This is a genomic window from Salipiger marinus (assembly GCF_035481585.1).
In the GTDB taxonomy this organism is placed as follows: Bacteria; Pseudomonadota; Alphaproteobacteria; order Rhodobacterales; family Rhodobacteraceae; genus Salipiger; species Salipiger marinus.
Window position 1 is genome coordinate 150,101 of record NZ_JAYKSL010000008.1, and the last position, 57,048, is coordinate 207,148.

A 57,048-nucleotide genomic window follows, 5' to 3' on the forward strand; every position below is an offset into this window, starting at 1 on the left:
GCCGGGGCCGGGACGCGCCGCATATGGGCGCGTCCCGGTTCAGTCAGGCCGGATCAGAGGGCCGCGCGGAACAGCTCGGCCAGATTGGCCTCGGTCAGGGCCACCGGGTTGCCGCCGCAGGACGGATCCTTGATGGCGCCTTCGACCAGCGCCGGGATCGCCGCCTCGGTCACGCCAAGCGCGGAGAGGCCTTGCGGCACGCCCAGCCGGGCGTTGAACGCATCGACAAAGGCGCAGAACCCGTCAAACCCGCCGTCGATCCCCAGATAGGGCGCGGCGCGGTCGAAGCGCGCGCGGATCGCCTCGGCATTGAACTTCAGCACGGCGGGCATGCAGACGGCGTTGGTGGTGCCGTGATGCGTGCCGAAATGCGCGCCGATCGGATGGCTCATGGCATGGATCGCGCCCAGCCCCTTCTGGAAGGCGGTGGCACCCATGGCGGCGGCGCTCATCATCTGCGCGCGCGCTTCCAGATCGGTGCCGTCATCATAGGCGCGGGGCAGGTAGTCGATCACCAGCCGCATGCCTTCCAGCGCGATGCCCTGGCTCATCGGGTGATAGAAGGGCGAGGAGAACGCCTCCACGCAATGGGCAAAGGCGTCAAGCCCGGTGCCGGCGGTGATGGCCTTCGGCATCCCCACGGTCAGTTCGGGATCGCAGATCACCACGGCGGGCAGCATCTTCGGATGGAAGATGATCTTTTTCTCATGGGTGACGGAATTGGTCAGCACCCCGGCGCGGCCCACTTCGGATCCGGTGCCTGCGGTGGTGGGCACCGCCACCACGGGGGCGATGGCGCTGGCATCGGCGCGGGTCCACCAGTCGCCGATATCCTCGAAATCCCAGATCGGGCGGGTCTGCCCGGCCATGAAGGCCACGCATTTGCCCAGATCAAGCCCCGAGCCGCCGCCAAAGGCCACCACGCCGTCATGGCCGCCCGCAGTATAGGCGGCGACCCCGGCGGCAAGGTTGTGCTCGTTCGGGTTGGGATCGACATCGGCGAAGATCGCGGCATCAAGCCCCGCCGCGCGCAGGATTTCCAGCGTCTGCGCGGTGATGGGCAGGGCGGCCAGCCCGCGATCCGTCACCAGCAGCGGTTTCGTGATGCCCGCCTGCGCGCAGGCGGCGGGAAGCTCCGCGATGCGGCCCGCGCCGAACTTGATGGCGGTGGGATAGGACCAGTTGGCGGTCAGCGTCATTGGGTCACCTTCTTGAGATGGTAGGATTTGGGACGGGTCAGGGAGTGATAGCCGATCTCTGACAGCGCCCCGCCGCGTCCGGTGTTCTTGCAGCCGGTCCAGCACAGACCGGGATCCAGATAATCGGCGCGGTTGAGAAAGACCGTCCCGGTCTGGATCGCATCGCCCAGACGGATGGCGCGGTCGACATCGCCGGTCCAGAGCGAGGCGGTCAGCCCGAAGGGGCTGTCATTCATCAGCGCCAGCGCCTCGGCATCGTTCTTGACCGGCATGATGCCGACCACGGGGCCGAAGCTTTCGTCGCGCATCACCCGCATGTCATGGCTGACATTGGTCAGGATCTGCGGGGTCAGATAGGCGCCGCCGTCATCTTCGGCAAAGGTCGGGATATGCGCGCGGGCGCCCATGGCCAGCGCCTCGTCGATCTGGGCGCGGACCTCGGCGGCAAAGCGGGTATTGGCCATGGGGCCGATGGTGGTCTCCGCGTCCAGCGGATTGCCCAGCCGGTAGCCTTTGACCACGGCCACCGCCTTGTCGACAAAGGCGTCGAACAGGCTTTCCTGCACATAGATGCGTTCGATCCCGCAGCAGCACTGCCCGGAATTGAACATCGCCCCGTCGATCAGCGTGTCGACGGCGGCATCCAGATCGGCATCTTCCATGACATAGCCCGGATCCTTGCCGCCCAGTTCCAGCCCCAGCCCGGTAAAGGTGCCCGCCGCGGCGCGTTCCACCGCCTGACCGCCGCCCACCGATCCGGTGAAATTGACAAAATCGAAGGCCCGTCCGGCGATCAGCGCCGCCGTGCTGTCATGGTCCAGATAGACGTTCTGGAACACGTCCTCTGGCACGCCCGCCGCGTGAAAGGCGCGCGCCAGCCGTTCGCCCACCAGCAGCGTCTGCGTGGCGCCTTTCAGCACCACGGCATTGCCCGCGATCAGCGCGGGGGCCACGGTGTTGATCGCGGTCATGTAGGGGTAATTCCACGGCGAGACCACCAGCACCACGCCCTGCGGCACGCGGCGGATGAAGCGGCGGAAGGTGGCATCCTCGCCCACCTGAATGTCGGCCAGCGCGCGTTCGGCGATCTGCGCCATATAGGCGGCGCGTTCGTGAAAGCCGCGGAATTCGCCGCCGTAGCGCACCGGGCGGCCCATCATCCGGGCCAGTTCCGGCACGATCTCGTCATTCATCTCGCCGATGGCGGCAACCCCGGCCATGACAAGTGCCGTGCGTTCGGCCAGCGGGCGCGCGGCCCATGCGGCCTGCGCGGCACGGGCGCGGCGGGCGGCCTGCCGCGCCGCCTCCAGAGGCAGCGCCTCGCGGGTGGCAAAGACCGATCCGTCGATCGGAGAGACGCAGGTGAGGGTGGTCATGTCTGTCCTCGTTCAGGCTTTCTCGAACCCGCGGGCGAGTTCGTAATCGGTCACGGCGCGGTCGAAATCGGCCTGCTCGACCCGGGCGGCATGGGCGTAGTGATCCACCACCGCATCGCCGAAAGCGGCGCGCAGCATCGCCGATCCGGCAAAGGCCTCGGTGGCGGTGCGCAGGCTTGCGGGCACGTCGGGCACATCGGTCATGGCATAGACATCGCCGGAGACGGGATCGGGCAGATCAAGCCCTTCCTCGATCCCGGCCAGCCCCGCCGCAAGCTGCGCCGCACAGGCAAGATAGGGGTTCATGTCCGATCCGGGGATGCGGCATTCGATGCGCACGCCCTTGGTGTCCTCGCCCACCAGACGGAAGCCTGCGGTGCGGTTGTCCACCGACCACGCGGATTTGGTGGGGGCAAAGGTGCCGGGCACGAAGCGCTTGTAGCTGTTGGCATAGGGTGCCAGCAGCAGCGTGACCTCGGGCGCGTATTTCAGCAGCCCCGCCACATAGCTGCGCATGGTCGCGGACATGCCATGCGCGGCCTCGGCGTCATGGAACACGTTGCTGCCGCCCTTGAACAGCGACTGGTGGATATGCGCGGCGCTGCCCACCTTGTCGGCGCGCCATTTGGCCATGAAGGTGGCGGCATGGCCCTTCTGATGGGTGATCTCCTTGATCGCGTGTTTGGCGATCGTGTGGTAATCGGCGCAGGTCAGCGCGTCGGCATAGCGGATGTTCAGCTCTTCCTGCCCGGTCTCTGCCTCGCCCTTGGTGCTTTCCACCGGGATGCCCATGGCGACCAGATGGTTGCGGATGGGCCGCATGACATATTCTTCGCGGCTGGTGAACTGGATCGAATAATCCTGATTGAACGGGGTCAGCGGTTCCAGATCGCGGTGGCCGCTGTGCCGGATCGCGTCATAGGAGCGGGCATAAAGGAAGAACTCCAGCTCCGTCGCCATCATCGGCGCAAGCCCCAGCGCTGCGGCACGGTCCACCTGCGCCTTGAGGATCTGGCGCGGCGACTGCGGCACGGGCGCGTGGTGGTGATCCATCACGTCGCAAAGCACCATGGCGGTGCCCTCCAGCCATGGCACGAGACGCAGCGTCGACAGATCCGGCTTCATCACGTAATCGCCATAGCCCGCCGCCCAGGAGGTGGTGGCATAGCCGTCCGGCGTCATCATCTCCAGATCGGTGGCCAGCAGGTAGTTGCAGCAATGCGTTTCCACATGGCCATGCTCGATGAAGTTCGAGACATGGAACCGCTTGCCCTGCAGCCGCCCCTGCATGTCCACGATGCAGACGAGGATCGTGTCGATCTCGCCGCGCTCTGCGGCGGTCTTGATCTGGTCGAGTGTCAATGTGCCGGTCATCGGCTGCTCCTTGGATCGGTCATGCGGGCCCTCCGCGCGCAGGCGGAGGGCCCCTTGGTCAGAAAGTGCGGATCAGAACGTATAGGGCGGACCGGCGCGGTTGATCACATCGTTATAGTCGCGGAAGATGTCCACGACCTTCTGATGCACCTCGCCTTCCTGCGCGATCTCGTCCCAGAAGGTGATGGCGGCGTCTTCGACCTGTTTCCACTCCTCGGGCGGGATCGAGCGCAGTTCCAGCTTGTCGCCGCGCGCGCGCAGCCGCGCCTCGCCGCCCCAGTACCACTGGTTGCGATAGGTGTCGGCGGATTTGATCGCCGCCATCACCAGTTCCTTCAGATGGTCGGGCAGATCGGCCCAGCGCTGCTGGTTGACGAAGATCGACCCGATCCACGCGCCGGAGATGTTGTTGGTCAGGAAATAGTCGGTCACATCCGCCCAGCCCACGGTGTAATCCTCGGTGATGCCGGACCATGCCATGCCGTCCAGCTCGCCGGTCTGCACCGCGACTTCGGCATCTTCATAGGGGATGTTCACCGGCACCACGCCGAACTGCGACAGGAAGCGGCCCGCCGTGGGGAAGGTGTAAAGCTTCAGCCCTTCCAGATCGGCAAGGCTTGTCACCTCTTTCTTGGTGTTGAAGTTGCACGGATCCTGCCCGGCCGCCGACAGCCATGTGACGCCGACCTTTTCGTATTCCGCCCGCCAGATGTCGGCGAGCCCATACTGGTTGAACAGCACCGGCACGTCGAGGATGTGCTTGGTGGCAAAGGGGAAATAGCCGCCAAAGACCCGCATCGGCGTGGGCGATGCCATGCTGTCGTCATCCGAATGCACCGCATCCAGCGTGCCGCGCTGCAGCGCCTGAAACAGCTCGCCGGTGGGCACGATCTGGTCGGCGTAATAAAGCTCGATCTCCAGCTCGCCCTGGGCTGCGGCGTTGATGGCGTCGATGATGGGCTTGGTCACATGTTCGCCAAGGGCAGCACCCGCATAGGTCTGGAAGCGCCAGCGGATCGGCTCCTGCGCGCGGCCCACCGACGGGGCGGCGAGGGCGGCGGGGGCGGCAAGCGCTGCCCCGGCAAGGATCTTGCGTCGTGAAAGGGTCATTTCTGTCTCTCCTGTTGGTGGTTTGACGTCTCTGCCCCCGTTGGGCCGGGGGTCTTGGGCTTACTTGCCGTAGACCAGATCCGGCAGCCACAGCGCCAGATCGGGGAAAATCATGATGATCACCAGCACCACGATCATGACCGCCACAAACGGGATGATCGAGGTGTAGATGTCGCGCAGGCCGATTTCGGGCGGGGCCATGGCGCGCATCAGGAACAGGTTGTAGCCGAAAGGCGGCGTCATGTAGGCGATCTGGCAGGTGATGGTATACAGCACGCCATACCAGACCAGATCGAAGCCCAGCGCCCCCACCAGCGGCACGTAAAGCGGCGCCACGATCACCAGCATCGCGGTGTCGTCCAGAAAGGTGCCCATGACGATGAAGCTGAGCTGCATCAGGATCAGGATCACCCACGGGCTGAGCCCGAGCTGGTCGGTGAACAGCGTCTCGATGGCGCTGACCGCGCCCAGACCGTCGAACACCGCGCCAAAGGCCAGCGCCGCAAGGATGATCCACATGAACATGCAGGTCACGCCCAGCGTGTTGCGCACCGAATTCTCGAACACCTCGCGCGTCATGCGGCCCTTGAGCACCGCCGCGACAAAGGCCGCCAGCGCGCCGATGGCCGAGCTTTCCACCAGCGAGGTCCAGCCGTTGATGAAGGGCACCATCATCACCGCGAAGATGCCCAGCGGCAGCAGCCCTGCCGTCAGCAGCCGCAGCTTTTCGGCGCGCGGCAGGTCCCGGTCGGCCTTGGGCAGGATCGGGCCAAGTGCGGGGTTCAGCTTGCAGCGGATCACGATGTAGATGATGAAGGCCGCCGCCATGATCAGCCCCGGCACGATGCCCGCCAGCCACAGCTGCCCCACCGGCTGCCGCGCGATCATGGCGTAAAGCACCAGCACCACCGAGGGCGGCACGAGGATTCCCAGCGAGGATCCGGCCTGGATCACCCCCGTGACCATGCGCTTGTCATAGCCGCGTTTGAGCAGTTCCGGCAGCGCGATGGTGGCGCCGATGGCCATGCCCGCGACGGAAAGCCCGTTCATGGCGGAAATCAGCACCATCAGCCCGATGGTGCCCACCGCCAGCCCGCCCGACAGCCCGCCCAACCAGACATGGAACATCTTGTAAAGATCGTCGGCGATGCGGCTTTCGCTCAGCACATAGCCCATGAAGATGAACATCGGCAGCGTCAGCAGCGGATACCATTTCATCAGCTTGATGGAGGCGGCAAAGCCAAGATCAAAGCCGCCGCGATCCCCCCAGAGCAGCAGCGCCGCGATCACCGCGACAAAGCCGATGGCGCCGAACACCCGCTGCCCGGTCAGCAGCAGCCCCATCATGCCCGAAAACATGACGATTGCGATCATGTCCTGCGACATCAGATCTCCTCCCCGCGCAGGCGGGCGATGTCGCGGAAGAATTCCGCAGTGCATTGCAGGATCATCAGCGCGACGCCAAGGCACAGCACCACCTTGACCGGCCAGACATAGGGGCGCCACGCGCTGGGACTGCGCTCCATATGGCCCATGACCTCGGAGGCGGCGGCGGGGCCGCCGGTGACGAAGGCGCGCGCCAGATCGGCGAAAAAGCTGAACGGTTCGGTGCCGAAATAGCCCAGCGAATAGGCGGTGGAACTGATCGCGCCGTAAAGCAGCACGCCCAGATAGAACATCAGGAACCAGATGGTGATGACATCGGCCATGGCCTTGCGGCGCGGCGACCAGTCGCCATAGAAGAAATCCATCCGCACGTTGGAGCCCATCTGCATCGCATAGGGCCCGCCAAGGATGTAATAGCCCACCATGATGAACTGCGCGGTTTCCAGCGTCCAGAGCGTGGGGGTGAAGAAGGTTTTCGACACCGAGGACCACAGCAGCACGCCGATCAGCGCAAACAGCAGATACATGGCGCAGCGCCCGATGGCGCGGTTCATGGCGTCGATGCCGCGCACATAGGCGCGCAGGGCGTCAGGCATGATGCGCCTCCGTCAGTCCCAGCGTGGCAAGGGCGGGGCGCAGCAGGGCCAGCAGCTCGTCCGCCATGGCCTCTACCGCTGCGGCATCGGCAAGCAGGTCGTTGCGCGCCTCGATCATCACATTGGGCAGGCCATGGCGCAGGCCGTGACGCTGCAGCGAATGGGTCACGCCATCCTCGGGGCCATAGGGCGCGTTGCGGCGCAGGATCCGGTGGGGCAGGGCGGGCGCATGGTCCAGCATGGCATCGGCCAGACGGCTGTCGGCATCATGCAGCAGGCCCAGTTCCACCTCGCGCGGGGTGCCGTGCCAGAGCGGGGTGAAGCTGTGCAGCGTGACCAGCGCAAAGGGCGTGCCCTGCGCCTGCCGGGCCGCCAGAACCCGGTCCACCGCGTCGCAGAAGGGGGTATAGACCTGCGCCACGCGCGCCGCCCGCGCCTCGGGCGACAGGCCGGCATTGCCCGGCACCGCGATGCGTTCGCTGCGTTCGGGCATGGCAGACGGCGCCTCGGGCGGGCGGTTGCAGTCATAGACCAGCCGCGACACCGCCCCCGCCACCAGCGGCGCGTCAAGGGCGGCGGACAGCGCTTCGGCCAGCGCCAGCGCGCCCGGATCCCAGACCGCGTGACTGTGCAGATCCTCCTCTGCCAGTCCCAATCCGTGATACTCTGGCGGAATCAGCGCCGAGGCGTGTTCGCACAGCAGCACGGCAGGGCCGCGCCCGGTCTCGTTGATGATCTGAAAGGCTGTTTCCGTCGTGGCGGTCACGGCTGATCCCCTCTGCTCTGGAAAAACCTTTCCACGCCGAAAATATTGCGTCAATAATTTTCCAGTTTCCGGAGCGTGGTTGTGGGCAGGCTGCACGGCGCGCGGGGAACTGCACAAAAAACCATCCGGGAAAGGCCGCCGATGACCACACCGTCAGGCACCGTGCGCCAGCTGATCCGCGAACACCACGCCCAGCTGACCCAGTCGGAACGCAAGTTCGCCCAGGCCCTGCTGGACGATTACCCCGGCGCGGGCCTGTCCTCCATCACGCAGGCGGCGGCCAATGCGGGCGTGTCGACGCCGACCGTGGCGCGCATGGTGCAGAAGCTGGGCTTCAAGGGCTATCCCGCCTTTCATGCCGCCCTGCTGGGCGAATTGCAGGCCAAGGTGTCGGGCCCCGAGGCGCGGCGCGCGGTCTGGGCGGCGGAGGCGCCGGATTCGCATCTGCTGAACCGCTTCGCCGAGGCGGTGACCCAGAACCTGCGCCAGACCTTCGCCCATGTGGACACCGCGCAGTTCGACGCGGCGGCGGCACGGCTCGCCTCGCCGGAGGGGCGGCTTTACGTGGTGGGCGGGCGCATCACCCGGTCCCTTGCGGAATATGCCTTTACCCATTTTCAGGCGATCCGGGCGCGGGTCACGCATCTGACCTCCTCCTCCGCCACATGGCCGCATTACGTGCTGGACATGACCGAAGGCGACACGCTGCTGATCTTTGACATCCGCCGGTATGAGGAAAACCTGCTGCGGCTGGCCGAGATCGCGCAGGCACGGGGAATGCAGGTGATCCTGATCACCGACCAGTGGTCCAGCCCCATCGCCAGCGTCGCCGCGCATACCTTCAACTGCTGGGTGGAGATCCCGTCGGCATGGGACAGCAACATCGCCACCCTGTCGCTGGTCGAGGCGCTGGTGGCGGCGGCGCAGGAACACCGCTGGCCCGAGGCGCGGGACAGGTTCGAACGGCTGGATGCGCTGTTCGAACTGACGCGGCTCTTCCGCAAGCCCTGAACGGGATCGCCCCCGGCGCGTAAGGGCGCACCGGGGGCGGAGGCAGATCCGCCGGCCCTTGGGCGGGAGGGGGAGCAAACCTTGCGCCCCGAGCCATGGCGGATCCGTTCAGAAGGCCACGCGGTCGGGGCCTTTCAGCTCGAGGATCTCGCGCGCGTCGTCGGGAGTGGCGATCTCCAGCCCCAGACCTTCGATGATCTGGCGGGCCTTCTGCACCTGTTCGGCATTGCTGCGCGCCAGCACGCCGGGGGCGAGCCACAGCGAATCCTCCAGCCCCACGCGCACATGCCCGCCCATGGCGGCGGCCATGGCGGCGATGGGCAGCTGGTTGCGGCCCGCCCCCAGCACCGACCAGCGATACTGGTCGCCAAAGAGCCGGTCGGCGGTTCGCTTCATGTGCAGCACATCCTCGGGATGGGCGCCGATCCCGCCCATCAGCCCGAACACGGTCTGGATGAACAGCGGCCCCTTCACCAGCCCCTCGTCGAGGAAATGCTTGAGGTTATAAAGATGCGAGGTGTCGTAGCATTCGAATTCGAACTTGGTTCCCAGCGGCCCCAGCGTGGTCAGGATATGTTCGACCTGCCCGAAGCTGTTGTTGAAGATGATGTTCTTGTTGGCCAGATAGTCGCGTTCCCACTGGTGCTTGAGATCGGGGAAGCGCTTGAGCATCGGGAACAGCCCGAAATTCATCGACCCCATGTTGAGCGAGGCGACCTCGGGCTGGTGCGTGGCGGCGGGGCGCACCCGTTCTTCGATGGTCATGGTGGGGGCGCCGCCGGTGGTGATGTTCACCACCACGTTGGAGCCCTGCTTGATGATGCCCAGAAACGGCGTGAACGCCTCGGGGGACTGGTCGGGGCGGCCATCCTGCGGGTCGCGCGCGTGCAGGTGCACCACGGCGGCGCCCGCCTCGGCGGCGCCAAGCGCGGCTTCGGCGATTTCTGCGGCGCTGACCGGCAGATGTTCCGACATCGACGGCGTGTGGATGGCGCCGGTGACGGCGCAGGTGATGATGACCTTGCGGGGTTTGGCCATGGGTCTGGTCCTTCAGTTCTGATCTGGGGTGGGTTCGGCGGCGAAATGACGGCGCAGCGCTGCCAGCCGCGCATCGCGGATGTCCTGCCGCGCCCGGATGCGGTCGGGGCTGCGGTCCTGCGGCCAGCTTGCGGCGATCTTTTCGGCATTGGCCACGTCAAAGACCTCTGGCCCGGCGGGCGCCTCGGCCAGCCGCGCGTAGAAGCCGCCATAACGGCTCATGTAATCGACGATGCCGCCGGGCGCGTTGAGATCGATGGTTTCCATCGGCCCCATGAAGGACCAGCGCAGCCCCAGCCCGTGCTTGATGGTGGCGTCCAGCCCCTCGACGCTGACCACGCCTTCGCCCAAGAGCCGCATCGCCTCGGCCAGCAGCGCGCCCTGCAGGCGGTTCAGCACGAAGCCGTCGCGTTCTTCCGTCATGCGCACCGGCACCTGTCCGATGCCGTGATACAGCGCCTCTGCCCGGTCGAGCGTGGCGCTGTCGGTCCATGGCGCGGGGCACAGCTCGACCACCGGCACCAGATGCGGCGGGTTCACCGGATGCGCCACCAGACAGCGCGCCCGCCCCGCCAGCCCTTCGGTGAAGCGCGAGGCGACGATGGCGGAGGTGGAGGAGGCAAGGATGGTCCCGGGTGCTGCCGCCGCATCCAGCCGGGCGAACAGATCCTGCTTCACCTCCAGCCGTTCGGGGCCGTTTTCCTGCACCAGCGCCACGCCCGCCACCGCGTCTTCCAGCGTGGGGCAGGTGCGGATGCGGGCGAGCGTCGCGTCGCGGTCGGTCAGCAGCTTTTCGGCCACCAGCGTGTCGCAGAGCGTGGCCATATCGGCGGCAAAGCGGTCCAGCACGCCGGGATCGGCATCCCAGACCTGCACCGGATGGCCCGCGCGGGCAAAGAGCGCGGCCCAAGAGCGGCCGATGAGGCCAGCGCCGATGATGGCAACGGGGTCGGTCATGGATAGTCCTTTCAAAGCCAGAGCACCTTGCGCCGCAGGTCCAGATCGCTGGCCAGCGCGGCGGAGGGGCCTTCGTGAATGATGCGTCCGCGTTCCAGCGCCACGGTCCGGTCCGACAGCGTCAGCGCCAGATCAAGGTTATGGTCCACGATGATGATGGACACATCCTGCCGCAGCCGGTCGAAGGTGTCGAACAGCTGTTCGACCACGGCGGGGGCCAGCCCCTCGAACGGTTCGTCCAGCAACAGCACGCGGGTGTCGCCCGACAGCGCGCGGGCCACCGCCGCCATCTGCTGCTCGCCGCCCGACAGGTAATCGGCGGGCGTGTCGATGCGGTCGCGCAGGCGGGGGAAATAGGCGAAGATGCGGTCCTGCGACCAGTGCGTGCCCTCGCCGGTGCGGCGCTGGATCCGGCCCAGTTCCAGATTGTCGCGCACCGACATGCCCGCGAAGAGCCCGCGCCCCTGCGGCACATAGGAAATGCCCGCCCGCGCCATCGCCGCCGAGGATTCGCCCGAGATCACCCGCCCGTCGAGCCGGATTTCGCCCGAGCCCACCGGGGCGATGCCGATCAGCGATTTCAGCAGCGTCGACTTGCCCGCGCCGTTGCGCCCGAGCAGGGCAAGGATTTCGCCCTGCCGCAGATCGAAGCTGACATCGTTGAGGATGTGGCTTTTGCCATAGCTGACATTCACCTTGTCGAGCGACAGCAGCACCTTGTCCTGCACGGCGCTGACGCGCGGCTTGGCCGCCACGGCGGAGGTGCCGGAGCCGATATAGACCTCCTGCACGCGGGCATCGCCGCGCGCCTCCTCCACGGTGCCGTCCAGCAGCACCTGACCTTCGTTCATCACCGTGACATGATCGGCCAGTTCGAACACCCGGTCGATGTCATGTTCGACCAGCAGCACCGGGATGTCGCGGCTCAGCGCCTTGATAAGCAGCCCGACCCGTTCGCGTTCGGCCACCGACAGGCCCGCCAGCGGTTCGTCCGCCAGCAGGATGCGCGGGCTGTTCCCCAGCGCCAGCCCCAGATCCAGCAGCCGCTGCCCGCCATAGGACAGCGCGCCCGCCTCGGCCTCGTCCATGCCCGACAGGCCCGCATAGTCCATGATCTGGGTGGTGCGGTCGTTGACCTGCCCAAGGTTGCGGGCGCGGATCAGCGGGTTCATGCGGCGCGGATCCCCGGCCTGCACGGCAAGCCGGATGTTTTCCCGCACGCTGAGCGCCGGAAACAGGTTGGTGATCTGGAAGCTGCGCCCGATCCCGGCCTCCGAGATCTCTTCGGGGCTGCGGCCTGACAGCGGTCGGCCCGCCAGCGTCACCTCGCCGCCATCGGGGGTATGCAGCCCCGACATCAGGTTGAAGGCGGTGGTCTTGCCCGCGCCATTGGGCCCGATCAGCGCATGCAGGCTGCGGTCGCGGACCGAGATCGACACCTCGTCCACCGCCTTGAGCCCGCCGAACTGCTTGGAGATGCCGCGCGCCACCAGAAGCGGTGCCTCGCTATGGCTTGCGGGTTTCAGGAAATCGGGCAGGGGGCGGATTTCGGCCCGGCGGTTGGCCATGGCGGCGCCGGTTTCGGCGGGCGGGTTCAGCGCGCGGCGGATCTGGCCGGGGATTCCCACCAGCCCGTCGCGGGCGTAAAGCACGAAGATCATGAAGACCAGACCGAACCAGAACAGCCAGTTGTCGGTGTAGATCGACAGGTATTCCCGGAACAGGATGTAGAACAGCGCGCCGATGGCTGGCCCGATAAAGCTGCGCATCCCCCCGATGACCACCATGGCCAGCAGTTCGCCGGAAAAGATCACCGACATCGGCTCTGCCGAGGTCATGCGGTTCTTGTAAAGCAGCAGCACGCCTGCCAGCGCGGTGATGGTGGCCGACAGCACGAAGGCCGCCAGCTTGTAGCGGTCCACCGGATAGCCAAGAAAGCGCGTGCGCTGTTCATTCTCGCGGATGGCCAGCAGCACCGATCCCAGCGGCGAATTGTTGAACCGCCACAGCAGCACCAGCACGGCAAAGGCGATGGCGGCGACCAGCCAGTAATAGGGTTCGGACATCTCGAAATCGAGCCCGGCAAAGCTGGGCCGGTCGATGCCGCCCAGACCGTTCTCGCCGCCGGTCACCTCGGTCCAGCGGAAGGCGATGGTAAAGCCAAGCGCCGACAGCGCCAGCGTCATGAGCGAGAAATAGACCCCCCTGCGGCGCAGGATCAGCGCGCCGAAGGCGGCGGAGATCACGCCGGTGGCCAGCACCGCCACCAGAAGCGGGATCAGGAAGGCGCCACCCATGGCCAGCGAGGTGAGCCCGGCCAGATAGGCGCCCAGCCCGAACCACGCGCCATGGCCGAAGCTGATGAGCCCGGTGCGCCCGGCAAGGATGTTGAGCCCCATGCAGGCCAGACCATAGACCACCACCTCGGTGGCGGAGGTATAGGTCAGGCCTGCGGCAAGGATGACGAAGGGCAGGGCGATCAGCGCTGCGGCAGCGATCAGAAGCGGATGGATGCGGGGCATGGGATCACTCGAATCGCAGGATGCGTTCGCCCAGCAGGCCGCGCGGGCGCAGCAGCAGGACCACGAACATCAGAAGATAGATGGCGGCGGTGGACCAGGACGACAGGCCCACGGCCACCAGCACGCCCTTGGTCAGGCCGACCAGAACGGCGGCGATGATGACGCCCCAGAACGAGCCCAGCCCGCCGATGACCACCACCACGAAGGCCAGCGTGATGATCTCTGCCCCCATGGCGGGGTGGATGGTGTAGATGGGCGACAGCAGCACGCCCGCCAGCCCCGCAAGCCCGATGGCGATGCCCGCCACCACCGACAGGTAGGGCCGCAGCGAAATGCCAAGGCTGCCGACGATTTCGGGGTTCTGCACGCCTGCGCGCACGATGCGGCCAAAGGCGGTGCGGTTGAGCAGCACCCACAGCCCGGCCACGGCCAGCACCGCCACGGCGATCAGGAAGATGCGGTAGCGCGAATAGATGAAATCGCCGAAGAACACCTGCCCGCGCAGGATGTCGGGCATGTTGTAGCTTTGCGGCGAGGCGCCGAAGATCCAGCGCAGACCCTGTTCGATCACCATGGCGAGCCCGAAGGTCAGCAGCAGCGAATAGAGCGGGTCGATGCGGTAGAACCGGGTAAACAGCGTGCGTTCGGTCACCATGCCCAGACCCGCCACGATCAGCGGCACAAGGATCAGCGCGCCGAAAAAGCCGGTGACCGGCGTGATGAGGATGGCAAGATAGGCGCCGATGGCAAAAAATGCCCCATGGGCAAGGTTGATGATGCCGCCCAGCGAAAAGATCAGCGACAGGCCAAGCGCGATCAGCAGGTAATAGGTGCCGTCCAGCAGGCCATTCAGCACCTGCGCGATAAAAAGCCCCAGCATATGGCGACGTGCCTCCTTGTGTCCGGTCAGGGTCGGGGGCGCGGCTTGCGCGCCCCCGGATGCGGAAAACGGGCGCTCAGAAGCTGCAGGTGCCGCCGGTCACGCTGGTGGCGAGCCGTTCCAGCGGTTCATCGGCAGCGGGGACCGGATCGGAGGTGGTGAAGATGTCCCATTCGTTCTGCGCCTCACCGGCGGGCAGCGCGGTGATGGCATAGATCTCCTGGATCAGCTGGTGGTCGGAGGGGCGGAAATAGCCCTTGCGCGATTTCATCAGGTCGAACTGCGCCTCTGGGCTTTCCAGATAGGCCACCAGCGCGTCGCCGCCCGCCTCTCCGGCTGCGGTCACGGCCTGCGCCATGATGAGCCCCGCGTTGTAATCGCCCCAGGCCTGGTTTTCCGGCGGCTTGCCATAGGCGGTGCTGAAGGCCTGCACGAAGGCCTGGCTTGCGTCATTCTGCACGAGGTGGTTCCAGACGTTGGGCCACGTGCCGCGGAAGTTCTGCGCGCCTGCCGCCCATGCCGACACGGTGTCGAAGCCAAAGCCGCCCAGCGTGAAATCCAGCCCGAATTCGCCATATTGCTTGAAGAAGTTGGTGATCTGCGTGCCCGCAAGGTTCAGCGCGACCACATCCGGCTCGGCCTGCCGGATCTTCAGCAGGTAGGACGAGAAATCGGTGGCATCCGTCGGCACCAGATCGTCGCCCACCAGCACGCCGCCATTGGCGTCCAGAAATGCCTTGGCCGCGCTGAGCAGGTCATGGCCAAAGGCGTAATCGGCGCTGAGCGTGTACCAGTTCTTGCCGTCCACCATGCCTTGCGCGTCGAAATATTCGCCCTCGGCATTCACATACATCGAGTTCTGCGTCTCGACATGGAACATGTAGCGGTTGCAGTCCGCCCCGCGCAGGCTGTCGGAATTGCCGCCGGTGTTGACGAAGCATTTGCCATAGCGCGCCGCGACCTGACTGATGGTCAGGCAGGAGGCCGAGGAGATCTCGCCGATGATGAAATCGACCTGATCGCGTTCGAACATGCGTTCGGCCTTGGTCGAGGCGGTCTGCGGGTTGACGCTGTCCTCCATGATCAGCTCGACCTGACGGCCGCCCGCGCCGCCATTGGCGTTGATATGCTCCACCGCCAGCTTGATGCCCATCTGGGCATATTCGCCAAGCGGCCCCAGAAAGCCGGTGGTGGGGGTCAGGTGGCCGATCTTCAGCGGGGCGCTCTGCGCCCGCAGATAGGCCGGAGCGGCCAGCCCCAGCGCGAGCCCGGCGGCGCCGGTCCGCAGAACGGTCCTGCGGGTGGTCTTGAGTGTCATCTTGGGTCTCCTCCCTTTGTGACGATCACAGCGGGGTGTGGCCCCTGATTTTCCCGGCTGACTTTCCTCCTCCGCCGGGAGATCAATGGTTGCCTTCTTGCCCGTTCTGTTGTGATCTGAGATCACAGTTGCAGAGGGGGCACCTTCGAGTCAACAGGAGTTCCCGACGCCATGTCGCAAAATCTGGATCAGATCCGCCCCGCGCGCCGCCAGACCCTGTCGGATCAGGTGCATGACACGCTGAGCGAGATGCTGCTGTCCGGCGCGCTGCGCCCGCGCGACCGGCTGTCGCTGCGCGATCTGGCCGAGCGGCTGGAAGTGTCGATGATGCCCGTGCGCGAGGCGGTGAGCCGCCTTGCCGCCAGCGGCGCGCTGGACGTGTCACCGAAACGCGCGGTGATGGTGCCGCTGATGACCTCGGACGCCTTCGCCGATCTGACGCAGGTGCGGATGCTGACCGAGGGCGAGGCGGCACGGCTCGCCGCCAGCCGCGCGAGCCGCACCGAAATCGCCGGGATCCTCGCGCTGGCCGACCGGTTCGAGGAGGTGCTGGATGCCGCCTATGGCAGCGCCGCCGCCGTGGCCGCCAACAAGGATCTGCATTTTGCGCTTTATCGCGCGGCGGGATCACCCGCACTGATGGAGGTGATCACCATGCTCTGGCTCAAGGCCGGGCCGATCATCAATTTCGACATCGGGGTGGAGGCGGGCGTGCCCTCGGAGGAGGAGATGTCGCGCTCGCGCACCCACCATTCCCGCGCCCATCACCGCCAGCTCTGCGAGGCGCTCTCCGCGCGCGACGGCGCGGCGGCGGCGCAGGCCATTGCCGAGGACATCCGTGTCGCCTCGGACCTGATCCGCGCCCATGGCGCGATGGACACGGACAACAGCCGCAGGAGGATCATGCCATGAAGCTGGAACTGGAGGGCGCGCGCGTCATCGTCACCGCAGGCGCGCAGGGCATTGGCCGCGCCATTGTCGAGGCCTATCTGGCCGAAGGCGCCCACGTCGCCACCTGCGACATCAACGAGGCCGCGCTGGAGACGCTGCCGGGCGAGGTGTTCCGGCAGCGGGCCGATATGGGCGATGCGGGCCAGATCGCCGGGTTCATGACTGCCGCCATGGCCCATCTGGGCGGGCTCGACGTGCTGGTGAACAATGCGGGCATCGCGGGCCCCACCGGCCCGGTGGAGGAAATCGACCCCGCCGACTGGGAAGCCTGCCTGACTGTCTGCCTGACCTCGCAGTTCCATTGCGTGCGCCATGCCGTGCCCGCGCTGCGGCAAAGCGGCAATGCCTCGATCATCAACCTGTCCTCGATGGCGGGGCGGGTCGGTTTCGCGCTGCGTACGCCCTATGCGGCGGCGAAATGGGGGGTGATCGGGCTGACCAAGTCGCTGTCGATCGAACTGGGCCGCGACGGCATCCGCTGCAACGCCATCCTGCCCGGGCTTGTCGCCGGGGACCGCCAGCGCCGCGTGCTGGAGGCCAAGGCGCAGCGGCAGGGCCGCAGCTTCGAAGAGGTGGAGGCCTCGGCCTTTTCCCACACATCGCTCAAGGAATATGTGCAGCCCGAGCAGATCGCCGACCAGATCATGTTCCTGACCAGCCCGCGCGGGCGCACCATCTCGGGTCAGGCGGTGTCGGTCTGCGGCGACTGCCAGATGCTGGCCTGACCGCGCGACCGTGACACGGGGGCGCAAAGGGTTCCATTGCGGCGCTCCCTTTGCGCGGTCTGCCGCCGGTCGCGGGCGGCGGTTCCGGCGGCTCGCCGCCGCCGCAGGACCACAGGGCGTGCCACCCTTTGCAGCGGGCCGCCGGGCTGCCTAGCTCTGGGGGGACACCGCAGGACAGGTCTGCGGCCAAGCAAGTCGAGAAGGAGACAATCGATGAAACGCACAGGTATGCTGCTGAAATCCACGGTCATTGCCGCCCTCGTCGCCGCCCCCATGGCGCCGGTGCTGGCGCAGGACGCCATGCCCGCCGATCCCGCAACCCCGGCCGCGCCCGAAGCGCCCGCCGCGAATTTCAGCGATGACCAGCTGACCTCGTTCGTCGACGCCGCGATGAGCGTTCAGGAACTGCGTCAGGATTACATGACCCGCATCGACGCCACCGAAGCGCCCGAGGAAAAGCAGGCGCTGGTCACCGAGGCGCAGACCGAGATGGCCTCCGCCGTCGAGGAAACCGATGGCATGGACATCGCGACCTACAACCAGATCGGTCAGGCCGCGCAGGCCGACCCGCAGCTGAACGAACGCATCATGGCGATGGTGCAGACCCGTCAGGGCCCGGAAGACGGGCAGGGCACCATGACGGAATGACAGCCCGGTGCTGACGTGACAGGGGGCCGTGCCGCAAGGCGCGGCCCTTTGTCATTCTATCTTGGTCATTCCACGGGGGCCGCATCCATCTCGGTCTCGGTCGGGACAAAGACCACCCGCCCGATGCGGCGGTTCGGCCCCCAGCTGCGATGCTTCAGCATGCCGTCGACGATATACAGATCCTCGACCAGATAGCTGTGCCGCTTGCCCGCCTCGTCATAGACTTCGATAAACGGGTTGAGCGTGTTTTCCTCCAGCCGGAAATAGGCCGGGTCGGAATGCGCCTGAAAATCCCGCATGACCTGCAGCACCGCGTCATATTCGGTGATGCGCTCGTCGACAAAAAGCGCGCAGGTCGCCTCATATCCGGCGCCCCCCGCCACCACGATCAGCGCGGGCACCCAGACCGTCGGGTTCAGCACCACCGAGGCCACGCCGCCCGCGCCGCCCGCACCTTCGATCAGGCCGACGGTGCTGCTGGTGGCGGCGCCAAGCTTGGTGCCCAGAAGGGTCAGCCCGCTGGTGGTGTTGACCAGCGTGTAGAACCCGCCATCCGCCACCCGGTCGACCACGCCGCCCGCAAGGTCGGCAGCCCCCGCCACGGTGTCGCCCACCAGACGGCTGGGCCGGTAATCACAGACAGCCGCGGCGGCGGGGGCAGCCGACAGCGCCAGCAGAAGCGGAGCAAGGCAGAGGCGGGACATGGCGGATCCAAAGGTAAAAGGGGCTGTGCCCTTCTACCTCTGGCTGTGCGTCTGTGGGAAGGGTCCATGACAGGGCCCCCCGACACGACCGCGTGAACCTTAGGGCGTTCCGGCTGCGGCCATCTCGACAAAGACGACGCGCCCGATCTCCCTGTCGAAGCCAAGGCGGCGATGCTTCAGCACTCCCGCAGGGGTCAAGTGCAGCCTGTTGCGGATACGGAGGGTGGGGGTGGTCGCGTCCCGGCAAGCTGGAACTCCCCAGGATTGACCTCCGTCGAAACCTGCGGCATCCCCTCTAGCACCTCGGAAGACGTTCATCGCAAGCGACGCCACTCACCTTGGCACGCTGGCACCTTGGGAAGACTGGAGCCAAGGGTAAAACGCAAATCCCCGCAGGCCAGACAGGCTCTGCGGGGAGTCATACGTCCATAACGCCGCGGTCCGGCGCCGGAGAGACGCAGACCTGCGGCTCAGCTGTCCATCTTCAGCGCGGAGATGAAGGCTTCCTGCGGAATCTCCACCTTGCCGAACTGGCGCATCTTCTTCTTGCCGGCCTTCTGCTTTTCCAGCAGCTTTTTCTTCCGCGTCGCGTCGCCGCCGTAACATTTGGCGGTCACGTCCTTGCGCATGGCCGACAGGGTCTCGCGCGCGATGACCTTGCCGCCGATCGCCGCCTGAATCGGGATCTTGAACATGTGGCGCGGGATCAGCTCCTTGAGCTTCTCGCACATGGCGCGGCCCCGCATTTCGGCACGGTCGCGATGCACCATCATGGACAGCGCGTCCACCGGCTCGTCATTCACCAGAACCTGCATCTTCACGAGGTTGTCCTCGCGATAGCCTTCCAGATGGTAATCGAAGGAGGCATAGCCCTTGGTCACCGATTTCAGCCGGTCGTAGAAATCGAACACCACCTCGTTCAGCGGCAGGTCATAGACCGCCATGGCGCGCCCGCCCACATAGGTCAGGTCAAGCTGGATGCCGCGCCGGTCCTGACAGAGCTTCAGCACGTCGCCCAGATACTCGTCGGGCACCATGATGGTGGCCTTGATCCGTGGCTCCTCGATATGGTCCACGGTCGTCATGTCGGGCATGTCGGCGGGGTTGTGCAGGTCGCGCCGTTCCCCGTCCTTGGTGTAAAGATGGTAGATCACCGACGGTGCCGTGGTGATCAGCTCGATGTTGTATTCGCGCTCCAGCCGGTCGCGGATCACCTCGAGGTGCAGAAGCCCCAGAAAGCCGCAGCGGAAGCCGAAACCCAGCGCCGCCGAGCTTTCCATCTCGTAGGTGAAAGAGGCGTCGTTCAGCGCCAGCTTTTCGATCGCGTCGCGCATGTCGTTGAAATCGTTGGCATCGACCGGGAAAAGCCCGCAGAATACCACCGGCACCGACGGCTTGAAGCCCGGCAGCGGCTCGGCGCAGGGTTTCCGTTCATGGGTGATGGTGTCGCCGACGCGGGTGTCGCGCACCTGCTTGATCGAGGCGTTGAGATAGCCGATCTCGCCCGGGCCAAGCTCCTTCACGCCGGTCATGGCGGGGCGGTAGACGCCCACGTCATCCACGTCATAGGTGCCGCCGGTCTTCATCATGCGGATGCGGTCGCCCTTGCGCAGCACGCCGTCGATGATGCGCACGATACAGATCACGCCCAGATACTGGTCGTATTTCGAATCTACCAGCATCGCCTTCAGCGGCTTGTCGCGGTCGCCCTCATGGGGCGGGGGCAGGCGCTTGACGATGGCTTCCAGAACGTCGGGGATGCCGACGCCGGTCTTGGCGGAAATCAGGCAGGCCTGCGAGGCGTCTATGCCGATCACGTCCTCGATCTGCTCCTTCACCCGGTCGGGTTCGGCGGCGGGCAGATCGACCTTGTTCAGCACTGGCACGATCTCGTGGTCGGCATCGATGGCGGTATAGACATTGGCAAGCGTCTGCGCCTCGACGCCCTGTGTGGCATCCACCACCAGCAGCGAGCCTTCGACCGCGTGCATCGACCGCGCCACCTCATAGGCGAAGTCGACATGCCCGGGCGTGTCGATCAGGTTCAGGACATAGGTCTGCCCGTCCTGCGCCGGATATTCGATGCGCACGGTGTTGGCCTTGATCGTGATGCCCCGCTCGCGCTCGATATCCATCGAGTCGAGCATTTGCTCCTGCATGTCGCGTTCCGCGACAGTGCCGGTGAGCTGGATCAGCCGGTCGGCCAGGGTGGATTTCCCGTGGTCGATATGGGCGACGATGGAGAAGTTACGGATGTGCGCGAGATCGGTCATGATGCCCGGATATGTAAGGGATTCCGCTCCCGGTCAAGCCGGATCGCAAGCCCATCCGGCGGCCTGCCGCTTCTTCTGACCACAAATATCCCGGGGGAGGCCACGCGGCAGCGTGGCCGGGGGCAGCGCCCCCGCCCGCGAAGCGGCCCCGGGCGGCGCCTTGGGCGGCAAAGGCGGGGCCTCTTCCGCCTGCCAACGGATCGGTGAATTGAAAATATCGCAATTCTGCGGCATCCTGCCGTGAAGCTCCGCAAGACGTGTCGGCAGGACGCGCGAGGGGCATCGAGCAGAGAGTTCAGAGCAATGAAACCGATTTATCTCGTGACGATTCTCGCCGTGCTGGCGGGCTGCGGCGGCGGCTCGCGCTCGGGCAGCGAGTATCAGGTGGTGCGCACCGCCTCCGGCCCCATCAGCAAGGCCTGCATGGCCTCGGACCGCAAGGCGCGCAATCCGGCGCTTTGCGGCTGCGTGCAGGCGGCGGCGAATGTGGACCTGACCTCGGGCGACCAGCGCCGCATGGTCGGATTTTACCGCGACCCGCACGAGGCGCAGGAAGTGCGCCAGTCCGACCGCAGCCGCGACCGCGACTTCTGGGACCGCTACAGCGCCTTCGTCACCCGCGCCGAAGGCATGTGCGCCGGGCTCTGAACCCGTCTCCCGCCGCTCAGCCGCAGGCGCGCAGATGCGGCGGCGGCACCAGCCGCGCCTCGGCGCTGCGGGCATGGCCCTCCATGCCCTCGGCGCGGGAAATCGCGGCGCTGGCCCGGGCAAGCTCGGGCAGGGCGGCGGGGGCGGCCTGCTGCCATGTCACGCATTTGAGGAATTTCAGCACCGACAGCCCGCCGGTATGCCGCGCCGCCCCCCCGGTGGGCAGCACATGGTTGGGCCCCGCCGCCTTGTCGCCAAAGGCGACCGTGGTCTCCGCCCCCAGAAACAGCGAGCCATAGGCGCGCAGCCGCCCGCGCCACCAGCCCGGATCGGCGGCCATCACGTGCAGGTGTTCGGGGGCGTAGCGGTCGGCCAGGTCCGCCATCTCTTCGGGGCTCGCGGCCAGCATCACCTCGCCCATCTGCGCCCATGCGGCGCGGGCCGCCGCGCGGTTGGGCTCTGGCAGGGCCTCGGCCAGCAGGGGCACCAGCGCCAGCACCGCCTCGGCCAGCGGGCGGTGCGTGGTGACCAGCCAGCAGGGGGAGGTGGCGCCATGTTCGGCCTGCGCCACCAGATCGGCGGCGACGCGCTGCGGATCGGCGCTGGCATCGGCAAGGATCATCACATCGGTCGGCCCCGCCACCATGTCGATGCCCACCGGCCCGAAAAGCTGCCGCTTGGCCTCCGCCACATAGGCATTGCCGGGACCCGCAAGGATGTCCGCCGCAGGCCCGCCGAAGAGGCCAAAGGCCAGCGCCGCGATCCCCTGCACCCCGCCAAGCGCCAACACCCGCCGCGCCCCGGCCAGATGCAGCGCGTGCAGCACGGCGGGCGGGATGCCCTCCGGCCCGGGCGGGGTGGCGGCCACCACCTGCGCCACACCTGCCGCGCGCGCCGTGGTCACCGTCATCAGCGCCGAGGCGATATGGGCATAGCGCCCGCCGGGCACGTAGCAGCCCGCGCAATCCACCGGGATCAGCCGCTGACCGGCGCGCAGGCCGGGGCGCAGCTCCACCTCGAATTCCTGCACCGACCCGCGCTGCGCCTCGGCAAAGGCGCGGATATTGGCATGGGCATAGGCGATGTCCTCGACCAGCGTCACCGGCAGGGCGCGGTGCGCACGGGCAAGGCTCGCCTCGGGGACCACCACCTCCTGCTGCCAGCCATCCAGCCGCCGCGCGTAATCCCGCGCCGCCTCCTCGCCGCCCGCGCGCAGGCGGGCCAGCATGATCTGCACGGTGTCCTTGATGTCGGCGGCGCCTTCGGGCGGCAGGCCGGGAGCGGTTTTAAGATAAGTCACGGGCATGGCGTTTGGTGTTGACCTGCGGGCTTCAGAGTTTCAGGAAGAGCGAAAGGACGGGAGGTGCGGCACCTGCCCGGAAGGAGGCAGGACCGATGCTGATGAAAGGGGTGACGCTGCGCGGGCTCGAGGTGTTCGAGGCGCTGGCGGCCACCGGCTCCGTGGCGCAGGCCGCCGAACGCACCGGGCTCAGCCAGCCTGCCGTCAGCCAGCAGATGCGCAATCTGGAAACCGCGCTTGGCACGGAACTGGTGGATCATGGCCGCCGCCCGATGCAGCTGACCTCGGCGGGGCGCAGTTTCCTGAGCCGCACGCAGGTGGTGCTGGGCCAGCTGCGGCTGGCGCAGAACGAACTGACGGTGATGGATCTGACCCATCTGTCGGTGCTGAACCTTGGCGTGATCGACGATTTCGACAATGACGTGACCCCGCAGCTGGTGACCATCCTTGCCGAGAACATGACGCGCTGCCGGTTCAAGCTGGTCACCGCCCCCAGCCACGAGATTGTCGAGGCGATGCGGGCGCGCAGCCTGCATATCGGCATTTCCGCCAGCCCCGGCGGGGTGATGGAAGGGGTCATCGAATATCCGCTGGCGCGCGATCCGTTTATTCTTGTGGCGCCGCGCGACCGCATGTCCGAACTGGGCGGGCCAGATGCGCTGATGCGGGCGCTGCCCTTCCTGCGCTATGACCGCGACCAGATGATCGGGCGCCAGATCGAGGCGCATCTGGCCCGGCTCAAGCTGGATTTCCCCGAACGGTTCGAGATCGGCGCGCATCTGTCGCTGATGACGCTGGTGGCGCGCGGCATGGGCTGGGCGATCACCACGCCCTTGGGTTACATGCGCGCGGCACGGATGCATGACCGGCTGGAGGCGCATCCGCTGCCCTTCACGCCCTTTGCCCGCACCATCGCGCTGTTTGCTGCCGCCGACTGGGCCGACCGGGTGCCGCGCGACGTGGCGCGCACCATGCGCATGCTGGTGGCCGATCAGGTGATGGGTCCGGCGCTGCGGCAGCTGCCATGGCTCGACGGCAAGCTGCGCCTGATCGAACCCGAATGATCCTGTCTGTGCCGTCTCGCTGACCATCACGCTCTCCGCCGGTCCGCGCAGACAGAAGCAGGCCGCCCCCACCCGCAAGAGGGGGCGCGGCTCTTTCGCAAAGAGGGATGGCCGGTTTCCGAAAAGCCGAATTCAGGCGGCGGTCATGTCCAGAAAGGCGCGCACGGCGGCTTCGAACTCGCGCGGTTTTTCGGCATGCAGCCAATGCCCGCAGCCGGGCAGCTTGGCGAATTTGGCCGATCCGAACAGCGCGCGAATCCGCTCGCGGTGTTCGGGCAGCACATAGTCCGACTCCGCCCCGGACAGGAACAGCGCGGGCCCGTCGAACCGGCCCTCGATCTCGGGGAAGGACAGGATGGTCGGCATCTCGCGCGCCAGCACGTCAAGGTTGAGCATCCAGCGCCGCGCCTTCAGATCCAGCGATTGCGTGAAGAAGCTGGCCAGCGCCGGATCCTCCACCAGCCGTTCCAGCTGCGCCACGGCATCGGAGCGTTTTTCGACGCGCCCCAGATCGACCGCCTGCATGGCGTCGATGTTGTGCTGCTGGCTGTGGCCATAGGTGACGGGCGCGATGTCGGCGACGATCAGCCGGTTGACCAGCGTGGGCCGGGTCAGCGCCAGCACCATCGCGGCCTTGCCGCCCATGGAGTGACCCAGCACGTTGGCACGCCCGCCAAGGCTGTCGATCACCTTGGCCAGATCCTCGGCCATGGCGGGATAGCTGTGGCTTTCCTCCCAGGGCGAGGCGCCGTGATTGCGCAGATCCACCGCGATGACCTCGCGCCGGTCGGACAGGCGTTTGGCGATCACCCCCCAGTTGCGGGCGGACCCGAACAACCCGTGGATGATCAGCAGCGGCGGTTCATCGGTGGCGGCACCGTGGCGGAGAAGGTTCAGCATGGCCCCGTTCTAGAACCGGGCGCGGCGCGGGGGAAGGGGCAAAAGTGCTGTGCCAGAGCGGCGCCCCTTGCGGGGCTTGGTGGTGGCGCCCCTTGCGGGGCTTGAGAGTGGCGCCCCTTGCGGGGCGACGCAAAATGCCGGAACCTGCGCGCATGAGCAGTGTCACCGAGCCCCCCGTCTTTGCCGAAACCGCCCGTCTGCAGGCGCTGTTTGACCAGCATCTTGGCCTGCGTCGCGGCAGCTTTGCCAGCAGGGCGCGCGCCGCCTCCCGTCATCTGCCGCGCCCGCTGCGCGCCGATCTGGCGCAGGTGGTGGCGGCGACGCGGCTGATGGGGCCGCCGAAGCTGTTCCGCCAGATCGACGCGGCGGCGCTTTCTGCCGCCAGCAACCGCATCGCCGCACATCTGAAAACCATCGACCGCGCCGACCGCCGCCGCGGGCTGTGGCTGGGCATCCTTGGCGCGATCATGGCCAATATCCTGATCCTGACCGCCCTTCTGATCGCGCTGCTGCGCTGGCGCGGGCTGGTCTGATCCGGCCTCAGTCCGGCTGCGGCGCGCCGTAAAGCCGCAGGAACAGGCTCTGTTCGTCATCATTGCGGAAAAACGGCACCGAGGCGGGCGGGCTTGCATCCTGCGCGCGGGCGGCGATTTCGCCCAGCACCACCTCGGTGATGAAGGGCAGATCCAGACGCCGCACCTCGTCAAGCGCGATCCAGTGCAGATGCGAAAGCTCGTCGCAGGCCGCCGAGAAATCATCGGGATCCGAGGCAAGCTCTTCGGCCTCCAGCAGGAAGAACCGCGCGTCGAAACGGCGCGGGCGGCCCGGCGGGGTGATGGCGCGGAAGACGAACTGCAGCGCCGAGGCATCGGGCAGATGGCCGGTGGCGGCAAAGCGGCGCCAGCCCTGCGGCGGCGGGTCCGTCCATGTGCCCGACCTGCCCAGCACGAGGCCGGTTTCTTCCCAAAGCTCGCGCACGGCGGCCACGGCCAGCGCATGGGCGATGCCCTCGGGGGCGTTTTCAGTCAGGCGCGCGGCGCAGAGCGGCGGCAGCGGGCGGGCCAGCGGCACCTCGGCATCCTCGGCATCCACGGCACCGCCCGGAAAGACGAACTTGTTGGGCATGAAGGCCGCCTTGGCGCCGCGCTGCCCCATCAGCACGCGCGGGCGGGTGTCCCGGTCGCGCAGCACGATCACGGTGGCCGCGTCGCGCAGGCCGGTCTTGTCAAGCACCATGGTCTTTTCCCTCCTTCGGCCCGGCCCGCAGGCCCCGGCAAGGAGGCCGTTCAGCGGGGCGCGGCGAATCCGTGCATCCCGCGCGCCCATTGAAAGCCCACGATCGCCCCCTTCAGCCTTGGCAGAAGATAGAGGGAGAGGCCGATGCAGCCAACAAGGAAGATCGTCATCAGGATCAGCGGCTCTGGCCGCCATGTGGTGAAGACCCAGAGCAGGCCGGGGGCCATGATATGGCCCACGATGAGGATGGTCAGATAGGCGGGGCCGTCATCGGCACGGTGATGGTGCAGTTCCTCGCGGCAGACCGGGCAATGGTCGCGCACCTTGAGATAGCCGCGCAGCACCGGGCCGGACCCGCATTTGGGACAGCGTCCCCGGTAGCCCCGCCAGACGGCGGGCCATGTGTCCCGCTCGGCGGCGGGGGAGGTGGGGGCGGCAACGGAAGCGGGCTCCGCTCCGTCGTGCAGAGATGTGTCGGACAGATCGGACATGGATGTTCCTCGGGCGCGAATGTCCTGAAAATGGGGCAGGAGCGGTCCGGATGAAAGGGGGCACGATGACCTTGCGTCGGGATGTCGCAAACCCGCCCCGCGGCGGCAGGCGCCGGATTTTCTGCGCGGGGCCGCGACGGAAGCGCCGGGGCGGCGCGTGTCATGTCCAGATCGACGGGGCAAGACCCGCCGAGATGACGCGACAGACAGGAGTTCGCAGCATGACCCACGTGACCCGCTTTCTGACCGGCGCCGCCATCCTTGTGATGGGGTCGGCAAGCCTTGCCGCCGCCTTTCCGGGGGACCGCCCCGAAGGCCCGCGCGACGGTGGCCCGGCGCCTGCGCCGATGATGTTCCGCATGATCGATGCGGATGGCGACGGGCAGGTGACCCGCGCCGAGATGGAGGCCGCAGGCCCCGCCGCGGCCTTTGCCGCCGCCGATGCGGATGGCAGCGGCACGCTGGAGGGCGCGGAACTGACCGCTTTCGAGGAGGCGCGGCAGGCAGAGCACGAGGCGATGCGCCTGCGGATGCGCCAGCAGCGGATGCTGGACCGGCTCGATGCCGACAAGGACGGATCGCTGAGCCTTGAGGAACTGCAGGCGCGTGGCCCGGCGGGGATGTTCGAGCGTCTGGATGCCGATAGCGACGGCACCGTGACCGGCGAGGAACTGGCCGCCGCCCGCGCGATGCGCGACCGCGACGGCGATGGCCCGCGCGGCGATGGCCCGCGCGGCGGCTGGCACGAGCACGGGCGCGAGCATGGCAAGCGCCCCGGTGGCGAGCGCTGGGACCGCTGAGCTGATCGCTGACCCCGGGATCCCTGCGGATCCCGGGGACAGCGGAGGATTGCGCGGGGCCCGGCATCGGGCTAGCGCGGGGACATGGACCGGATGCCCTACGACGCGATGACCGACACAAGCGACGAGCAGCTGCTGGCGGCCTATGCCGCAGGCGCACCCGGGGCGGCGCGGGCGCTGACCGCCCGGCTGGGGCCGCTGGCCTTTGGCCATGCCTTCCGGATGCTGCGCGACCGGGCCGAGGCGGAGGATGTGGCGCAGGAGGCGCTGCTGCGGCTGTGGCGGGCGGCGCCGGGCTGGCGCGAGGGCGAGGCCAAGGTGTCGACATGGCTTTACAAGGTGGTGTCGAATCTCTGCATCGACCGGATGCGGCGCAGGCGCGGCGGCTTTGCCGCGCTGGAGGATGTGGCGGAACCTGCCGATCCCGCGCCCTCTGCCGCCGCGCGGCTGCAGGAACGGTCGCGGGCCGAGGCGCTGGAGGGCGCGCTGGCGGCGCTGCCCGACCGGCAGAAACAGGCGGTGGTGCTGCGGCATCTGGAGGGGCTGACCAACCCCGAAATCGCCGCGATCATGGACATTGGGGTGCGTGCGGTGGAAAGTCTGACCGCGCGCGGACGCAAGGCGCTGGAGGGGCTGCTGGCGCCCCGGCGCGCGGATCTGGGGTATGAGGATGACTGACAGGCCAAGCAACGAGGAGGGCGCGCTGGCGCCATGGTTCGCGGCGGGCCGCGAGGCCGCACCGCTGCCCTCGGGCGAGTTCATGGCCCGGATGGAGGCGCTGGCGCTGGAAAGCCAGCCCGCGCCGCGTGCGGCCCCCGCCGCGCCTGCCCGGCAGAGCCGCGGGCCCGGACGGCTGCTGGCGCGGCTGCGCGCCATGGGCGGCTGGCCCGCGCTGGCGGGGCTGACCGCCGCCTGTGCCATGGGCCTCTGGATCGGCGCCGCAGCCCCCGAGGCGGCGGTGGACTGGGTGGCCACGGCCACGCAGGAGCAGGGGCTGTCCGGGCTCGATCCGGCCAGCGGGTTCGATTACGCGATGCTGGGGCTGTGATGATGGCGGAATCCGAGAAAAAGACGCGAACGCCGCTCTGGATGCGTGGGCTGCTGCTGGGCTCGCTGGCGCTGAACCTCGCGGTGGCGGGGATCGTGGCGGGGGGGCTGTGGCGGCATGGCCCCGAGCGGTTCGAGCCGCCGCGCGGGCGCGATTTTGTCACGCCCTATACCCGCGCCTTTACGCCGGAGCAGCGGCGCGAACTGGGGGCGCAGCTGCGCGCGCGGTTCGAGCGGGGCCGGGACGAGCGTCCGCCGCCCTTTGCGGATTACCGGCAGGCGCTGGATCTGCTGCGGCGCGAGCCCTTTGACCGCGCCGGGTTCGAGGCGGCGCTGGCGGCACAGGACGGGCGGGCGGCGGCGCGCCAGCAGATGGGCCAGCAGGTGCTGGCGGAGTATATGGCAGGGCTGCCGCCCGCCGCCCGCGCCGCCTATGCCGACCGGCTGCAGGAGGATCTGGACCGGCTGATCCGCCGCATCGAGAAGGCGCGGAAGTGACGGAGGGAGCGGTTGCGCCGCGCCTTCGGACGCGGCGCCCGGGACACGGGGTCGCGGGTCAGGCCCCGCGCCCCGCTGCGGCCACGCTGCCGCCGCTGCACCGGGGCGGCACCGGGGCCAGCGGCGCCATGCGGGCGCAGTTGCGCCCGGCATGTTTGGCGGCATAAAGCGCCCGGTCCGCCTGCAGCAGCAGCGCCTCCGGGCCTTCGGTGGCCTCGGGCGTGCGCAGGGCGAGCCCGATGCTGAGCGTGACCCGCACCCCCTGCGGCGCCTCCCGCAGCGCCACCGGCTGCGCCGCGACGAGGGCGCAGATCCGCTCGGCGCTGCGCCGCGCCTGATCGGCGCCGGTATCGGGCATGGCGATCAGAAACTCCTCTCCGCCGATGCGCGCCACCAGATCGGCTGCGCGCAGGTTCTGCATCAGCCGCGCGGCCACCTCGGTCAGCACCTGATCGCCTGCGGCATGGCCGTAGCTGTCATTCACCTGTTTGAAATGGTCGAGATCGGCCAGCAGCAGCGCATAGGGGCGGCGGGTTTGCACCGCGCGTTCCTCGAGCCGGGCCAGATGCGGCAGGGCGTAGCGGCGGTTGTAGAGCCCGGTCAGCGGATCGGTCACCGCCGCGCGCAGCCCGTCGCGCATGTCGGCGCGCAGCCGTTCGGCGGTGCGCTTGCGCGCCACCTGCCGGGGCAGGCGCACCGCCAGTTCCTCGGGGTCGAGCCCGTCGGCCAGAATGTCATTGGCGCCCAGATCCAGCGCGCTGGCGGCCAGATGCCGCGCCTCCGGTGCTGCGACATAGACAAGGCCCAGATGCCGGAAGCCGGGGCTGGCGCGCAGCTGTGCGAGCAGCCCCAGCCCGTCGCTTGCGCCGCCGCTGTCGGCGATGACCACCACATCGGGCTGGCCGGTCAGGCCGGTGCGGATGTCGGCGGGGCGCAGCACCCGGACCACCGCGCCCAGCCGGGTGCGCAGGCGGCAGGCCGCCTCCGCCAGCCCGCGCAGCGGCCCCATCGGCACGATCACCACCTGCGGCGGCGTCTCGAAGGCGCGCGGCGCCTCGGCCAGACCCAGCGCGCGGCGGGTGTCTTCGCGCAGGCGCAGCTCGTCCTCAGCATGGGCGTCGCGCAGCAGGCTGCGCAGCCGGGCCAGCAGCACGCTGTCATCGGCCTGCGGCCCCAGCACGTCCTCCGCCCCGGCGGCGAGGGCCGCCATGCGCGCCTGCGGGTCGGTCTGCCGCTGCAGCAGGATCAGCGGCATGTCGGCCAGACCGGCGCTGGCCTGCAGGGCGCTGCAGAACGCCTCTGCCTCCATGTCGGGCAGGTCGGCGGAGGCGATCACCAGATCGGGCCGCTCCTGCCGGATCAGGGCCAGCGCTTCGGCGCCGCTGCTTGCCTGCTGCACGTCGTAGAAGGCCGAGGTGAGTTTCACCCGCAGCACGATACGATTGGTCGGCACGCCATCGGCGATCAGGATTCGTCCGGTCATTGCAGCTGTCCAAGGCGAGCGGCGCCGCGATGCGGGACCGGGTGGTCCGGGCTTGCATCCGGCGTCCCGCTCAGTCTTTATAAAAACTGGTTAAGAAACGGTTGCGGAGTCTCCGGCCCATGTCGCTTTTGCAGGAACAGGCCGAACTGATCGGGCTTCAGGCCGTGGCGTGGCTGGCCGGGGAGGACGAGCTGCTGCCGGTCTTTCTGGGATCCACCGGCGCCTCCGAGCAGGATTTCCGCGAGGGTCTGGGTGATCCGGCCTTTCAGGGCGCGGTGCTGGATTTCCTGCTGATGAACGATGCGTGGGTGCGGCAGTTCTGCGCCGCGCAGGATCTCCCGCCCGACATGCCCTTCCGCGCGCGGCAGGCGCTGCCCGGCGGCGGCGAGGTGCACTGGACATGAGCCCCGCCATCGCGGCGGTGCTGTTCGACAAGGACGGCACGCTTTTCGATTTTGGCCGCACATGGAACGCGTGGTCGCTGCGTGCGCTGCGCGAGCTGTCGCAGGGCGATGCGCAGGTGATGGCCGCCATGGCCGAGGCGGCGCGGTTCGATCTGGTGGCGGGCCGGTTCCTGCCCGACAGCCCGATCATTGCGGGCACCAACCGCGAGGCGGCGGAATGTTTCGCCAGGGGTCTGCCCGGGGCCGATGTGGCGGCGATCGAATCCTATCTGGCGCAGGGTGCCGCAGAGGCGCCGCTGGCCGAGGCGGTGCCGCTTGATCCCTTCTTGCGCGGGCTTGCGGCGCAGGGGCTGCGGCTGGGGGTGATGACCAATGACACCGAATTTTCGGCCCGGGCGCAGCTGGGCCGGGCCGGGGTGCTGGAGCGGTTCGAGTTTGTCGCAGGCTTTGACAGCGGGTTTGGCGCCAAGCCCGCGCCCGATCCGCTGCTGGCCTTTGCTGCCCATGTCGGGCTGCGCCCCGATCAGGTGCTGATGGTGGGCGACAGCCGCCATGACCTGATCGCGGGGCGCGCGGCGGGCATGGCCACGGCGGGCGTGCTGACCGGCATGGCGCAGGCGGCGGATCTGGCGCCGCTGGCCGATGTGGTGCTGCCCGATATCGGCCATCTGCCGGGCTGGCTGGGGCTGGCGCTGCCGGTCTGACCGCCGGGATTGTCCTTAAACTTTGAGGTGTTGCGGGTTTCTTAAACCGCCCCGCGCTAAGGTCTGTCCGGAATCGCGGACGGAATGGGCAGATGCACGGGCTGATCGCAAGGACATTTCAGTGCTTCCTGCAGGACACCTATGGACAGGCGGTCTGGGAGGAGATTGCCACCGCCGCCCGGGTCGATCCGCCGGGATTCGAGGCGATGCTGGATTACGCCCCCGACCGGGTGGAGGCGGTGCTGGTGGCGGCGACAGAGCGGCTGCACCGCCCGCGCGAGACGATTCTGGAGGATGTGGGCACCTATCTGATCACCCATCCCAACAATGAAAGCCTGCGCCGCCTGATGCGCTATGGCGGGGTGGATTTTATCGACTTCCTGCATTCGCTGGAGGATCTGCCGGGCCGTGCCCGGCTGGCGGTGGCCGATCTGGTCCTGCCCGATCTGGAGCTGCGCGATGACATGACCGGGCAGTTCCTGCTGCTCTGCCATGGCTCCGGGGCGGGGCTGCGCGGCTTCGGGCAGGTGCTGGTGGGGGTGCTGCGCGCCATGGCCGACGATTACGGCGCGCTGGTCATCCTTGACCATCGCGGGCGGCGCTGCGGCACCGAGGTGATCGACATCACCGTGGTGGAGGCGGATTTTTCCGAAGGGCGCGATTTTGATCTGGGTGCGGCGCTGCCCCTGCGCGAGGGATATGGCGGATGACCCTGCCGCAAAGCAGCCTCGACCTGCTCTGCCCGCTGCATGCGCGGCTGGATGCGGCGGGGCGGCTGGCGGCGGCGGGGCCGACGCTGACCAAGCTGCTGGGCGGGGATGCGGCGCTGGGCGCGCCCTTCGCCACGGTGTTCGACATCTACCGCCCGCGCGAGGTCCAGACGCCGGAGGCGCTGCAGGATCTGGCCGGGCGCAAGCTGCAGCTGCGCCTGCGCCATGCCACACAGACGGCGCTGCGCGGCGTGGCGGTGCCGGACGGGCAGGGCGGGCTGGTGCTGAACCTGTCCTTCGGCATCGGCGTGGTGGAGGCGGTGCGCAGCCACGCGCTGACCAGCACCGATTTTGCGGCCACCGATCTCGCCATCGACATGCTCTATCTGGTGGAGGCGAAATCGGCGGCCATGGCCGCCTCGCGCACGCTGAACCGGCGGCTGCAGGGGGCGATGCTGGCCGCCGAACAGCGCGCCTATACCGATCCGCTGACCGGGCTGCGCAACCGCCGCGCGGTGGCGCATGTGCTGGGCGGGCTGCTGCGGCAGGAAAGCGCCTTCGCGCTGATGCATCTGGATCTGGATTACTTCAAGCAGGTGAACGATTCGCACGGCCATGGCGCGGGCGACCGGGTGCTGCAGGTGGTGGCGCGGGTCATGCTGGATCTCACCCGGCGCGATGACACGGTGGCGCGAATCGGCGGCGATGAATTTGTGCTGATTCTGGCCGGGCTTACCGGGCGCAAGCGGCTGGCGCATCTGGCCAGCCGCCTGATTCGCCGAATCGAGGAGCCGATTCCCGTCGGCGACACGCTGGCCCGGGTCTCTGCCAGCATCGGCATCGCCTGTCATGACGGCGGCGGCGGGCTGACGGCGGCGCAGGTGCTGCATGCTTCCGATCTGGCGCTTTATGCGGCCAAGCGCGCGGGGCGCGCGCAATATGCCTTTCTGCCTGTGGCAGAGGGGCGGACCGAAGCGCAGGAGGTGCTGCGCGATGGCTAGCGCGGGGACGGCAGGGCTGCGAAATTTCTGTCATATTTTTTCCGAGAAGGGGTTGATCCCGTCCGGAGGCTGGCGTAAATCCCGCTCCACAGTTGGGGCGTGGCCAAGTGGTAAGGCATCGGTTTTTGGTACCGTGTACCGTAGGTTCGAATCCTACCGCCCCAGCCAATTTTCTAGCAAGACACTGAAATGCTTGAAGGTTCTGGCGTCCGCCGGGACCGGTCGCGTCAGGCTTCGCCGCGCTGCGGGCGGGCTTCTGTGCCTGATCCGCGGGGTCTGGCCCTGCTGCGCGCGGCAGGGCGCGGGGTCTGCCGCATCCGCTCCGCCCGCGCAGCAAAAAGCCCCCGCGCGGCGATGCGCGGGGGCTCGGTCTGGTGGCGGGGCTTTGGCGCCGCAAGGGCGCGGCGCCCGGCCCGGATCACTTCATGCCAAGCTGCAGGCGCAGGGTTTCGGCCAGATCGGTGATCGTCGGCTCCACTTCGGCGCCCTCGGTCACCTCGACCAGCGCTGCCGCGATCAGGTCGGTGACGGCCACGCCCTCGGCGCCGGGGAAGGCGTACCAAGGCCCGGCATGGTCGGCGACCTGCGCATGGGCGGTGCGGGCATTGGCGTTTTCGGCATAGTAGCTGCCCAGATAGGCCGAATCGTCCAGCACCAGCTTGTTGGCGGGGGCATAGCCGGTATTTTCCACGATGATCTTCTGCCCCTCGGGCCCGGTGACAAAGGCGATGTAATCCCACGCCGCCTGCTGCTTGGCGGGATCCTCGGTCAGCATCACGATGGCATTGCCGCCGGTGGGGAAATAGACGTTCTCCTCTGCCGCCACGGGCAGGGGTTTCACCGTGACGTCAAAGCTGTCGCCCGCGCCTTCGGTGAAGCGGGTCAGCAGCGACGAGCTTTCGAACATGATCCCCAGCGTCCCCGCCGGAAAGGCCTGCCGCGCGTCGTTTTCCGACATGGAGGACATGCCTGCCTCGGTGGCGAAGCGCTGGTAAAGACCTGCCGCTGCCAGCCCCGCCGCGTCGTCGAAGGTGATGTCGGATTCGTCCTCGGTCATCGGGCGCCCGCCATGCGAGCCCAGAAGCGACTGGAACCGCCAGTCATGGCGCGCGATCCAGACGCCTTCGGTGGTGTCCGACAGCGCGTCGATCATGGCGGCAAGCTCGATCACCCCGTCAAAGCTGGTGGGGAAGTCCTCCATCGACCCGCCCGCCTGTTCGACCAGAACCGGGTTCACATACATCACCAGCGTCGAGGCGGAGGTCCCGAGCCCCCATTGCGTGTCCTCGAACCGGCCCAGCGACAGCAGCGCGGGCGTGTAGCCCGCCGCTTGCGGATCGGCGGGCAGGAACGGGTCGAGCGGCTGCAGCACGCCCCGGTCTTCCAGCACGCGCCACAGGTTCAGCCCCACATAGGCGACATCCGGTGCGGTGCCCGCCACATGTTCGCGCAGCAGCCGCTGGGCGCCGTCCTCGTAGCCCTCGGCGGGACCGTCCAGCGTCAGCGTGACCTCGGGATGGGCGGCCATGAAGGCGGCGGTCAGCTTGTCCTGGGTTTCGGTCCAGATGGTGGGGATGGCGTAATGCACGCGCAGTTCGGTTTCGGCCAGCGCCGCGCTGGCGGACAGGGCCAGACCTGCGGACAGGATCAGGTGTTTCATGACATTCCTCGGAAGGTTGCGGGAGATAGGAAAGGGGGGTGGGGACGGGCCTTTGGCCTCTTCTGCTCGGGTCTCATCGTTTCAGCCCCGTGCTGGCCAGCCCTTGGGTGAAGCGCCGCTGCGCCAGCAGGAAGGCCAGCACCAGCGGTGCGGTGACCAGCGTGGCCCCGGCCATCAGCGGGCCGGGTTCGTCGCCGCTTTCGGCATCGCGGAAGTAAAGGATGCCGCGCGGCGGGGTGGCGAGATCGGGATCGGTGACGGCGATCATCGGCCAGAACAGGTCGTTCCAGTGCGCGGTGACCGAAAAGATCGCAAAGGCGATCACGGTGGGCAGGGCCAGCGGGAAGGCCACGCGCCAAGCAATCGCCAGTTCGGACATGCCATCGACCCGGCCCGCATCGATCAGCTCGGCGGGGATCTGGGCAAAGGCCTGCCGCAGCAGGAACAGCCCGAAAGCGGTGGCGGCAAAGGGCAGGATCAGCGCCGTGTAGCTGTCCAGCATCTGCAGCCGCGCCATGCCCAGAAAGATCGGCAGTGCCGTGACATGGAAGGGCACCAGCAGGGCCGCCACCACCGCCCCGAACAGCAGCCCGCGCCCCGGAAAGCGGCGATGCGCCAGCGCATAGGCGCAGGGCACGCTCAGCACCAGCTGCAGGATCAGGATGCCCCCGGTGACCAGCACGCCGTTCAGCAGGTAGCGCGGAATGGCGGTTTCGGTCAGCGCGCGGCGGTAATTCTCCAGCGTGGGGTTCTGCGGCAGCAGGCTGACATGGGGGGTGAAGATCTCGGCATGCGGTTTCAGCGAGACCGAGACCATCCAGACGAAGGGCAGCAGCACCAGCACCGCGCCAAGCGCCAGCAGGCCGAAGCCAAGGATCAGACCCGGTCTCATCGGTAATGCACCCGGCGTTCGACCAGCAGCATCTGCAGCGCGGTCAGCGCCAGCAGCGCCAGAAAGAACACCACCGTGATGGCCGCCGCGTAGCCTGCCTTGAAATAGACGAACCCCTCGCGATAGAGCGCGTAGACGATGGTGTCGGAAGCGAAGGCGGGGCCGCCTGCCGTCATCGTGGCCACGGTTTCAAAGACGCGGAAGGCGCTGGCGGCGGTGACGATCATCACAAAGAGCGTGGTCGGCCCCAGCATCGGCCATGTCACCGACCAGAACCGGGTCCAGCCGCGGTCTGCGCCGTCAACGGCTGCGGCATCGTAAAGCGTGGAGGGAATGGCGGCGAGCCCGGCCAGAAACAGCACCATGTTGTAGCCGGTGCTCTGCCAGATGCCGATGCCCGCCAGCGTGTAAAGCACCAGCCCGCGGTCCGACAGCCATTGCTGCCCGGGCAGGTTCAGCGCCTGCAGCCATGTGTTGGCAAGCCCCAGCGAGGGATGCAGCAGCATCTGCCAGCTGACCGCCATGGCCACCAGCGTTGCCGCGACCGGCAGGAAATACACCGCCCGCAGCAGCGCCGACAGGCGGGGCAGGCGGGTGGCCATGCCATGCAGCCCCAGCGCCACCAGCAGTCCCAGCCCGACCGAGCCGGGGATGACGATGGCGGCATAGGTCAGCGTGTTCAGCAGCGCGTTGCGCCCCAGCCGCGACCCGAAGAGCTGGGCGAAATTGGCGCCGCCCACCCAGTCGGCCTGCGCTGCCCCCACCTGATAGTCGGTGAAGGCCAGCCCGAAGACCACGCCCACGGGCAGGAAGATGAACAGCACCACGGCCAGCGCGGCGGGTCCGACCAGCAGCAGGTCGGTCAGCGCGGCGCGGATCATGACAGCACCTGCTGGCGCAGGCCGCAGGCATCAAAGCCATGCAGCGCCTCGGGCGGGGCGGTCAGCCGCACGCTGTCGCCCGGCTGCGGCAGTGCCGCCCCGCCGCGCAGCACCATGCGCAGCGCGGTGCCACGGTCGTCCTGCAGGCTGAGGATGGTTTCTTCGCCATGAAAGGCGCGGGAGCGGACCACGGCCTGCAGCGGGCCATCCGCCTGCAGCCGCAGATCCTCGGGGCGCACGCCCAGATCCAGCCCCTTGCCCGCCGGGTGCAGGGCGGCAGCAGGGCCTTGGGGCAGGATGTTCATGCGGTGATGGCCGATGAATTCGGCCACGGCGCGCGTGGCGGGGGCGTGAAACAGCTGCTGCGGCGTGGCAACCTGTTCGATGCGCCCGGCGATCATCACCGCCACCCGGTCGGCCATGGACAGCGCGTCGGACTGGTCATGCGTGACGATCAGGAAGGCATGGCCGGTGTCGCGGTGCAGGGCGCGCAATTCGTCGCGGGTGTCGGCGCGCAGCTGCGTGTCGAGATTGGACAGCGGCTCGTCCAGCAGGAAGGCCGCCGGTTTGCGCACCAAGGCCCGCGCCAGCGCTACGCGCTGCTGCTGGCCCCCCGACAGCTGGCCGGGCTTGCGCGCCAGCAGCGGCTCCAGCCGCAGCATGGCGGCGACGCGGCGCACCTGCGCGTCGATGTCCTCGCGGGTGCGGCGCACCGCGCCACTGAACCGCGCCGCGCCGGGCAGCCGTCCGGCCACCGACAGATGGCGCAGCCGCAGCGGCATGGCGATGTTCTGATAGACGCTCAGATGCGGATAAAGCGCATAGGACTGGAACATCAGCGCGATGTTGCGGGCGGCGGCGCTGTCGCGGGTCACGCAGCGGCCCTGCATCAGCACCTGTCCTTCGCTGGGCCGGTCCAGCCCGGCAAGGATGCGCAGCGTGGTGGACTTGCCACAGCCGGAGGCCCCCAGCAGCGCCACGAATTCGCCCTGACCCAGCGCCAGCGACACGTCGGTGATTGCGGTCGTGTCGCCGAAGCGCTTGGTCACGCCGTCCAGCGCAAGGGCGGCGGTCATGTCCGCACCATGTAAGATATGTTACACATGATCCGGGCTCCGCGCCTGATCCAGCAGAGCGGCCAGCGTCAGATCCACCGCCTCCGCCACGGTGCGGGCGGGGCGCACGCCGTCGATCTGCGGCGCATCCTCCAGCGTGATCACCGGCTTGTCGAAATGCAGCCCATAGGCGACCTCGCTCAGCGTGCCATAGGATCCGCCGATGGCGACCAGCACCCGCGCGGCGCGGGCAATGACCATATTGCGCCCCTCGCTAAGCCCGGTGGGCAGGGCGATGCTGACAAAGGGATTGGCCTCGGCGGGGTCGGTGCCGGGCAGGATCCCGATCATCAGCCCGCCCGCAGCCTGACAGCCCTTGCTGGCTGCCGCCATGACACCGGTTTTTCCGCCACAGATCAGCGTGATGCCATAGCTGCCAAGCGCGCGGCCCACCGCCTCGGCGGCCTGTTCCTGTGCGGGGGTTGCGGCGCGCGGGCCGATGACCGCCACCACCAGATGCCGCAGCGATGCCTGCTGCGCCAGCGCGGCAAACGCCTCGGTCAGCGATACGCTGCGGCCCGGGGTCGCGGGTGCGGGCTGGCGCTGCCATGCTGCGGGGGTGATCCGGTGCCCGCCAAAGCACAGGCTGCCATCCTCTAGGATCCGGGTGTCTTGGGTGATTGTCATTCGTCTTCCACCGTGTAAGTTATCTTCCATATGTCAGGGGAGTGACACAGAAATATGACACTGCATCGCAAGGACGCCCTGCGCAGCGACCGCCAGACCGTGATCCTCGAACAGGTGGCGGAGACCGGCTATGTCACGATCGAGGCGCTGGCCGCGCGCTTTGGCGTGTCCACGCAGACCGTGCGCCGCGACATCATCGCGCTGGCCGAGAGCGGGCGGCTGCAGCGCTTTCACGGCGGGGCGGGACCGGTCGGCGCCACCGAGGCGGCGCGGCTCGACCATGGCGCCAAGCGCGAGATCGGGCGGCCGGAAAAGGCGATCGTCGGGCGGCGCGCCGCCGCCATGGTGCCCGACGGGGCGGCGGTCTTTCTGGACGTGGGCACCACCATCGAGGCCTGCGCCCGCGAACTGGCCCGGCGGCAGGGATTCGTGGTCTTCACCAATTCCATGCGCGCGGCGATGGAATTCGACCCGGCCCTGCACGAGGTGCATGTGCTGGGCGGTCGGATGGCGGGGCGCGACGGCTCGCTGGTGGGCGAAGGCGTGGTGGAGATGCTGCGCAACGTGCGTCTGGACGTGGCGCTGATCGCCTGTTCGGCGGTGGAGGAGGGCGGTCAGGTGATGGATTTCGACCTGTCGAAGATCGCCGTCAAGCGCGCCGCCATGGCCGCCTCGAACCGGTCGCTGCTGCTGGCCACGCGCAGCAAGTTCGGGCGCCGCGCGCTGGGCACCATCGGCCCGGTCGACCGGTTCGACGCGCTGGTGACGGAAGACTAGGCGCGGGGATCAGGGTTCGCGGATCGCCTCGTCGCTGTAGCGGTAGAGCGGGGACAGCAGGAAATCGATGATGCGGCGGCGCCCGGTCTTGAGTTCCACCGTGACGGCCATGCCGGGGGCCAGCGCCACGTCGCGGCCCTCGGCATGGATCGTCGTGCTGTCGAGCCGGATGCGCGCGTCATAGACCAGCCCCACGCCCTCCTGTTCGATGGCATCCTGCGAGATCGACACAAGCCTGCCGTGCAGCGTGCCGTAGCGCGTGAAATTATAGGCCTCCAGCTTCACCTCCACGGGCAGACCTTCGCGGAGGCGGCCCATGTCCTTGTTCTGCAGCGTCGCGCGAATTTCCAGCGGTGCATTGTCGGGCACGATGACCATGATCGGGCGCGCGGGTTCGACCACGCCGCCTTCGGTATGGATGGCCAGCTGCTGCACGGTGCCGGTGACGGGGGCGCGCAGGATCTGCCGCTCCATCCGGGTCTGCGCCCGGTGCAGCGCAAGACTGATCTGTGCCAGCGCGGTTTCCGCCTCGTTCAGCGCGGCATAGGCCAGCCGCAGCCTGTCGGCCAGCAGATAGGCCAGCTCGCGCTCGATGGCGACCAGCGCGGTATCGGCCTCGGCCAGCCGGTTGCGCTGGATGTCCAGATCATGCGTGGCCTCGATCATGCTGGCCTGCACCTGCTGCATCTGCGGTTTCGAGGTCAGGCCCTTGTCAAACAAAGTGCCGGTCGACGCCTCGCGGTCGCGCAGGATCGGCAGGATTTCTTCGCTTTTGGCCAATTCCGCCATGGCGGAGGCGCGGGCCGACAGGCGGCGGCTGCGCTCGGCCTCGATGCTGGCGCGTTCGGCCTCGAAGGCGGTGATGTCGCTGCGCAGCTGGGTTTCGTGGATGCGCCGCAGCGTGGCCGACGCGCCGGTGCCGCTGCCGTCGAAGGGCTGCGGATCGCCCAGAAGCACCGCGATATAGGCGGAGAGCCGCGCGGCTTCGAGCGCCTGTTCGACGTGCTGCTGGCGCAGCTGGTCCAGATCGACTTCGGCCTCGGTCGGGTCCAGTTCCACAAGGATCTGTCCTGCCGTGACCTTCTGCCCGTCGCTGACATGGATGGCCCGCACCGTGCCCAGTTCCAGCGGCTGGATCAGCTTGCTGCCGCCCACCGGCACCGTGCGCCCGGGGGCCACCGCCACCACATCGACCTTGCCGATCACCGCCCAGCAGATGGCCGCAACAAACATCGCGGCAAGGATCAGCGCCAGCGCCCGCCCCGCCGGATTGGCCGGGGTTTCAAGGATTTCGAGGGCCGCAGGCAGAAACTCGCGCGCCTCGCCTGCGGGGGAGGGGGGCTTTGCCGTCAGGGCGCCGGTCATCGGGGAGATCTTGCCAGGAAGGGTCATGGGGTCACGCTGCGCTGACGGTTTCGCCGGACTGGATCCGCCACAGCCGGGCATAGGCCCCGCCGCTGCGGATCAGCTCGTCATGGGGGCCATCCTCGACCACGGCGCCGCCCTGCAGGGTGATGATCCGGTCGGCATGGCGCACGGTGGACAGCCGGTGCGCGATGATCAGCACGGTGCGGCCTTCGCAGATCTTGCGCATGTTCTGCTGGATGATCCGCTCGGATTCGTAATCCAGCGCCGAGGTCGCCTCGTCAAAGATCAGGATGCGCGGATTGCGCACCAGCGCCCGCGCGATGGCAAGCCGCTGCCGCTGGCCGCCCGACAGGTTGGAGCCGCGTTCGCCCACCAGCGTGTCATACCCTTCGGGCAGTTCCGAGATGAACTCCTCGGCCCCGGCCATGCGCACCGCCGCCACCACCCGGTCGAAGGGCATGCCCGGATCGCTGAGCGCGATGTTTTCCCGCACCGACCGGTTGAACAGCAGGTTTTCCTGAAGCACCACGCCGACCTGCTGGCGCAGCCAGCCCGGATCGACGGTGGCAAGGTCGATGCCATCCACAAGCACCCGTCCGGCGGCGGGCACGTACATGCGCTGCACCAGCTTGGCCAGCGTGGATTTGCCCGATCCCGAGGGCCCGACCACCCCCACCACCTGACCCGGCGCAATATCGAGATCGATGCCTGTCAGCACGTCGCGCAGATCGGGGCGGTAACGGAACCGCACCTGATCGAAGCGGATGCGGCCTTCGACCCGTTTCAGCGTGGCGCGGTTGGGGTTGTATTGCGGTTCGGTCGGGGTGTTGAGGATGTCGCCCAGCCGTTGCACCGACAGACGCGCCTGCTGGAAATCGTTCCACAGCTGCGCCAGCCGCAGGATCGGCCCGGTGACGCGCCCGGCCAGCATGTTGAAAGCCACAAGCTGTCCCACGGTCATCGCCCCGCCCACCACCGCCAGCGCGCCGAAATAGAGCGTCAGCGCGGTGGTGATCTTGCTGATGAGCTGCGTTGACTGGCCCGCGATATTGCCAAGGTTGGCGGTGCGGAACGACGCGCCCACATAGCCCGCCAGCTGCTCTTCCCAGCGGCGCTGCGACTGCGGCTCCACCGCCAGCGCCTTCATCGTTTCCATGCCGGTGACGCTTTCGACCAGAAACGCCTGATTGCGGGCGCCGTGTTCGAATTTCTCGTCAAGCCGCGCGCGCAGGATCGGGGTCACCACCAGCGCCAGCACCACATAGAACGGGATCGACCCCAGCACGATCAGGGTCAGCATCGGGCTGAAATACCACATGACCGCGAAGAACACGCCGGTGAACACCACATCCAGCAGCAGGGTCAGCGTGGATCCGGTGATGAAATCGCGGATGTTTTCCAGCTCGCGCACGCGGGCGACCGACTGGCCCACCTGCCGGGATTCGAAATAGGCCAGCGGCAGCGCCAGCAGGTGCCGGTAAAGCTTGGCCCCCAGTTCCACGTCGATGCGGTTGGTGGTGTGAGAAAAGATGTAGGTCCGCAGCCCGCCCAGCACCACCTCGAACACCGACACGACGATCAGCGCAAAGACCAGCACGTCCAGCGTGGTCATGCCGCGATGCACCAGCACCTTGTCGATGATGACCTGAAAGAACAGCGGCGTGACCAGCGCCGCAAGCTGCAGGAAGAACGACGCGATCAGCACCTCTATGAACAGGCGGCGGTATTTCAGGATGGCGGGGATGAACCACGAGATATCGAATTTCGACCCCTTGCCGCCCAGCGTCGCGCGGCGGGTCACAAGGATCACCCGCCCGGTCCAGTTGGCGCGGAACTCTGCCGTGCCTTGGGTGGTCACCTGTCCGCTGCGCGCGTCCAGCAGCAGCAGCGCCCCGTCGCGGACACCCCCCAGCACCATAAAATCGCCCGAGGTCATTTCCACGATGGCGGGGGTGGGCAGGCGGGCAAGCTCGTCCGCGTTGCTGCGCAGCAGGCGGCCCTTCAGGTCCAGCCGCTTGATCGCCCGCACCATGGCCTCGGCAGAGATGGGGCGGCCCGGTTCGGCATATTGATGGCGCAGCTGCTGGTCATCCGCCGGAAGCCCCAGCATCTGCAACAGCCGCACGAGGCAGATCAGTCCGGTATCCGGCCCGGTGTCGCGGGGGTCATCGGCATCGGGCGCCGCGTCGATCCACTGTGCCGATCCTTGAGGCGTGGTCCTGCGCATGTCGGGTCTCCTGTCGGGGCGGATCTTTTGCTGGCCGTATCCTGTATACAGGAATGCATCGCGAAGGTCACAAGGTCATGTCAATCGCGGGTGGGGCGGTCGGAAAACACGTGGGGGCGCCACTTTGCCGGGCAGGCGGCGCCCCTGTGCCGGTTCCGTCAGCCGGAACCGGCAGGGCCGCAGGTCAGGTCGCGGGCCGCCATGCGGCGGCCAGCGCCGTCTGCAACCCGGTATCGGCCAGCATCGCGGTGTGGCGGTCCGCAAGCATCCCGCCATCCGAGGACCACGAGGCCATGGCCTGCACCAGCTGCTGCGTGGCGCTTTCCTGCATGACCTGATCGCCGACGATGAACTTGTCCATGCGGGTGGCGGCGCTGTCTTCAAGGGCGAACCAGTTGCTGATCTGATGCGTGCTCAGCACGCTGCCATCATCCCCCAGCACCTCCAGCAGCAGGTGATCGCCGTTCTGGCTGAACCAGATGTCCTGCAGCGACACGGTCTCGTCCGCCGCGCCGATCTGCAGCACATCGACCGACTCCGCGTCCATGGTGGTCAGCGCGTCCGGGCCCGCCCCGATGTCGAAACCGGGCTGCTCGATCACCGAGCTGCCAGAGCCCGCGCGCACCTGATAGGTGTCGCTGCCCGCGCCCCCCACCAGCAGGTTGTGACCCTCGCCGCCGCTGAGCGTGTCATCTCCGGCGCCGCCGAACAGCGCATCGTCCCCGGCGCCGCCATCCAGCATGTCGTCGCCCCCCCGGCCACTGAGCGTGTCATCGCCAGCTCCGCCGATCAGCATGTTGGACCCGGCGCCCCCGGCAAGCTCGTCATCCTGACCGGTGCCCAGCACGTCCTCGATGCCGGACAGGCTGTCGGTGACGCCATCCAGAGTGGCTGTCCCTGCGGCAAGATCCAGCCGCAGGCCAGCCGAGGCCGCTTCGCCGCTGTAATCGACCAGATCGAAGCCCGCACCGCCGATCAGCGTGTCGCTGCCCGCGCCGCCCGAAAGCTGGTCGTCGCCCGCGCCGCCGGTCAGCAGGTCATTCCCCGCGCCCCCCGACAGGGTGGCAGCGGTGTCGCCTGCGGTCATCTGATCGTCAAAGCCGGTGCCGGTGACGGTGGTGATGTCGGTCAGGCTGTCCGACAGGCCGGTGCTATGGGCGGTGCCCTGCGCCAGATCGACCACCACAGCCGCTGTCAGCCTGTCATAGCTGACCCCGTCATTGTCGCCCAGATTGCCGATCAGCCGGTTGATGCCCAGCCCGCCAAAAAACAGCTCGGTCACTTCGGCCCTGCCGCGCAGCGTGTCGTCAAAGGCGCTGCCGATGATCTGTTCCATCTCGAAGATCCCGCCTTCGGTGCCGGTCTGGCCGACCGTGAAGCTGTCCTGCCCCAGATCGACGGAGACGCCTGCCGTTGCGGCAGAAAAATCCGCCGTGTCGGTGCCGTCGCCGCCCCGGATCGTGTCCCCTGCCAGATCGCCGCTGAAGAGATCGTCGCCCCCGCCGCCTTCCATCTGGTTGAGCGCCGCGCCGCTGGCCAGACTGTCGTCGTGATGGCTGCCGATGACGTTTTCGATGCTGATGAAGCTGACGTCGGTATCGCCCACGGTCAGCCTGTCCTGTCCCATGTCCACCACGACGCCACGGCTCGCGCCCGAAGCGTCAAGCCAGTCCGACCCTTCGCCGCCGTCCAGTTCGCTCTCGGTCACCACCCCCGGAAGGTTGTTGGTGATGAAGTCGCCCACCGCGATGGTGTCCTCTCCGGCGCCGCCATAGACAAAGGCGGTGCCCGCGCCCGGATCCAGCAGGTCGTTGCCGTCATGGCCCATCAGCACATCGGCGCCGCCATTGCCGAACAGGCTGTCATTGCCCGCGCTGCCGTGCATCACGTCAAGATGATCGGTGCCGGAGACCATCTCGAACCCGGTGATCTGGTCGGTATAGGTCACGCCACCGGTCTGAAAGCTGACCGTGCCTGCCGCCAGATCGACGGTGACACCCGAGGTCAGCGTCAGGTATTCCAGCAGGTCGGCCTCGCCTTCGCCGCCATCCAGAACGTCATTGCCCAGACCGCCAAGCACGATGTCATTGCCGGCACCACCCCGCAGCGTGTCGTTGCCCGCCCCGCCTTCCAGCGTGTCGTCAAGTCCGGTGCCCTCGATCAGATCGGAGGTCACGCCGCCCGCAAGATAAAGCCCGCGGGCCTGCGCGATCTTGTAATCGGACAGGTCCGACCCGGTCCTGACCTTCCCGTCCGCAGCCCAGCCCTGCGCCGCGTCGTCATACTGCGCCTGCCAGAGGTCCGCCCAGATCTCGCTTTCGGTCCGGGTCTGCCCCGGTTCGTCCCGTGCCGCAGCATAGGCCGACAGCAGTGCCTTGATCCCGTCGCGGGTCAGGTAGGTGTAGTCCGTGAAGGTATGTTCGGACCACGTATGCACCGCCTGAATGTCCTTGCCCGCAGCCTCTGCCGCAGCGGCGGCTGCCGCCTTTTCGGCGTTGTGTTCGGATTTCCAATCGTCAAGGAAGGTCGCGCCCTTGGTGCTGTCGCTCCAGACCGACAGCACCACCTGCGCGGCATTGGCGGTCCTGCTGTTGAAATAGTCCTTCACCCGGACAGAATTCATCGCGTCGGTGTCGTTGTCGGGATCGTCATCCAGCAGCGCCGTGGCATCCAGCGGGGCAGGGGCATCGCGATAGACCACCGGATCGGGCGCGTAGATCAGCAGATCGTCGCCGTCGCGGCGGAAGATCACCGGGGCGTCGCGCAGATCGGCACTGTAATCGCCCAGACCCAGCTTTTCGCCGATGATGATCTTGTCCTCTGTCTCGTCGCCAAAGCCCAGCTTTTCGCCCCCCGCGTCAAGGATCACGCCGTCTTTCAGGCCAAAGCCCATGACATACAGATCCCTGTCCTTGGCGCCGCCTGCGCCGCCAAAGGCCACCACGTTGCGGCCCCGCATCACGATGGTATCGTCCCGCGCGACGATGCCGTGATCCTGCAGCGCGCGCCACGCCTCGCCAAAAGAGGAGGGGTCAAGTTCGGCCTGACGCTGCAGTTCTTCGGTGCCCGCGCTGCTGTCGCCGATCAGTTCGCCCTGATCGGAATCGCGCGAGAACATCAGCAGATCCTCGCCCTCGCTGCCCCGGAAGGTGTCGCCTTTGCTCATCGCCTCGATATAGACCTTGGCGCCGGGTGACAGGGTGACGCTGGCCGCGCCGATATTGTGCACCAGCGCGCGGCTGCTGCTGCCGCCAAGGATGTAATAGTTGTTTTCGCCACCCACGGCAAAAACCACATCGCTGCCCGCAAGGTAGATGGAATTCTTGGCGCCATAGACCATCAGCAGGTTATAGCCCGATCCGGCGCGGGCCTTGGATTTGTTGCCCGCCACGATGATCGTGTCATTGCCATCGCCCAGACGGATGTCATTGCGGTCGCCAAAGCCGAAGACCGTGTTGTGACCCTGACTGTCATGGATGACGTTATAGGCGCCCAGACCGAACATGTAATCATCCCCGGCATTGCCGTTGAGATAGCCGTATTTGCCGATCGACAGCATGAAATCGTTGCCATAGCCGCCGAAATTATGGCCGACCTCGCCCAGCGTCACCATGATGTCGTCCCCATGGCCGCCGAACTGCATGTTGCCGCCGCCTATGGCCAGCAGCACGTCGCCGTCACCTTTCAGGATTTCCATCTTTTCGGTCATGTTCAGCAGGCTGTCGAGCGGACCGCCTTCGCCCACGGCCACCACATCGGTGAAATTGACGATGGTCTGGTAAAGCGATTCCATGTTGGGAATGCCGGGGATCACCGGAAAGCCCGAGGCGCCGAAATGCATGTCTCCGACGCTGCCATCACCTTCGCTGTCGGTGTTGAGCATGAAGTCCTCAAGTGCGGCCATGGGATCGGTTTCTTCGGAGACCTCTTCGGTTTCGCCCGGGGTTTCGAAAAACTCCGTATCCTCCTGAAAGGCGTCGGGCATGAAGCCGGTCAGCATGGTGCCCGCCATCTGGAACGTGTCGGTCCCGGTCAGCATGTTGAGCCCCTGCGCGCCGCCGCCGCCCAACAGGCCGCCAAACAGGCTGGAGGGCACGGTCAGGTCGATCCAGAGGGCATTGGCCAGCTGTCCCGCCACGGCATTGCCATCGGTGCCATAGCCGACGATCGCGCCCTTCGAGTCATAGCCAAGGTTGAACATCTCGCCGATGGTGAAATAGGGCACCGTTACCCCGATATCGCCAAAGTTCTGGAACCATTCGACAAATTCGATGGTGCGCTGGGTGGATGTCCAGCGTTTCTGGGTGGTGGCGGCCTTGTTGAAGCGCTCGTTGGACTGATCGTTAACGATCCCGTCCAGGTCCTTGTCATGCGGCTTGTTGACATACATCGCGATGATTTCGTTCAGCGACAGGGCCTGCGCATTGGCCGGGAAAAATGCCGTGACGGCAAAATCCACGAAGAACGACGAGGCATTGTCGCCAAAGACAAGGTTGCCTGATCCGTAAGTGACCACCACATCGGCGCCCGCACCGGCATTGATGATGTTGCCGCCCTTCTTGAAGCCGTCGGTATAGGCGCCGGTGATGGTGTTCATGGCCTGCCGGATCTCGTAGCCATCCTGATAGGTCTGGGCATTGCGCGTCAGGGGCTTGGTGCTGTCCGCCTTCTGGTCCGCCTCCCGCTTTTGGCGGATCTCATAGCGTGTCATATGCGGCTCGGGCTCGGACGCGGACTTGTTGCTCGTGAACGGGCTGGTGAGGCCGGAGGCCATGCCGCTCAGCGCGCTATACAGCGCGGAGGGGATCTTGGTGATCTGCGACTGGCCGGTGCGTTTGGCGAACTGGCTGGTGTTCTGGCCGGGTTTGTCGCCGAAATTCGCCAGCCCGGGAAAGGAGACGCCCAGCACCGCCAGCGACGCAAAACTGCCGAACGAGGATGCGGCATTTCGGTCCCAGCTTTGCTTGCTGCTGACCGGACCGCCGGTCTTGCCCATATCGGTCAGATAGGTGAGCTGCGTCTTGCCGAAGTCGGTGACAGCGGCCATCGACCCGCTGAGTTTTTGTGAAAACTTCGCCTGATCGGCATCGGTCTTGTCCTTGCTCTCCCAGGAATGGCCGACATTGAACAGCAGGTCGTTGGAATAGCCGTAGTCGATAACGACGTTGTTCTGTCCGACCGTGGCTTTCATCCCGTCCAGCTTGGCCGGCAGCCATGGCAGTTTCATGTTGTTGTCGTCGTCGCCGTCGATGGTGCTGCCGATACGCACCATAAGGTTGTGCTTGCCATAGCTGAAGCCCAGCTCTGACCCGTTGCCGATGGTCACGCCCAGATTGTTGTCGCCGAACATCGCACGGGTGCTTGACCCGTCGCCGACCTTGATGCTGGCATTGAACGAGCCCTTGAACAGCGACAGGGCATCGCGGCCCCGGCTGGTCTGCAGCTCGCCCGCCGCGTTGGTCCTGATCTGGCCAAGCGGGGTGCCCGCGACAAAGACCCGGTCATCGCTGATATCCACCGAGATATTGGCATTGCCCACCGCCGCATGGACAAAATCGAAGCCCAGCCCGTGATCGGGGCCGGAGTCCCGGTAATTCTGCTCTGACGTGGAAGCGCTGTCGATGCTGTCGACGTAATTCGCCACCACGTTCAGGCTGCCCGTTTGCGCCACCACGGTGCGCCCGTCGCCGATCCGCAGGAAGATGTTGGCGGAACTGTCGAAGGACATGATCGACAGCAGATCCGACAGCGCCGACTGGCTGCCGGTCTGCGCCGCGCCCGCCTGCAATTCGCGGCCCGCATCGCCTTCGGTGAGGCTGGTCTTGCTGCCCTTCGGCTTGTCCAGAAGCGACAGGCCGATCTGCGTGAAGAACACGTCGCCATCGCCGAACTTGGCGCCGATATTGACCGACAACTGGTTGGCCGCCTGAGTGTACATGGTGGAGAGCGACGGCGCCTTGGTCGCCTGTGTCGTGATTTTCTGCGCCGTGTCGCCGATCACGTCCGCCGCGCCGCCCAGATCGGGCCCGTTGCGCCCGCTGCCCGGCATCCCCGACGCCGCATCGTCGAGGCCCGTGCTGACATCTGCGGCGAGGTTGGTGAACCGCATCATCATCGCCGCGAATTCCCGGTCATTGCCGGGCATCAGCAGACGGCCCAGGCGGCCAGTGCCCAGCTGCTGTTCCTCCCCGTCGTGCCCGGTTCCGCCATTCTCGGTGCGGAGGATGTCGAAGATTCCTGCCGCCCGTTCGCCGTCCGAAGCCGGAGCGGTGAGGGCGTTCGTGACGGCTGCGGAACTGTCGAACGTCTTGCCCGCCTTGGCGGCCTTGCTGCCTTCGCGCACCTTCGCTTTCGACAGGCCGATGAACATCCCGTCGCCGACATGGATCGCGATATTCGCCTGACCGTTCAGCAGGGCAACGGTTGCGCCGTCGCCGACCTTGGTGGCGATGTTGCCGACCCCGTCCGCAGCGATGACCGTCGTGCCGTCGCCGACATGGGTGACGACATTGGCCTGACCGGTGCCGATCAGCACTGTCGCGCCCTTGCCATCCTTGCCCAGATAGCTGTTGCCGATCTTGGTCATGACGTTCAGCTTGCCGATCTGAACCGCAACCATGGTGCCGTCGCCCACATGGGTCAGGATATTGGCGCTGCCGCCATAGCCGATCGCGACCAGCACCCCGTCCCCGACCTTGGTGACGGCGTTCAGCTTGCCGCCGACTGCGGCATACATTGACGAGGTCTCGCTGTTGACCACGGTCAGCACGTTGACGCTGCCCAGCATGCCCACGCCCACCGTGCCGTTGCCGACGCGGGTGACGATGTTGGTGCTGCCCAGAAACACACCGACCATCGTGCCGTCGCCGACGCTGGTGGCCACGTTCAGGCTGCCCGCCATGATGAAGATCGCGGTGTCGTCGCTGCCGCCGGTGTTGACATGGGTGGCGATGTTGGTGCTGCCCCCCATGAAGAAATAGGCGTCGCCCCCGCCGATCTTGGTCGCCACGTTCAGCGAGCCCAGCATCACCGCCACATAGCGGCCTTCGCCGACATGGCTCAGCGAGTTGATCGACCCCGCCATCACGCCGGTCACGGCGCCGTCACCCTGCTTGTGCGCGACGTTCAGCTGTCCGCCCATGACGGCGACCAGATTGCCCTGCTTGTTGGCAGTCTCGCCCGGTTTCAGCCCGCCATGATAGACAAAATTGGAGTGACCCAAGGCGAAGGCGTAAAGGTTGCCATCGGCATCCTTGTTGACAAAATTGCCCATGCCCAGCTGGATCGACACATCCTCGGCGCCGGAGCCCATCAGCGCGACATTGCCCGCAGCGGCCTGCACCACCACGTCATTGCCCGCGCCGCCCAGAAACGCATTCCCCACACCCAGCATCAGCGCGATGTCGTCGCCATCGCCGCCGCTGATGTAGTTCATCGCGGAAAGGGCGACGACAATGTCGTCCTTGGCGCCGAAGCTGGCGACATTGGCCAGACCCAGCAGCATCGCGAAGTTGTGGTCGCCAAAGGACAGCTCGAACCCGCCGCCCGCGCCCGCGCCGATGCCGCCGTTCTGGTCATCTTCGGGATTGCCAAGGGCGGGAATGTCGGTGCCCTCCGCGACCGAATGGGCGTCGTCGCCTTCGGCCTCTTCGGCCTCTTCGGCTTCCGCTGCGGCTCTGCCCGCGGCCTCGGCCTCGGCGCTGGCCTGTTCGGGGGTCTGCTGCGCCTTCTCCAGCGTCTCGGCATGGCGTCCGAGTTCGGCCTCCACCCCGGCAAGCAGGGCGGTCTGGTCGATGGCGGGCACGTCGCCCGCAGCGCTGTCGGCGCTGGCCGCCTCGCCACGCTGCGCGAGTTCGTCCTCGGTCATCACCGTCCAGTCGTCGCCGATCAGCGATGCGGCAGAGGCGCCCGTCTCTGCGGTCTCTGCGGGCAGGGCGGCGGCATCCTCTTCGCTGGTGTCCAGCCCCGCCTGTTCGCCCATGGCCAGTGCCTCGTCGATTGCCGACAGATAGACCGACGGATCGGAGAACATGCCGCCTTCACCCTCGCCGCCGGTTTCGATCTCGGCGATGGTGGTGTCGATCACGGCGTTGGTGGAACGGGCCACCACATCCACCAGCTTCAGCTCGCCCGGCTGGGTGACAGAGGCGGTGGTGTCCTCGCCGCCGTCGCGGATGGTGGTAAAGGCGCCGTAGGATTCGATGTGATTGTGGTCGCCAGAGGTGGTGATGACATTGGCCACGCCCGCGGTGCGGATGGTGTCGGCATGGGCGCCGGTCTTGATGATGTTCAGGGCACCCACCGCGTTGACATCGGCATGGCCCTTGATGTCGACCACGTTCGCCGTCCCGACGAGCACGGCCTTGGTGGTGCCGGTCACATCGGTGTTGAGGACGTTGGCCCGGCCCACCATGGTCGCGTTGACATCCGAAGGCGGCAGGGCAGGGGCGCCCCCTGCGGCGCGGCCCATGTCGACGCTGACCAGATTCAGGGCCCCGCCCAGCGTCAGATCGGCATTGCCCGCGCCGTGGCGTTCCACCCGGTTGCCGCCGCCCATGGCGGTGACGGTCAGATCGCCCTGTTCCACGTCGTGATAGATGGAATTTGCCAGCCCCGCGCCGGTAAATTCCAGATCGCCGCTGCGACCGGTGCGGGTGACGAAATTGCCGCCGCCGCCGCCGATAAAGGTCGTGTCGCCATGATCGGTCAGATGGGTGACGACGTTGCCAAGGCCGACACCGTGGAACACGACATCGCCGGTAGAGCCTGTGTCCCCCAGTCGGGTCACGGCATTCGCGGCCCCCGCGCCCACGAAAACGATATCGCCGTGGTCGACCGTCGAGGTAAGGCCATTGCCATAGCCCGCCCCCTGGAAATGGATGTCGCCTTCGGAGTCCGCGCCGGTATCAAGCCGGGTCAGCACATTGGCGGCGCCCGCCCCGACAAAACGGATGTCACCACGATTGACCGCGGATGTGATCACGTTGGCGCCACCGGCCCCGGTGAACCGGATGTCGCCCTGCGAGTTCGCGTGTTTCGTGCTGCGCGTGATGATGTTTGCCGCGCCGACTCCGGTAAAATCGATGTCGCCGGTCGTGACCTCGTTGCGCACCACGTTCGCGCCGCCACCGCCGCGGAAAACCACATCGCCGCTGGACTCGGCGGCATTGCTCGCCCGCCGCACGTCATTGCCCAGACCGACACCGTCGAAGCGGATGTCGCCGTGATCGACCCAGGACAGCACGGTATTTTTTCCCCCGGCCCCGGCGAAATCCACGTCGCCGCGGGTGTCCGTGCCAGCCCTCCAGCGCGTCACCTTGTTGTTCGCGCCGCCGCCACGGAAGACGAGGTCGCCGGTCAGGACGCGGGAGGTGATGAAGTTGGAGGCCCCGCCGCCGGTAAAGGTGACATCGCCTGTGGCCGTGTCCGAGCCGATGCGGCGGATTTCGTTTGACCCGCCCAAACCGGAAAAATGGATGTCGCCGTGTTCCATGGTAGAGCGCAGCACATTTCCGGCGCCGCCCCCCGTGAAGTCGATATCGCCGGTTGAGTCGCCCGCGCCATCCTTCGCCAGAAGCTCGACGATATTGGCCACGCCACCGCCAGCAAAGTTGATGGAGCCGTTGCGGGTCTTGAAACAGACCTCGTTGCGGCTGCCGGCCCCGGCGAAGCGCACCTGACCGCGATCGGCCGCAACGTCGATGACATTCCAGCCGCCGGCGCCGCCGAAATCGACATCCGCACGGCTGTTGACCCCCAGACCTTCGGCCTGAATCCGGTTATAGGCGCCCGCGCCACGGAAGGTGATCTGGGTCTGCGCAGCGCGCGTGGCGATGAGATTGGCACCACCTCCGCCCGTGAAATCGACCTTTGCCCGCGACGCGCTGCCCCGCTCGGTCTGGGCGACCACTTCCACGGTGTTGCCCGCCCCGATGCCGTCGAAATCGACCGCGCCGTCATCCGACTGCACGAAGATGGAATTGACGATGCCCGCACCAGCAAAATCCACCCGTGCCCGGTCGGCCAGAACGTCGATCTCGGTGTAGCCCCCGGCGCCCGCATAGGACACCGTTGCGGCGGAATTCGCGCCATATCCGGTGGCGGAGATGCTGTTATGCGCTCCGGCGCCGTTGAAGTCGATTTCGGTCTGGTTGGCGCCGACCTCGATCACGTTATTGGCGCCCGCGCCGTCAAAGCGCAGCTTGGCGCGGGTGTTTTCGCGTTCTTCGGCGGCCTCTGCTGCGGCAACAGCGGCAGAGACTGCCGAGGCAGGGCTGCTGGCCTGAGACCCACCGGCCCCGCTTCCGGCGATGGGAATTGCGGCTGGCAGCGTGGTGAGGGCGGTGTCCAGATCGTTCTCAAACGTGCCGATGGTGATGCGGTTGTCGGCGCCCGCTCCGGTGAAATTCACCTCCGCATCATCGGCTTCGACGCTGATGCTGTTGGCAATGCCGCCGCCCACAAAATCCACCTTGCTCGAGCGAGCGCGGGTCATGATCTGGTTCCGCGCGCCTGCGCCTGCAAAATCGACATCGATGCTCGAGCTGGCGCTGGCAGACGCTGCCTCGCCCTTGATCGTGTTCGATCCGCCCGCGCCGCGAAAGAGCAGGAGCGCGTCGTTTGACACCGTTTCCAGATGGTTGGCGAACGCCGCCCCCGCGTAATCGATGCTTCCCTTGCCGCGCAGATCGGCAACGCCTGCGGCACCACGGAAGCGGATATTGCCGCTGCCGGTCTTGCGCACCCGCACCGAGCCCGCCGCACCGTTGATGTTCAGGGCCCCGGTGGTGTCCTCCACGTCCACGGCACCCGCGCCCATGTTGACCGTATCATCGCCGCCCTTGGTCTTGACCGTGCCTGCGATGCCGATGGCGTTGAGCGTATCGTTGCCTTCGGTCCCGCTCAGCTCGCCGGTGAAGGTGAACTCCACCACGTCCTTGACGATCTCGACGACCTGGGTGACCGCCTTTTTCACTTTCTTGAAGGCTCTTTTGATGCGTCCAAAGGCCATGACTGCAGTTCCTGTGACTGGAAGGGGAGGGAGGGACGGTGACCGGCGTGGAAACGGGCGGTCAGATCACTCTGCGGGAGCGCGCGGCTGGTCAGCGGCGGCGCCCGGCAGCAGTCCGGCCTGCGCGTGGCGGCTGATGATGTCCTGCATCTTGGGATCGTCGACCAGCCCCTTGATCACAGAGACCATGTACAGGAATCCGTTCAGCGGCATGATGACCTGCTGCTTCTTGCGCAGCCTGATGTCCTGCGCGGCATTGGCCTCAGCCCCCGCGTCCACGCCATCGGCAAGGCTGTCGGGATCCTGATCCACCATGATCATGCGCACGATGCCGTTGTTGAAATTGATGGCGGTGACGGTGTCGACGTAAATGTCCTGCATTCTGCAAGGCTCCTGCTGGGGCGGCGCTGCCGCGTCGGGATGTGCCGGTGAAGCGCCGGCCCGCGTCGGGGTCATTCAGGGCGTTGAAACGGTCTTTCGCGCGCCTTGGCGTCACGGACGCAGAAGGCGGGATGCCGGTTCGGATCACTTATCCTGTATACAGGGATACGTGATTCGCTCTCTGATTGTCCTCACAGGCGTGTGAAGTTTTTGTAAAATCGACTGGGATCGTGCAGGAATTGGGCAGGGCGGACCGGATGCCTGCGGATCAGGCGGTCCTGATCCGGGGCCAAAACGCCACGGCAGATGCAAAAAGCCCGTCACGCGGGGCACGTGACGGGCTGGGCCTTGGACGGGTCTTGCGGTGGTGGCGTCAGTCCGCGCCGGGATCGACCAGACGGGCGAACAGGTCAGACGCCTGCCGGTCCTCATAGGCCACCAGCCGGGCCATCCGCGCGCGCAGCGCATCGGTGGCGCGCTGCGGATCGCTGGCCAGATCACGCATGTGCCAGCGCAGCGCCCGCCAGAAGCTGGCAGAGAAGGCGTCGGCCAGCACCGGATCATCGACCAGCTGCACGACGATGGCATGCAGGCGCGTCAGCAGCTCGTATTGCAGTTCCGGATCGTCGGGCTGCAGCGCGTTGGCGAAACTTTCCAGAGCCAGAACGTCAGAATGCTGCGACACGCTCAGCGCGGGCAGGTCATGCAGCAGGATCGCCTCGATCAGGCCGCGATAGCTGCACAGGTCGCGGCTGCGATGCTCCTCGACCAGCGGTGTCACCACGGTGCCGACGCCAGAGCGGGTCAGCACCAGCCGTTCATAGGCCAGCCGCTGGAGGATCTGGCGGATCGGGGTCCGCGACATGCCGAATTCATTGGCGAGATCCGTTTCGTGCAAAACGTGTTCCCCGTCGAAAGAGCTGACGCAGATGGTCTTGCGGATGGCATCCAGGGCGGTTTCGGCTTTCGGAGCTCGGGTCATATCTCTCTTTGTCTTTTTTGTGCGGCACTGCTGTTTCCTGTCCCGGTGGCCTTTCACGCGCCATGATATGCCTGTATACAGGAGGAAAGTCGTGCAATCTTAGAGGTCACTCATGATTCCGCCAAGCCCTCCCCCTCCGGCATCCTGGAAGTTTTCGGTCAGGGACGCACTGATCGCGGCAGGTGCGGTGACGCTGGCGGGACTGGCGGTCTGGAATGTGCTGCAAAACATGCAGGGCGCGGGGCTTGCGCCGGGATTTGCCTTTCTGTGGCAGGGGGCGGGGTTTGACGTCAGCGAGACGCTGGTGCCCTACAGCCCCGCCGATCCCTATGCGCGCGCCATTCTGGCGGGCACGCTGAACACGCTGTTTCTGGCGGCGGTCAGTCTGGTGCTGGCCACGGTCGTGGGCCTGATCGTGGGGCTGATGAGCGTGGGGCCGAGCCCGATCGCCCTCGCCGTGGCGGGCGCCTATGTGGAGCTGTTCCGCAACCTGCCGAAGCTGCTGGTCCTGCTGGTGCTGTTTGTGGCGGCGGTGACCGGGCTGCCGCATGTGCGGCAGGCGCTGTCGCTGGGGCCGGTGCATCTGTCCAACCGGTCGCTGCTGTTCCCGGTCCCGGTGCTGGAGCCGGGCCATGCGCTGGTGCTGGCCGCCTTCGGGGCGGGCTGCGGGGCGTGCTGGCTGCTGGCGCGGCACTTTGCCCGGCGGCGCGAGGCGGGGCAGGCCGCGCCGCCGCTCTGGCCCTTTGTGCTGCTGGCGCTGGGCGGGCTGCCGCTGGCCGTGGCGCTGGGGCTTGGGCTGCCTTTTGCATGGTCGGTGCCGCAGCTTGCGGGCTTTGACTACGAAGGCGGGGCACGGGTGTCGCTGCAGTTCATGGTGATCGCGGTCACGCTTGCGCTCTATCACGGCGCCCAGATCGGCGAGGTGGTGCGCGGCGGCATCAGCGCCATTCCGCGCGGCCAGACCGAGGCCGCCCATGCCATCGGCCTGACCCCCCGGCAGGCCACGCGCTACATCGTGGTGCCGCAGGCGGTGCGGATCATCGTGCCGTCGATGAACAACCAGTATGTGAACCTGATCAAGAACACCTCGATCGCCATCGCGGTGGGCTATTCCGACCTGATGTCGGTGTCCGGAACGGTCATCAACCAGACCTTCCGCCCGCTGGAAATGATGCTGCTGACCATGGCCGTCTATCTGGGGATCTGCCTCTGCGTCACCACCCAGCTCAACCGGATCAACGACCGGCTTCGCCTCAAGGAAGGACGCGCCTGATGTGGATGTCCCGCCGCCTTGCTCCGCTGGGGCAGGCCTTCCGCACGCCGCTTTCGGCGCTGCTGTCTCTGGCCACGCTGGCGCTGTGCCTGCCGCTGCTGTGGGTCGCGCTGCACTGGCTGGTCCTGTCCGCCGTCTGGCCATGGCAGCCCGCCGCGCTGTGCCAGAGCCAGACCGGCACCTGCTGGCCCTTCGTCGCGGAAAAGCTGAACCTGATCCTGTTCGGCACCTATCCCCGGGACGAGCTGTGGCGGCCCGTCGTCACCTCGGTCCTGCTCTGCGCGATGACGGTGCAGACCGGGTTGCAGATGACCGGGCGCGGGCTGCCGCTGCGCCTTGGCCAGACGGCGCTGCTGTGGCTGCTGGCGCTGGGGCTGAGCTTTGCGCTGATGGCGGGGGGCGTGCTGGGGCTGGCGCCGGTGGACAGCATCCGCTGGAATGGCCTGCCCATCCTGCTGCTGCTGTCGGTTGGGGCCATCGCGCTGGCCTTTCCCGCCGGGATCGTGTTGGCTCTGGCGCGCGATCAGGACAGGGTGCCGATGCTGGCGCGGCTGGCGGCGGGCTATATCGAGATCGCGCGCGGTGTGCCGATGCTGACCTTCCTGTTCGTGGGCATCTTCGTGCTGCCGCTGATGCTGCCGCCGGACACGCGGATTTCGCCGGTGGCGGCCACGCTTGTGGCGCTGATCGTCTTTCACGCCGCCTATTTCGCCGAAGACATCCGGGGCGGGCTG

Annotated in this window: 47 protein-coding genes and 1 tRNA gene (1 of these 48 running past the window's edge); 19 read left to right on the forward strand and 29 right to left on the reverse strand. The window is 67.1% G+C overall.

Annotated elements, in window-relative coordinates:
- Positions 1–53: 53 nt before the first annotated feature.
- The 7 genes from VK682_RS12765 to VK682_RS12795 form a co-directional block, all read right to left on the reverse strand.
- Positions 54–1,199 (reverse strand): iron-containing alcohol dehydrogenase, encoded by a 1,146-nt coding sequence (locus VK682_RS12765; protein ID WP_230797166.1) that lies wholly within the window; start codon positions 1,197–1,199, stop codon positions 54–56.
- Positions 1,196–2,575, reverse strand: a complete 1,380-nt coding sequence (locus tag VK682_RS12770; protein ID WP_324782029.1) for an aldehyde dehydrogenase family protein — start codon at positions 2,573–2,575, stop codon at positions 1,196–1,198. Before VK682_RS12770 ends, VK682_RS12765 begins: the two co-directional genes overlap by 4 nt.
- Positions 2,576–2,587: 12 nt before the next feature.
- Entirely contained in the window at positions 2,588–3,949 is a 1,362-nt protein-coding gene (locus VK682_RS12775) for a glutamine synthetase family protein (protein ID WP_324782030.1), read from the reverse strand.
- A 72-nt stretch (positions 3,950–4,021) separates the two neighbouring features.
- Positions 4,022–5,059, reverse strand: a complete 1,038-nt coding sequence (locus VK682_RS12780; RefSeq protein ID WP_089844536.1) for a TRAP transporter substrate-binding protein — start codon at positions 5,057–5,059, stop codon at positions 4,022–4,024.
- Positions 5,060–5,119: 60 nt separating this feature from the next.
- Positions 5,120–6,445 carry a TRAP transporter large permease gene (locus tag VK682_RS12785; protein WP_324782031.1) on the reverse strand — a complete coding sequence of 442 codons (1,326 nt, stop codon included), beginning with the start codon at positions 6,443–6,445 and terminating at the stop codon, positions 5,120–5,122.
- Positions 6,445–7,041, reverse strand: coding sequence for a TRAP transporter small permease subunit (locus VK682_RS12790; protein ID WP_230797161.1), 597 nt, complete (start codon positions 7,039–7,041; stop codon positions 6,445–6,447). Before VK682_RS12790 ends, VK682_RS12785 begins: the two co-directional genes overlap by 1 nt.
- Positions 7,034–7,807: an N-formylglutamate amidohydrolase gene (locus VK682_RS12795; protein ID WP_324782032.1), complete on the reverse strand. Its 774-nt coding sequence runs from the start codon at positions 7,805–7,807 to the stop codon at positions 7,034–7,036. Before VK682_RS12795 ends, VK682_RS12790 begins: the two co-directional genes overlap by 8 nt.
- A 141-nt stretch (positions 7,808–7,948) precedes the next feature.
- Here VK682_RS12795 and VK682_RS12800 point away from each other — a divergent pair, with 141 nt between their 5' ends.
- Positions 7,949–8,818, forward strand: a complete 870-nt coding sequence (locus VK682_RS12800; RefSeq protein WP_230797159.1) for a MurR/RpiR family transcriptional regulator — start codon at positions 7,949–7,951, stop codon at positions 8,816–8,818.
- 108 nt (positions 8,819–8,926) lie between these two features.
- Here VK682_RS12800 and kce read toward each other — a convergent pair whose 3' ends face one another.
- The 5 genes from kce to VK682_RS12825 form a co-directional block, all read right to left on the reverse strand.
- Positions 8,927–9,856, reverse strand: a complete 930-nt coding sequence (kce, locus tag VK682_RS12805; protein WP_324782033.1) for a 3,5-dioxohexanoate:acetyl-CoA acetone transferase — start codon at positions 9,854–9,856, stop codon at positions 8,927–8,929.
- A 12-nt stretch (positions 9,857–9,868) separates the two neighbouring features.
- Positions 9,869–10,813, reverse strand: a complete 945-nt coding sequence (locus VK682_RS12810; RefSeq protein WP_230797157.1) for a 3-hydroxyacyl-CoA dehydrogenase — start codon at positions 10,811–10,813, stop codon at positions 9,869–9,871.
- An 11-nt stretch (positions 10,814–10,824) separates the two neighbouring features.
- On the reverse strand, positions 10,825–13,335 hold the full coding sequence (locus tag VK682_RS12815; RefSeq protein ID WP_324782034.1) for a branched-chain amino acid ABC transporter ATP-binding protein/permease: 2,511 nt from the start codon (positions 13,333–13,335) through the stop codon (positions 10,825–10,827).
- 4 nt (positions 13,336–13,339) lie between these two features.
- Complete coding sequence (locus tag VK682_RS12820) at positions 13,340–14,215, reverse strand: branched-chain amino acid ABC transporter permease (RefSeq protein WP_089844520.1); 876 nt, start codon at positions 14,213–14,215, stop codon at positions 13,340–13,342.
- 76 nt (positions 14,216–14,291) lie between these two features.
- A complete protein-coding gene (locus tag VK682_RS12825; protein WP_230797155.1) occupies positions 14,292–15,533 on the reverse strand; it encodes an ABC transporter substrate-binding protein in 1,242 nt (413 codons plus the stop codon).
- A 171-nt stretch (positions 15,534–15,704) separates the two neighbouring features.
- Here VK682_RS12825 and VK682_RS12830 point away from each other — a divergent pair, with 171 nt between their 5' ends.
- The 3 genes from VK682_RS12830 (at position 15,705) to VK682_RS12840 (ending at position 17,857) form a co-directional block, all read left to right on the forward strand.
- A complete protein-coding gene (locus tag VK682_RS12830) occupies positions 15,705–16,445 on the forward strand; it encodes a GntR family transcriptional regulator (RefSeq protein WP_230797154.1) in 741 nt (246 codons plus the stop codon).
- Entirely contained in the window at positions 16,442–17,209 is a 768-nt protein-coding gene (locus tag VK682_RS12835; protein WP_230797153.1) for an SDR family oxidoreductase, read from the forward strand. The genes VK682_RS12830 and VK682_RS12835 overlap by 4 nt, the downstream gene beginning before the upstream one ends.
- A gap of 213 nt (positions 17,210–17,422) precedes the next feature.
- Positions 17,423–17,857 (forward strand): DUF4168 domain-containing protein, encoded by a 435-nt coding sequence (locus VK682_RS12840; RefSeq protein ID WP_230797152.1) that lies wholly within the window; start codon positions 17,423–17,425, stop codon positions 17,855–17,857.
- A 65-nt stretch (positions 17,858–17,922) separates the two neighbouring features.
- Here the strand turns inward: VK682_RS12840 and VK682_RS12845 are convergent, their stop codons facing one another.
- Together VK682_RS12845 and lepA are read right to left on the reverse strand one after the other, a co-directional pair.
- Positions 17,923–18,561, reverse strand: coding sequence for a hypothetical protein (locus tag VK682_RS12845; protein ID WP_324782035.1), 639 nt, complete (start codon positions 18,559–18,561; stop codon positions 17,923–17,925).
- Between the two features lie 470 nt (positions 18,562–19,031).
- Positions 19,032–20,834 carry a translation elongation factor 4 gene (gene lepA / locus VK682_RS12850; RefSeq protein ID WP_089844508.1) on the reverse strand — a complete coding sequence of 601 codons (1,803 nt, stop codon included), beginning with the start codon at positions 20,832–20,834 and terminating at the stop codon, positions 19,032–19,034.
- 303 nt (positions 20,835–21,137) lie between these two features.
- Here lepA and VK682_RS12855 point away from each other — a divergent pair, with 303 nt between their 5' ends.
- Positions 21,138–21,482 (forward strand): hypothetical protein, encoded by a 345-nt coding sequence (locus tag VK682_RS12855; protein ID WP_089844506.1) that lies wholly within the window; start codon positions 21,138–21,140, stop codon positions 21,480–21,482.
- Positions 21,483–21,498: 16 nt separating this feature from the next.
- On the opposite strand, the gene hisD is transcribed toward VK682_RS12855, so the two are convergent.
- Positions 21,499–22,788 (reverse strand): histidinol dehydrogenase, encoded by a 1,290-nt coding sequence (gene hisD / locus VK682_RS12860; protein WP_089844504.1) that lies wholly within the window; start codon positions 22,786–22,788, stop codon positions 21,499–21,501.
- Positions 22,789–22,877: 89 nt separating this feature from the next.
- Between hisD and VK682_RS12865 the strand changes: the two genes are divergently transcribed.
- The gene (locus tag VK682_RS12865; RefSeq protein WP_230797149.1) at positions 22,878–23,846 is read left to right on the forward strand and encodes a LysR family transcriptional regulator; all 969 of its coding nucleotides are present in this window, start codon (positions 22,878–22,880) and stop codon (positions 23,844–23,846) included.
- A 132-nt stretch (positions 23,847–23,978) separates the two neighbouring features.
- Here the strand turns inward: VK682_RS12865 and VK682_RS12870 are convergent, their stop codons facing one another.
- A complete protein-coding gene (locus VK682_RS12870; protein WP_230797148.1) occupies positions 23,979–24,746 on the reverse strand; it encodes an alpha/beta fold hydrolase in 768 nt (255 codons plus the stop codon).
- A 152-nt stretch (positions 24,747–24,898) separates the two neighbouring features.
- Between VK682_RS12870 and VK682_RS12875 the strand changes: the two genes are divergently transcribed.
- Complete coding sequence (locus VK682_RS12875) at positions 24,899–25,279, forward strand: hypothetical protein (protein WP_230797147.1); 381 nt, start codon at positions 24,899–24,901, stop codon at positions 25,277–25,279.
- A gap of 7 nt (positions 25,280–25,286) precedes the next feature.
- Here the strand turns inward: VK682_RS12875 and VK682_RS12880 are convergent, their stop codons facing one another.
- A complete protein-coding gene (locus tag VK682_RS12880; protein WP_230797146.1) occupies positions 25,287–25,982 on the reverse strand; it encodes an NUDIX hydrolase in 696 nt (231 codons plus the stop codon).
- A gap of 50 nt (positions 25,983–26,032) precedes the next feature.
- Complete coding sequence (locus VK682_RS12885) at positions 26,033–26,473, reverse strand: DUF983 domain-containing protein (protein ID WP_230797145.1); 441 nt, start codon at positions 26,471–26,473, stop codon at positions 26,033–26,035.
- Between the two features lie 221 nt (positions 26,474–26,694).
- On the opposite strand from VK682_RS12885, the gene VK682_RS12890 reads away from it, so the two are divergent.
- The 4 genes from VK682_RS12890 (at position 26,695) to VK682_RS12905 (ending at position 28,818) form a co-directional block, all read left to right on the forward strand.
- Positions 26,695–27,273: an EF-hand domain-containing protein gene (locus VK682_RS12890; protein WP_230797144.1), complete on the forward strand. Its 579-nt coding sequence runs from the start codon at positions 26,695–26,697 to the stop codon at positions 27,271–27,273.
- A 93-nt stretch (positions 27,274–27,366) separates the two neighbouring features.
- The gene (locus tag VK682_RS12895; protein ID WP_089844490.1) at positions 27,367–27,951 is read left to right on the forward strand and encodes an RNA polymerase sigma factor; all 585 of its coding nucleotides are present in this window, start codon (positions 27,367–27,369) and stop codon (positions 27,949–27,951) included.
- The gene (locus tag VK682_RS12900; protein WP_230797143.1) at positions 27,944–28,321 is read left to right on the forward strand and encodes a hypothetical protein; all 378 of its coding nucleotides are present in this window, start codon (positions 27,944–27,946) and stop codon (positions 28,319–28,321) included. The genes VK682_RS12895 and VK682_RS12900 overlap by 8 nt, the downstream gene beginning before the upstream one ends.
- On the forward strand, positions 28,321–28,818 hold the full coding sequence (locus VK682_RS12905) for a periplasmic heavy metal sensor (RefSeq protein WP_230797142.1): 498 nt from the start codon (positions 28,321–28,323) through the stop codon (positions 28,816–28,818). The genes VK682_RS12900 and VK682_RS12905 overlap by 1 nt, the downstream gene beginning before the upstream one ends.
- Before the next feature lie 58 nt (positions 28,819–28,876).
- Here VK682_RS12905 and VK682_RS12910 read toward each other — a convergent pair whose 3' ends face one another.
- The gene (locus VK682_RS12910) at positions 28,877–30,301 is read right to left on the reverse strand and encodes a diguanylate cyclase domain-containing protein (protein ID WP_230797141.1); all 1,425 of its coding nucleotides are present in this window, start codon (positions 30,299–30,301) and stop codon (positions 28,877–28,879) included.
- Between the two features lie 119 nt (positions 30,302–30,420).
- Between VK682_RS12910 and VK682_RS12915 the strand changes: the two genes are divergently transcribed.
- From VK682_RS12915 to VK682_RS12935, 5 genes are all read left to right on the forward strand, one after another.
- Positions 30,421–30,705 carry a DUF3572 domain-containing protein gene (locus VK682_RS12915; protein ID WP_089844483.1) on the forward strand — a complete coding sequence of 95 codons (285 nt, stop codon included), beginning with the start codon at positions 30,421–30,423 and terminating at the stop codon, positions 30,703–30,705.
- A complete protein-coding gene (locus tag VK682_RS12920) occupies positions 30,702–31,409 on the forward strand; it encodes an HAD family hydrolase (protein WP_230797140.1) in 708 nt (235 codons plus the stop codon). Before VK682_RS12915 ends, VK682_RS12920 begins: the two co-directional genes overlap by 4 nt.
- Before the next feature lie 92 nt (positions 31,410–31,501).
- On the forward strand, positions 31,502–32,119 hold the full coding sequence (locus VK682_RS12925; protein ID WP_230797139.1) for a heme NO-binding domain-containing protein: 618 nt from the start codon (positions 31,502–31,504) through the stop codon (positions 32,117–32,119).
- The gene (locus tag VK682_RS12930) at positions 32,116–33,120 is read left to right on the forward strand and encodes a GGDEF domain-containing protein (RefSeq protein WP_230797138.1); all 1,005 of its coding nucleotides are present in this window, start codon (positions 32,116–32,118) and stop codon (positions 33,118–33,120) included. Before VK682_RS12925 ends, VK682_RS12930 begins: the two co-directional genes overlap by 4 nt.
- 93 nt (positions 33,121–33,213) lie before the next feature.
- A tRNA-Gln gene (locus VK682_RS12935) sits at positions 33,214–33,288 on the forward strand.
- Between the two features lie 250 nt (positions 33,289–33,538).
- Here the strand turns inward: VK682_RS12935 and VK682_RS12940 are convergent.
- From VK682_RS12940 to VK682_RS12960, 5 genes are all read right to left on the reverse strand, one after another.
- Complete coding sequence (locus tag VK682_RS12940) at positions 33,539–34,780, reverse strand: extracellular solute-binding protein (protein WP_230797137.1); 1,242 nt, start codon at positions 34,778–34,780, stop codon at positions 33,539–33,541.
- Positions 34,781–34,853: 73 nt separating this feature from the next.
- Positions 34,854–35,672, reverse strand: coding sequence for a carbohydrate ABC transporter permease (locus VK682_RS12945; protein WP_089844472.1), 819 nt, complete (start codon positions 35,670–35,672; stop codon positions 34,854–34,856).
- Positions 35,669–36,553, reverse strand: coding sequence for a carbohydrate ABC transporter permease (locus VK682_RS12950; protein ID WP_230797136.1), 885 nt, complete (start codon positions 36,551–36,553; stop codon positions 35,669–35,671). The genes VK682_RS12945 and VK682_RS12950 overlap by 4 nt, the downstream gene beginning before the upstream one ends.
- Positions 36,550–37,629, reverse strand: coding sequence for an ABC transporter ATP-binding protein (locus VK682_RS12955; RefSeq protein WP_324782036.1), 1,080 nt, complete (start codon positions 37,627–37,629; stop codon positions 36,550–36,552). The genes VK682_RS12950 and VK682_RS12955 overlap by 4 nt, the downstream gene beginning before the upstream one ends.
- 21 nt (positions 37,630–37,650) lie before the next feature.
- Positions 37,651–38,295, reverse strand: a complete 645-nt coding sequence (locus VK682_RS12960; RefSeq protein WP_165616729.1) for a TIGR00725 family protein — start codon at positions 38,293–38,295, stop codon at positions 37,651–37,653.
- Positions 38,296–38,349: 54 nt separating this feature from the next.
- On the opposite strand from VK682_RS12960, the gene VK682_RS12965 reads away from it, so the two are divergent.
- Positions 38,350–39,072 carry a DeoR/GlpR family DNA-binding transcription regulator gene (locus tag VK682_RS12965; RefSeq protein ID WP_089844465.1) on the forward strand — a complete coding sequence of 241 codons (723 nt, stop codon included), beginning with the start codon at positions 38,350–38,352 and terminating at the stop codon, positions 39,070–39,072.
- Positions 39,073–39,081: 9 nt separating this feature from the next.
- On the opposite strand, the gene VK682_RS12970 is transcribed toward VK682_RS12965, so the two are convergent.
- The 5 genes from VK682_RS12970 to VK682_RS12990 form a co-directional block, all read right to left on the reverse strand.
- Positions 39,082–40,437, reverse strand: a complete 1,356-nt coding sequence (locus VK682_RS12970; RefSeq protein ID WP_230797134.1) for an HlyD family type I secretion periplasmic adaptor subunit — start codon at positions 40,435–40,437, stop codon at positions 39,082–39,084.
- A 31-nt stretch (positions 40,438–40,468) separates the two neighbouring features.
- A complete protein-coding gene (locus VK682_RS12975; RefSeq protein ID WP_230797133.1) occupies positions 40,469–42,667 on the reverse strand; it encodes a type I secretion system permease/ATPase in 2,199 nt (732 codons plus the stop codon).
- Between the two features lie 184 nt (positions 42,668–42,851).
- Positions 42,852–53,678, reverse strand: coding sequence for a hypothetical protein (locus tag VK682_RS12980; RefSeq protein ID WP_230797132.1), 10,827 nt, complete (start codon positions 53,676–53,678; stop codon positions 42,852–42,854).
- 66 nt (positions 53,679–53,744) lie between these two features.
- Positions 53,745–54,059: a hypothetical protein gene (locus VK682_RS12985; protein WP_230797131.1), complete on the reverse strand. Its 315-nt coding sequence runs from the start codon at positions 54,057–54,059 to the stop codon at positions 53,745–53,747.
- A gap of 373 nt (positions 54,060–54,432) precedes the next feature.
- Positions 54,433–55,041, reverse strand: a complete 609-nt coding sequence (locus VK682_RS12990; protein WP_230797130.1) for a GntR family transcriptional regulator — start codon at positions 55,039–55,041, stop codon at positions 54,433–54,435.
- Positions 55,042–55,228: 187 nt separating this feature from the next.
- Between VK682_RS12990 and VK682_RS12995 the strand changes: the two genes are divergently transcribed.
- Positions 55,229–56,314: an amino acid ABC transporter permease gene (locus VK682_RS12995; RefSeq protein WP_230797129.1), complete on the forward strand. Its 1,086-nt coding sequence runs from the start codon at positions 55,229–55,231 to the stop codon at positions 56,312–56,314.
- Positions 56,314–57,048: the 5' portion of an amino acid ABC transporter permease gene (locus VK682_RS13000; RefSeq protein WP_230797128.1), read on the forward strand. Its footprint extends 330 nt past the window's final position; 735 of the gene's 1,065 nt are visible here — the first part of the coding sequence; the start codon lies at positions 56,314–56,316; its stop codon lies off the right edge, out of view. Before VK682_RS12995 ends, VK682_RS13000 begins: the two co-directional genes overlap by 1 nt.

Excerpts from the sequence above, each read along its gene's own strand:
- VK682_RS12940 (WP_230797137.1), bottom strand. The coding sequence starts at position 34,780 with ATGAAACACCTGATCCTGTCCGCAGGTCTGGCCCTGTCCGCCAGCGCG.
- VK682_RS12815 (WP_324782034.1), bottom strand. The coding sequence starts at position 13,335 with ATGCCCCGCATCCATCCGCTTCTGATCGCTGCCGCAGCGCTGATCGCC.
- VK682_RS12970 (WP_230797134.1), bottom strand. The coding sequence starts at position 40,437 with ATGACCGGCGCCCTGACGGCAAAGCCCCCCTCCCCCGCAGGCGAGGCG.
- VK682_RS12765 (WP_230797166.1), bottom strand. The coding sequence starts at position 1,199 with ATGACGCTGACCGCCAACTGGTCCTATCCCACCGCCATCAAGTTCGGC.
- VK682_RS12885 (WP_230797145.1), bottom strand. The coding sequence starts at position 26,473 with ATGTCCGATCTGTCCGACACATCTCTGCACGACGGAGCGGAGCCCGCT.
- VK682_RS12780 (WP_089844536.1), bottom strand. The coding sequence starts at position 5,059 with ATGACCCTTTCACGACGCAAGATCCTTGCCGGGGCAGCGCTTGCCGCC.
- VK682_RS12905 (WP_230797142.1), top strand. The coding sequence starts at position 28,321 with ATGATGGCGGAATCCGAGAAAAAGACGCGAACGCCGCTCTGGATGCGT.
- VK682_RS12920 (WP_230797140.1), top strand. The coding sequence starts at position 30,702 with ATGAGCCCCGCCATCGCGGCGGTGCTGTTCGACAAGGACGGCACGCTT.
- VK682_RS12865 (WP_230797149.1), top strand. The coding sequence starts at position 22,878 with ATGCTGATGAAAGGGGTGACGCTGCGCGGGCTCGAGGTGTTCGAGGCG.
- VK682_RS12900 (WP_230797143.1), top strand. The coding sequence starts at position 27,944 with ATGACTGACAGGCCAAGCAACGAGGAGGGCGCGCTGGCGCCATGGTTC.
- VK682_RS12775 (WP_324782030.1), bottom strand. The coding sequence starts at position 3,949 with ATGACCGGCACATTGACACTCGACCAGATCAAGACCGCCGCAGAGCGC.
- VK682_RS12870 (WP_230797148.1), bottom strand. The coding sequence starts at position 24,746 with ATGCTGAACCTTCTCCGCCACGGTGCCGCCACCGATGAACCGCCGCTG.
- VK682_RS12830 (WP_230797154.1), top strand. The coding sequence starts at position 15,705 with ATGTCGCAAAATCTGGATCAGATCCGCCCCGCGCGCCGCCAGACCCTG.
- VK682_RS12945 (WP_089844472.1), bottom strand. The coding sequence starts at position 35,672 with ATGAGACCGGGTCTGATCCTTGGCTTCGGCCTGCTGGCGCTTGGCGCG.
- VK682_RS12810 (WP_230797157.1), bottom strand. The coding sequence starts at position 10,813 with ATGACCGACCCCGTTGCCATCATCGGCGCTGGCCTCATCGGCCGCTCT.
- VK682_RS12960 (WP_165616729.1), bottom strand. The coding sequence starts at position 38,295 with ATGACAATCACCCAAGACACCCGGATCCTAGAGGATGGCAGCCTGTGC.
- lepA (WP_089844508.1), bottom strand. The coding sequence starts at position 20,834 with ATGACCGATCTCGCGCACATCCGTAACTTCTCCATCGTCGCCCATATC.
- VK682_RS12790 (WP_230797161.1), bottom strand. The coding sequence starts at position 7,041 with ATGCCTGACGCCCTGCGCGCCTATGTGCGCGGCATCGACGCCATGAAC.
- VK682_RS12980 (WP_230797132.1), bottom strand. The coding sequence starts at position 53,678 with ATGGCCTTTGGACGCATCAAAAGAGCCTTCAAGAAAGTGAAAAAGGCG.
- VK682_RS12915 (WP_089844483.1), top strand. The coding sequence starts at position 30,421 with ATGTCGCTTTTGCAGGAACAGGCCGAACTGATCGGGCTTCAGGCCGTG.
- VK682_RS12890 (WP_230797144.1), top strand. The coding sequence starts at position 26,695 with ATGACCCACGTGACCCGCTTTCTGACCGGCGCCGCCATCCTTGTGATG.
- VK682_RS12950 (WP_230797136.1), bottom strand. The coding sequence starts at position 36,553 with ATGATCCGCGCCGCGCTGACCGACCTGCTGCTGGTCGGACCCGCCGCG.
- VK682_RS12825 (WP_230797155.1), bottom strand. The coding sequence starts at position 15,533 with ATGACACTCAAGACCACCCGCAGGACCGTTCTGCGGACCGGCGCCGCC.
- VK682_RS12800 (WP_230797159.1), top strand. The coding sequence starts at position 7,949 with ATGACCACACCGTCAGGCACCGTGCGCCAGCTGATCCGCGAACACCAC.
- VK682_RS12955 (WP_324782036.1), bottom strand. The coding sequence starts at position 37,629 with ATGACCGCCGCCCTTGCGCTGGACGGCGTGACCAAGCGCTTCGGCGAC.
- VK682_RS12985 (WP_230797131.1), bottom strand. The coding sequence starts at position 54,059 with ATGCAGGACATTTACGTCGACACCGTCACCGCCATCAATTTCAACAAC.
- VK682_RS12975 (WP_230797133.1), bottom strand. The coding sequence starts at position 42,667 with ATGCGCAGGACCACGCCTCAAGGATCGGCACAGTGGATCGACGCGGCG.
- VK682_RS12930 (WP_230797138.1), top strand. The coding sequence starts at position 32,116 with ATGACCCTGCCGCAAAGCAGCCTCGACCTGCTCTGCCCGCTGCATGCG.
- VK682_RS12895 (WP_089844490.1), top strand. The coding sequence starts at position 27,367 with ATGCCCTACGACGCGATGACCGACACAAGCGACGAGCAGCTGCTGGCG.
- VK682_RS12855 (WP_089844506.1), top strand. The coding sequence starts at position 21,138 with ATGAAACCGATTTATCTCGTGACGATTCTCGCCGTGCTGGCGGGCTGC.
- VK682_RS12820 (WP_089844520.1), bottom strand. The coding sequence starts at position 14,215 with ATGCTGGGGCTTTTTATCGCGCAGGTGCTGAATGGCCTGCTGGACGGC.
- VK682_RS12840 (WP_230797152.1), top strand. The coding sequence starts at position 17,423 with ATGAAACGCACAGGTATGCTGCTGAAATCCACGGTCATTGCCGCCCTC.
- VK682_RS12925 (WP_230797139.1), top strand. The coding sequence starts at position 31,502 with ATGCACGGGCTGATCGCAAGGACATTTCAGTGCTTCCTGCAGGACACC.
- VK682_RS12770 (WP_324782029.1), bottom strand. The coding sequence starts at position 2,575 with ATGACCACCCTCACCTGCGTCTCTCCGATCGACGGATCGGTCTTTGCC.
- hisD (WP_089844504.1), bottom strand. The coding sequence starts at position 22,788 with ATGCCCGTGACTTATCTTAAAACCGCTCCCGGCCTGCCGCCCGAAGGC.
- VK682_RS12835 (WP_230797153.1), top strand. The coding sequence starts at position 16,442 with ATGAAGCTGGAACTGGAGGGCGCGCGCGTCATCGTCACCGCAGGCGCG.
- VK682_RS12785 (WP_324782031.1), bottom strand. The coding sequence starts at position 6,445 with ATGTCGCAGGACATGATCGCAATCGTCATGTTTTCGGGCATGATGGGG.
- VK682_RS12910 (WP_230797141.1), bottom strand. The coding sequence starts at position 30,301 with ATGACCGGACGAATCCTGATCGCCGATGGCGTGCCGACCAATCGTATC.
- VK682_RS12990 (WP_230797130.1), bottom strand. The coding sequence starts at position 55,041 with ATGACCCGAGCTCCGAAAGCCGAAACCGCCCTGGATGCCATCCGCAAG.
- VK682_RS12880 (WP_230797146.1), bottom strand. The coding sequence starts at position 25,982 with ATGGTGCTTGACAAGACCGGCCTGCGCGACGCGGCCACCGTGATCGTG.
- VK682_RS12845 (WP_324782035.1), bottom strand. The coding sequence starts at position 18,561 with ATGTCCCGCCTCTGCCTTGCTCCGCTTCTGCTGGCGCTGTCGGCTGCC.
- VK682_RS12875 (WP_230797147.1), top strand. The coding sequence starts at position 24,899 with ATGAGCAGTGTCACCGAGCCCCCCGTCTTTGCCGAAACCGCCCGTCTG.
- kce (WP_324782033.1), bottom strand. The coding sequence starts at position 9,856 with ATGGCCAAACCCCGCAAGGTCATCATCACCTGCGCCGTCACCGGCGCC.
- VK682_RS12965 (WP_089844465.1), top strand. The coding sequence starts at position 38,350 with ATGACACTGCATCGCAAGGACGCCCTGCGCAGCGACCGCCAGACCGTG.